This is a genomic window from Bradyrhizobium sp. Ai1a-2 (genome assembly GCF_000426245.1).
GTDB lineage: Bacteria > Pseudomonadota > Alphaproteobacteria > Rhizobiales > Xanthobacteraceae > Bradyrhizobium.
The window spans coordinates 1-56,260 of record NZ_AUEZ01000042.1; the positions used below are offsets into that span (position 1 = coordinate 1).

Sequence of the window (56,260 nt, forward strand, 5' to 3'; positions counted from 1 at the left end):
CATCTCGCGCACCTTGGCCAGCACGTCCTCATCCGACCAGGCCGCGTTGGCGACAAAATGCAGCAGCGACTGGTGCTGTGCCGCCGTGCGCGCCGGAGCCGTCCGCGCCGCCATCGGCTCCACGCTCTTGCGCTCCCCAGGCAGCATCAGCCCCGTGCAATAGTCGCGCAGCGGCCTCGTCCGCTCCGCGTGACCGATCGCGCTTCCAAGACCGGCCACATACTCCGCAAACCGTGCTTCGCTCTGATCGAGATCCATCTGGCCCTCCACGTGCCAAATATTGAATCTCTTCAATTACTTGATTCTCAGCCCCAAAAGACCGCGACCGCTTGACTCAGTAGTGCTAATCCGCCCTACACGGTGGAGCTCTACCACATCGTCTGGCGGGCGCGCTCCGGCCATTCGCGGTCGTAGGTTTCGCCGCCGACCTTGTCTTCGCTCATGCTGGCGAGGATCTGGCCCGGCGTCGGCAATGTCCCGGGATCGACGCGCTTGTCGGGATTCCAGAGGTCGGCGCGGACGATCGCGCGGGCGCATTGGAAGTAGATCTCGTCGACGGTCATGACCATGACGGAGCGCGGCGTCTTGCCTTCCATCCTGAAGGAAGCGAGCAAATCCGGATCGATCGACAGATGAGCGCGACCGTTGACGCGCAGCGTGGTGCCGGAGCCGGGGATCAAAAACAAGAGCGCGACGCGCGGGTCGCGGACGATGTTGCGGAGCGAATCGACGCGGTTGTTTCCGCGGCGGTCGGGCATCATTAACGTCTTCGCGTCATGGATGCGGACGAAGCCGGGCAGATCGCCGCGCGGCGAACAATCGATGCCTTCCGGACCGACGGTGGCGAGCGCCGCAAACGGCGATTTCTCGATCAGGGTACGATAGGGCGGCGTGAGGCGGTCCGCGACCTTAACGGTGGAGGCATCGTTGGGGAAGCCGTAGATCGCCTCCAATTGTTCTGTTGTCGCGATACGTGTCATCGGCTCCCTTTGTTTACTCGTCCCAACGGTTTCCTCTGATGATCCGCGCGAGCTGGCGCGCGTGATAATCGGCGGCGCCGACATTGACGATGGTGAAGTCCGGCGCGGCGGTGGTCTCGTCGACGGTTCGGCCGAGCCGATGCTCGATCCGGCCGTCGCTGGCGCGTCCGCGCATCGCGAGCCGCTCGGCCAGCACGTTCGGCGGCGCGGTGATCTGGACCACGGCGACATTGACGTAGGCGCGGCGGGCCATCGATATCACCGTGCGCGAGACGTTGGCGATCACGGTACGGCCGGCGCGCAGATCGTCGTCGACCGCGCGCGGCAGCGCATAGCCATGGCCGTGTGCCTCCCAATGCATCGCATAGTCGCCGCGCGCCACCGCTTCGTGGAACGCTTCCGCGCTGACCTCCTCATTGTCCTCGGAAGGCGAGGAGGCGCGTGTGATCACGCGGCGCGCAAACACGGCATTGCCTTCCTCGGCACAGGCCGCTTTGGCGAGGCCGAGCAGCGTATCCTTGCCGGCGCCGCTTGGGCCGACCACCAGCACCAGGCGGCCGGGACCGATCGGATCAAGTGTCTCGATTGCAACTGCCCGGGCTTCCGTCATGCGACCCGCTCCCCTTCCCGCCAGACGCTGCGCACCACCGGGAGGTCGCGCGCGAGATGCACGCGGATCAGGTCGGCGCGTTTGCCGACCGCAATCTCGCCGCGGTCGGCGAGCCCCACCGCTTCGGCCGGCGCCTTCGTCACCGTGCGCACCGCGGAGGCGAGATCGATCGCCGGAACGTGCTGCGGCAATTGCAGCGCCGCCATCAACAGGCTCGAAGGGATGTAGTCGGACGACAGGATGTCGAGCAGCCCCTCGTGGGCGAGATCGACGGCGGCGATATTGCCGGAATGCGAGCCGCCGCGCACGACGTTGGGCGCGCCCATCAGGATGTCGATGCCGGCCGCATGCAGGCCGCGCGCGGCTTCCATCGTGGTCGGGAATTCCGCCACTGAAACGCGATCGCGCACGGCGTCGACCACGTTCTCTTCCGTGGTGTCGTCGTGGCTCGCGAGCGGGATGTTGTACTCATGCGCGAGCGCGACGATGGCGCGCATGTTGGCGGCGGCATAGGCCTTCTGGTTGGCGAAGCGTCGTGCGAAGAGCTCATCGAGCTGGGCGTCGGTCATGCCGCCGCCCTTGCCGCGATAGTAGTCGCGCAGCTTCACCTCGTCGCGGAACTGGCGCTGGCCGGGTGTGTGGTCCATCAGAGACATCAGCCGCACGTCGGGCCGATCGATCAGCTCCTTCGCCTCGGCCACCACATCGGGCATCGGGATTTCGCAGCGCAGGTGCAGGAAGTGATCCGCGCGGAGGAGATTGCCGTCGCGCGCCACCGAGATCGCCGCCGCCAGAATGCCGGCGCGGCCATCGATGCCCTCGGCACCATCCTCGCGCCAGACCCGAAGCGAATCCAGCACAGTGGTGATGCCCGAGGTTGCGAGCTGCGCGTCATAGGAAATGACGGATGCGACCGGGTCCCAGAACACCTTCGGGCGCGGCACGTAGTGGGCTTCGAGGTGATCGGTGTGCAGCTCGATCATGCCGGGCATGATGAGGTCGCCGCCGGCATCCTCGCTTCCATCAGGCGCACTCCCCTCGCCGAATTCGGCAATGCGGCCGGAGGCCAAGGCGACCCAGCCGCGCTCGATGACGCGGTCGGCCAGCACAAGGCGGGCATTGCCGATGATGGTCTCTCTTGCGGTCATCTCCCCTTCCCTCTCATGCCGCTGCCCTCTTATGCCGCTGCAGCGAATGACGTGACATCCACGATTCGGTCTGCAATCAGATGACGGATTTCATCGTCATGCACGATCGCGACCATTGCGACGCCGCGGCGTTTCTTCTCGCCGATCAGTTCCACCACCACGGCGCGGTTGGCCGCATCGAGCGAGGCCGTCGGCTCGTCCAGGAGCAGGATCGGCAGATCGGAAATGAAGCCGTGCGCGATGTTGACGCGCTGCTGCTCGCCGCCGGAGAAGGTCGAGGGCGGCAGCCGCCACAGCCGCTCGGGAATGTTGAGACGGCGGAGCAGCGCGCCGGCCTTGTCGCGTGCCTCTGCACGCGGCGTGCCGTTGTCGACCAGCGGCTCGGCGACGACGTCGATGGTCGGCACCCGCGGCACTGCGCGCAGGAACTGGCTGACATAACCGATGGTGGCGCGGCGTACGCTCAGGACCTGCCGCGGCTCGGCGCTGGCCAGATCGATCACTTTGCCCTGGTGGCGGATGTCGATCCGCCCGGTGTCGCAACGGTAGTTGCCGAAAATCATCTTCAGGATCGACGACTTGCCGGCGCCCGATGGCCCGGACAGCACGACGCATTCGCCCGGCTCGACATGGAACGCGACGTTGCTCACGACAGGCAGTTCGACCCCACCCTGCAGATGCATGGTGAAGGTCTTTGCCGCGTTGGAGATTTCGATCATCGCAGTCATCGGTGCCCTCATGGCGGCAGAATCGAGGAAACGAGCAGTTGGGTGTAGGGCTCGCGCGGGTCGTCGAGCACCTGGTCGGTCAGGCCGGTCTCGATGACACGGCCGCCCTTCATCACCATCACCCGGTGCGAAAGCAGTCGCGCCACCGCGAGGTCATGCGTGACGACGATAGCGGCGAGGTTGAGCTCACTGACGAGATTGCGCATGAGGTCGAGCAGGCGGGCCTGCACGGAGACGTCGAGCCCGCCGGTCGGCTCGTCCATGAACACCAGCCGCGGCGCGGTGACGAGGTTGCGCGCGATCTGAAGGCGCTGCCGCATGCCGCCGGAATAGGTCTTCGGCGCATCGTCGATGCGGCCGATGTCGATCTCGACGCGCTCCAGCCATGTCGTTGCAGTGTCGCGGATGCGGCCATAGTGATTCCAGCCGACCGCCATCAGCCGCTCGCCGACATTGGCGCCGGCGGAGACCGCCATGCGCAGCCCCTGCGCGGGATCCTGGTGCACATAGCCCCAATCGGTGCGGAACAAGAAGCGCCGCTCGGCTTCGCCGAGCGAGGCAAGATCGCGCAGCACGCCATCGCGCATGCGATAGGACACGCCGCCTGCGCTCGGCGCGAGCTGTGCCGAAAGCAGTTGCAACAGCGTCGACTTGCCCGAACCGGATTCGCCGACGATCGCCAGCACCTCGCCGGGATAGAGCGAGAACGACACGTCGCGGCAGGCGGCCAGCCGCCCGTAATTCTTCGACAGGCCGTCCGCAATCAGCAGCGGCTGATCGTCGTCGGGCGTGGTTGCCGGCTCAGACATGCGCCCTCTCCTTGTGCGGCGCTGCGCTCTCGCGGCCGCGATGGCCTTCGGCCTGGCGCTGCTCGCAATAATCGGTGTCGGAGCAGACGAACATCCGCCCGCCCTTGTCGTCGGTGACGATCTCGTCGAGGTAGGAATTCTCCGCGGCGCAGAGCGCGCAGGGCGCATCGAAGCGGTACGGCTTGAACGGATGGTCCTCGAAATCGAGCGAGACCACGGTCGTGTAGGGCGGGATCGCGTAGATGCGCTTCTCGCGGCCGGCGCCGAACAATTGCAGCGCCGGGCAATTATCCATCTTCGGATTGTCGAATTTCGGCGTCGGCGACGGATCCATCACGTAGCGCGCATTCACCTTCACCGGATAGGCGTAGGAGGTGGCGATATGGCCGAAGCGCGCGATGTCCTCGTAGAGCTTGACGTGCATCAAGCCGTATTCGGCGAGCGCGTGCATGCGCCGCGTCTCGGTCTCGCGCGGCTCGAGGAAGCGCAGCGGCTCGGGGATCGGCACCTGATAGACCAGCACCTGCCCCTCATGCAGTCGCGCCTCGGGGATGCGGTGACGGGTTTGGACGACCGTGGCCTCCGTCGTCGACGTGGTGGTCGCAACGCCTGCGGTCTTGCCGAAGAATTTGCGGATCGAGATCGCGTTGGTGGTGTCGTCCGAGCCCTGGTCGATCACCTTCAGGACATCATCGGGACCGAGAATCGCGGCGGTGACCTGCACGCCGCCGGTGCCCCAGCCATAGGGCATCGGCATCTCGCGGCTCGCGAACGGCACCTGGTAGCCGGGAATCGCGATCGCCTTGAGGATCGCGCGGCGGATCATCCGTTTGGTCTGTTCGTCGAGATAGGCAAAATTGTAGGATGGCGCGTTCATTCGGCGGCCTCCTGCAGCAGCTCCGATGTATTGGCTTCGGCGAACTCCTTGCGCAGCCTGCGCAGCAGGCCGAGTTCGGACTGGAAGTCGACGTAATGCGGCAGCTTGAGATGCTCGACGAAGCCGGTCGCCTGCACATTGTCGGAATGCGACATCACGAATTCCTCGTCCTGCGCCGGCGCCCTCACCTCCTCGCCGAGTTCGCGCGCGCGAAGCGAGCGATCGACCAGCGCCATCGACATGGTCTTGCGCTCGCTCTGGCCGAAGGCGAGGCCATAGCCGCGGGTGAAGCGCGGCGCTTCCGTCGCTGAGCCCTTGAACTGGTTGACCATCTGGCACTCGGTGAGTTCGATCCTCCCGAGCGGAACGGCGAAGCCCGCGTCTTCGGCGAGGAATTCGACCTCGACCTCGCCGAAGCGGATCTCGCCGGCGAAGGGATGGTTGCGGCCATAGCCGCGCTGGGTGGAGTAGCCGAGCGCCAGCAGGAAACCTTCGTCGGCGCGGGCGAGATTCTGCAGGCGGAGATCGCGGTCGGCCGGGAAGCTGAGCGGCTCGCGCGTGAGGTCGCCGACTGGAGCGTCCGCCTCTACTTGCGGCGACGGCTCGATCAGGCCGTCGTGGGCGAGGATGTCGGTGATGCGTGGCGTCTCGGCGGACGATGTTTCGCCGGTCGCGGGCGCCTCCGGCACAAAGCCTTCGGCAAGCTGCGGGTCGAGCAGGCGATGGGTGTAGTCGAAGGTGGGGCCGAGGATCTGGCCGCCGGGAACGTCCTTGAAGGTCGCGGAGATACGGCGGCGGATCTGCATGTTGCCGGTATCGACCGCCGCGGTGGCGCCGAAGCGCGGCAACGTGGCGCGGAAAGCCCGGACCAGGAAGATCGCCTCGATCATGTCGCCGCGCGCCTGCTTGATCGCGAGCGCAGCCAGCTCGCGATCATAGAGCGAACCTTCCGCCATCACCCGATCGACGCCGAGCGCGAGCTGTTCGGAGATCTGCCCAAGCGTAAGCTCCGGCACCTCCCGGTCGCCTCTCCGTTCATGCGCGAGCAGGCGATGGGCGTTCTCGATGGCGCGTTCGCCACCCTTGACTGCAACGTACATCGTCAGTCCTTCCCATGAGCAAGCCGCGTGGTGCGCGGAATCGCGACAATCTCTTCGCCCGCGACCAGCACGACGTCGATGCCGCGCGGGAACAGCGTGGCGTTGACGGCGAGCCGATCGAACAGATCGTGCGGCTCGATGCTCGCAGTCAGCAATGTTGAGCCGTCGATGCCGGGGCCGCGCAGTTCGTAGGCAGCGCCGTGCGACAGGCTGTCGACCTGCAGGATCAGCGTGGTCGAGCGATCGGGATATTCGCTGCTGCCGAGCGCGAAACGCTCGAGCGCGGGAATATCTTTGGGATCGCCGATCAGCGCAAAGCTTGCATTCGCAGGATCGCTGGTGATGGGCGCGCCGGTGTGAAACTTCAGCCATTCGGCGATGCCAGTGGTCGACATCGCACCATCGAGCCAGATCGGCGTGTCGTGGTCGAACAGCATCAGCGCGATTGCGGCCGTGCCGTTCATCACGCCGTCAGGCGCGCCCGCCGATGCCGCGATCCGCTGCACCGTACCGGGACGCGCCATTGCGTTCATCACGGAACGGAACGTCGCCTGCGCCGACAAGACCTTGTCGGAGAAGCCCGGAGGCAATTCGGCAACCGTTGTCATCTCCCTCAGCCCTCGCCGCGCACCATGGTGTAGAAATCAACCCGCGTCGCCGCCGTTTCCGCGTCCTCCCGGTTCCGCTTCGCGATCATGGCGATGCGCAGCGGCGCGATCACTTCCGACTCGACCGCATCGGCAAAGGCGTCCGTTTGCGCCATGGCGTCGCACAAGGCGATCAGCCGCGCCTTCTCATGGTCACGCCCGAGCGTGTAGCCGAAACCGACCTGGCCGGTCGAAAGCAGCACTGCTGAGCGCGAGACCGTCGCTTCGCCGAGATTGAAGGGCGCGCCATCGCCGCCGACGCGGCCGCGCACCATCACGAGGCCGTTTTCCGGCTCGCGCAAGGTCCTGTGAGCCGGCAGCGCCATCGCGCTGAGCCGGGCCGAAATTTCGGCGGCCTCGGACTGCGCGAGCACAGCCATTGCCGCCTTGCGCTGCGCCCGTTTATTGTCTTGCTCGGTCTTCGTCATGTTGCGGAACCTTGCCCGACTCAAGTTGTCTATAGTAATAGACAACTTGATAAGCAAACGCCATGACTGTTTGATGACTGGGGCATGATTTTCGGCAGAACTGGGTTTCCGATATGAGTATGCAGGACACCGCGTCATCCGGCGTCGCGCTGTGGCGATTGGTCGCCGACGGCATCGAGCGCGGCATCGCCGAGGGGCGCTTTGCCGCGGGCGAGAAGCTGCCGGGCGAGATGGAGATCGCGGAGACCTACCGCGTGAACCGCCACACGGTGCGGCGCGCCCTGGCGGCGCTCGCCGAGCGCGGACTGGTGCGCGCCGAGCGCGGCAGCGGCACCTATGTGGAGGCGCAGCGGATCGCCTATCCGCTGCGCTCACGGACTCGGTTCTCGGAGATCGTCGGCGCCGGCGGCCGCGAACCAGGCGGGCAATTGATCGATGCGTCGGAAGACGTGGCGAGCCGGGAGTTGGCGCGGGAACTCGGACTGAAGGTCGGCGCGCCGCTGGTCCGGATCGAGTCGCTGCGGTTCGCCGACCGCGCGCCGATCTGCGTCGCCACCACATGGCTTTCGGCCGCGCGCTTTCCCGGCGCTGGAGAGGTCTACGCTGATCTCCGCTCGATGACGAAGCTGCTGGAACATTTCGGCGTCCGCGACTATCGGCGCGCCTCGACGCGGATCACCGCCGGCATCGTCGACGCCACCGACGCCGCGCGACTCGACGTGGCGCTTGGCCGCCCGATCCTGGTGGTCGACTCTACCGACGTCGATCCCGACGGCAGGCCGCTGGTGACCAAGCGCTCGCGCTTCGCCGCCGAGCGCGTGGAGTTTTTGGTCGAGAACGGCTAAAGGCGCGGGCGCTTATTCTCCCTCGCCCCGCTCTTGCGGGGAGAGGGTTGGGGTGAGGGGCTGCATCCGCAAACTCGATAGACGTGAGTGAGCGGTGAGTCCCCTCACCCGGCGCTTCGCGCCGACCTCTCCCCGCAAGAGCGGGGCGAGGTGACTCCTTACGCCAGCGCGCGCTGGCCGATGATGGCGAAGCGGAGTTTTGTCGAGATCCAGTCGATCACGGCGACCGCGATCAGGATCATCAATATCAGGAACGACACCTTCTGCCATTCCAGGACGCGGATCTGCTCGGCGAGCTGTAGCCCGATGCCACCGGCGCCGACGATGCCGATGATGGTCGCCGAACGCGTGTTCGACTCGATGTAATAGAGCACCTGCCCCGCGATCACGGGCAGCACCTGCGGCATCAGGCCGAAACGGATCTCGTGCAGTGTACTGCCGCCGGAGGCGCGGATGCCCTCGACCTGCTTCTTGTCGGCGGCCTCGATCGCCTCGGAGAACAATTTGCCGAAGGCGCCGAAATCCGACACCGCGATGGCGAGCACGCCGGCGAACGGGCCGAGGCCGACGACATTGATCCAGACCAAGGCCCAGATCAGCGTGTCGACGCCGCGGATCGAATCCAGGAAGCGCCGCACCGGAAAACGGAAGATGGCAGAGGGCACGATGTTGCGCGCGGCGAGCAGGCTGACCGGCAGCGCCATGAACGCGGCCAGCGTCGTGCCGAGCAGCGCGATCGACAGCGTCTCGCCGAGCGCGGAGAGATAGGTCGGCAGCGACGAGCCGGGATCGGGCGGGACCATCATCAGCGTGATCCAGCCGAGCTCGCGCAGGCCGCCCACCAGCTTGGTCGGTGAGAAGTCGAGATCGTATAGTCCGAAGCCGAAGACTGCGAATGCCGACAGCAGCATCAAGGGCGTGGCGAGCCGCGCAGAGGCCGGGCGCTCGAAAACATCAGGATATTTCGTTCGCAGCGCCTGCGAATCCGGCTTCGGCAACTGGCTCATGCCTGCGCCTCCTTGCCGAACAGTTTTGCGCGCAACCAGCCGGTGCTGATGTCGATCACGAACACGGTCACGATGATGGTAACAAGGATGGCGCTGACATCGGAATAATAGAATTTGCGGATCGCGACCACGAGCTCCTGCCCGATGCCGCCGGCGCCGACAAAACCCATCACGGATGCTTCACGCACGTTGATCTCGAAGCGCAGCAGCGCATAGCTGGCATAGCCCGCCGAGACCTGCGGTAGCACCGCAAAGCGCATGCAGGAGAGCCAGCTCGCGCCGGTCGAGCGGATGCCCTCCACCGGCTTCATGTCGGCATTCTCGACGATCTCGGAGAACAATTTGCCAAGCGCGCCGGTGGAGTGCACGGCGATCGCCAGCACGCCCGCCATCGGCCCGAGCCCGAACGCGATCACGAACACCAGCGCGAACACGATGGCGGGCACCGTGCGCGCGAACTCGAGCAGCCGCCGTACGACAAAGCGCAGCCACGGCCCGGGCGAGGTATTCTGGGCGACGAAGAAATTCAGCGCAAGCGCAAGAACGGCGCCGATCAGCGTGCCGACATAGCTGATCAGAATGGTCTCGGCGAGCAGCTTCAGCCAGCTGTGCCAGCCCCAGAACCATTCGCCGAAATCGGTCCAGACCCGCTGGCCGCTATCCAGCGTCAGGATGCGGTCGAAATAAGAGACGAAGTTGCCGAAATAGGTGAAGAGCGTGCGCAGGTTCACTTCGGCGCCGATGCCAGCGACGACGAGCGCCGCGATGAACACCGCGACCGCCAGCATCGTCTTCAGCCGCTTGCGCGCGACCGCCTTGCGATAGGCCTCGTTCAGCGCCGCGAGCTGCTGGGCGGGAAGGATGGATACGGCGGTGGTCATCGGATCTACTGCTTGCCCTCAACGGAAACAGGCCGAGTCGCAATCGACCCGGCCTGTTCAGTTCATGTCAACCGATCAGGACGCCTTCTTCTTGCGCAGGGTGTCGACGAACTTGATCAGCTCGATCGTGCCGTCCCAGTCCTTGGTGGTCGCGGGGTGGAAACCCTTCTTCTGGCCGTCGGAGAGCTTGTCGAACATCGCCTTGTCCTTGGTCGGCGCTTCGAAGAAGGCTTTCGCGATCGCGGCCTTGAGATCGTCGGGAAGATCGGAGTTGTAGGCGTACGGTCCGTTGATGATCTCGGCCGACTTGTTGATGATGCGGAAATCTTCCTTCTTCATCGGCGAGCCGTCGGCGTTCTTCAGCATGCCCTTGTGCAGCATCTGGGCGAGCGTGGAGTCGTCGTCGCTGGTCCACTGGTTGGCGGCAACGTCGACCGTTCCTTGCGAGAGCGCGAGGACCGCGTTCTCGTGGCTGCCGGTGAAGACGACCTTGCTGAAATAGGCTTCGGCGTCCGGAATGCCCTTCTTGTTGAGCTCGAAGCGCGGCACGTTGTTGCCCGAGGTCGAGTTCGGATCGACGAGGCCGAGGTTCTTACCCTTCACGTCCTCGACGGTCTTGTAGGGGCTGGTCGCCTTGACGAAGAACACCGAGTAGTAGCCGGTCGAGCCGTCGGCGTTGATGTCGTTGGCGAAGGCGTCGGTCTTGACGCCCGTCAGCCGCGCCCGGGCGAAGGAGGCCGAACCGTAGCTGGCGATCTGGATGTTGCCCGAGCGCTGGCCCTCGATCACGGCAGCATAGTCGTTGGCGATACGCAGCGTGACCTTCACGCCGAGTTCCTTGGAGAGGTAGTTGACGAACGGCGTCCAGCGCTCGGTAACGCCGGAAGCGTTTTCAGCCGGCACGACCGCGAAGGTCAGCTCCGGATATTTCGTTTTCCAGTCCTGCGCCGACGCGGACGCGGTGAACGCGAGCGCGGCAGCGCCAGCGAGAACGATGCGACGAGTGATCATGGTTTACCCCTGCTGTTATGGTAACGGCTGGATCATGATCCGATTGGATGGAATCGGATCATGACCTCATCTCTTGTTTGAGCATGATCGGCTTTCACGCTTCCGGATCATGCTCTAGAGGCCGACTGCGGTTGCAGCGGCTTTCCCTGGAATAAGGTTGCGACGTTCAGGCCGCGGCTGCGGAGCCGAGCGCCGGAGCTGTTGCGGCATCGGGCGCGGGCATTGGCGCCCCGCCGATGACATCATTGGCCTCGAGATCGTAGAGCTCGCGGGCGATGTGATCCGTCAGCATCGACGGCTGACCATCGAACACCACGCGGCCCGCCGCCATGCCGATCAGGCGGTCGCAATAGCTGCGTGCCAGATCGAGCGAATGCAGGTTGCAAAGCACGGTGATGCCGAAATGCTTGTTGATGCGCAGCAGCGCATCCATCACGATCTTGGTATTGCGCGGATCGAGCGAGGCGATCGGCTCGTCGGCGAGGATGATATCGGGCTCCTGCACAAGCGCACGGGCGATGGCCACGCGCTGTTGCTGGCCACCGGAGAGCTGGTCGGCGCGCTGGGCGGCGAACTGCCCCATGTCGAACTGCTCGAGCGCCGACATCGCCAGTGCCTTGTCCTGGTCGGGCCAAAGCTGGGTCAGCGACCGCCAGGCCGGGATCTCGGCAAGGCGGCCCATCAGCACATTGGTCAGCACGTCGAGCCGGCCAACCAGGTTGAACTGCTGAAAGATCATCGCCGAACGCGCCCGCCACTGCCGCAGCGCCTTGCCGCGCAACGCGGTGACGTCGACACCTTCGAAGAAAATGCGGCCTTCGGTGGGATCGGCGAGACGATTGACCATCCGCAGCAATGTCGACTTGCCAGCGCCCGAGCGGCCGATCACGCCGACAAAACTACCGGGCTGAACCGAGAACGAAGCATTATCTACCGCGGCTTTTGTACCGAAACGGCACGTCAAACCTTCCACCACCAGCATGCAGTGCTCCGAACCCGTCACGTCACGCAAACGGCTAACGCCACCGCATTACAGTTGTGTGACAAACACACCGCAGTGCGGCAATGCTGCACAGCGTCGGCGATGTCACTCATCTGTCACGCTAATGTTATGAGGCGCATCGAAGACGTGCGCTCCCCACAACCGTTCGAGAGGCGAAGATGGCCGGCAAGCTGCTTTCCGTTGTACCGACCGTTGATCCCACCGCATCGGTGCGGGACAGCCAGCTTGGCGCATATACAGAGGTCGGGGCGCGAACCATCCTGCTTGGAGTCACGATGGGCGACTATTCATACGTCGTGAACGACGCGCAGCTCACTTACACCACGATCGGTAAATTCTGCTCGATCGCGGCGATGACCCGGATCAATCCCGGCAATCATCCGATGCATCGCGCGACGCAAGCGCATTTCACCTATCGCGCCAGCGCATACTTCCCGGGCGAACATGACGAGGCCGAATTCTTCGAATGGCGCCGGGAGCACCGCGTACATATTGGCCATGACGTCTGGATCGGGCATGGCGCGATCATCCTGCCTGGCCGCTCCATTGGAACCGGCGCGGTGATCGCGGCTGGCGCGATCGTGACCAAGGATGTTCCCGCCTACACCATCGTCGCCGGCAATCCCGCACGGCCGATTCGAAAACGGTTTCCGGACGACATCACCAGCCGCCTTGCGGCGCTCGCCTGGTGGGACTGGGATCACGAAATGTTGCGCCAGGCGCTACCGGATTTCCGCAAGCTGGTTGTCGGGGACTTCCTCACAAAGTATGAAGCGGTGAACGCGCCAACAGCCCGCCGGAGTGCCATCTCGTGACCGACATTATTATCGAACGCGGCAAGGCGCTCGTTGACGGCGAACTCGTCGAAACGCGGCTGCGGACCGCGGGCCTCGACATCGCAACCCTCGGCGAAGATGGAGATGGTCGCGACGCGCTCGGCATCGATGCGCGGGATCTAAAGGTGCTGCCCGGCATCGTCGATCTGCATGGCGACGCCTTCGAGCGGCAGATGATGCCGCGCGCCGGCGTCGATTTCCCGATCGACGTGGCGCTCGCCGACAGCGACCGCCAGGCGATCTCAAACGGCATCACGACGGTGTTCCACGCCACCACCTGGTCATGGGAGCCGGGTCTGCGCAGCGCCGACAATGCGCGGAGGCTGCTGGAAGCGATCGAGCAGATGCGCCCACAGCTTGCCGCCGACACGCGCTTCCATCTGCGCCATGAGACCTACAATCTCGACGCCGAAGCGGAGATCGTTGACTGGCTCGCGGAGGGCCGTGTCGATCTGTTCGCCTTCAACGACCATATGGACGGGACGATCGGGGACCTGGCAAGGCCGCGCAAGCGTAACCGGATGGTGGAGCGCACCGGCCTTTCGGCCGAGCAGTTCGACGATCTCGTCACACGCGTGGTGTCGCGCGCGAACGATGTGCCCGCCTCGATCGCACGTCTCGCCAGCGCGGCGCGATCGGCCAATGTCCGGATGCTCTCGCATGACGACAACAGCCCCGAGATGCGGAAGGGGTTTCGCGACCATGGCGTCGGCATCGCCGAATTCCCTGTCAACGAAGAGACCGCGCGCGATGCGGCAGCCGCCGGCGACGACATCGTGTACGGCGCGCCCAACGTCGTGCGCGGCGGCAGCCACACCGGCTGGACCAAAGCGTCCGACATGATCGCCAAGGGCCTCTGCTCGGTACTGGCCTCGGACTATTACTACCCGGCACAATTGCTCGCGGCCTTCCGCCTCGCCGCTGATGGCATTCTGCCGCTGGAAAAGGCGTGGGACCTGATCTCGGCAGCGCCGGCGCGCGCCGCCGGGCTCGACGACCGCGGCGTGCTCGCCGAAGGTCGCCGCGCCGACATGATCATTGTCGATGACAAGGTGCCGCTGCGGCCTCGCATTGTTGCGGTGATCGCAGCGGGACGTCTCGTGCATCTGGCCGACGCCAGCCGGCTCACCTACTCCACAGCACCGCGCAAAGCGGTTGCTGCCGCTTGACGTTTCCCCGGTCTTTCGATGATGGCCAATTATCCGCGTTATGCCCTCTACTACGCGCCGGCGCCGGACAGCGCGCTCGATCGTTTCGGCGCCAAGATGCTCGGCTACGATGTTTACCGGGGCGGCGACCTGCCTTTTCCCGAGGGCGTGCTGCCAGGCTGGCGCGAGATCACGCAGGACCCGCGCAAATACGGCTTTCATGCCACGCTGAAAGCGCCGATGGCGCTGGCGGAAGGAAAGACCGAAGCTGATCTGATTGGCGCATGCGAGGCTTTCGCCGCTACGCCGCGGCCAATTCCCGTGATCGAACCCATCATCGATTCGATCAGCGGCTTCATTGCGATGATCCCGGCAAGACCGTCGGCGGAGTTACAGCAGCTTGCGGCCGACGTCACCCGCGATTTCGATTCATTCCGCGCAGCGCTGACGCCGCAGGATCGCGCAAGGCGAAATCCCGAGCGATTGACGCCGCGGCAGGTCGATTATCTCGACCGCTGGGGCTATCCTTACGTAATGGAAGAATTCCGCTTCCACATGACGCTGACCGGGCGATTGCAAGCCGAGCGCCATGAAGTCGTAGTGCCGATGCTGCGTGAGCGCTTTGCCTCCGTGCGGCTCGCAACGCTCGCTATCGACCGGCTCGCAGTGTTTCGCCAGGATGATGCAGCATCGCGGTTTCGAGTCATCGCGCACTGGCCACTGCGCGCACTCTGAGTAGCCCCGGGTGGAGCGGAACGCGTAACCCGGGATTTCTGCACCAGCGTCTACCAGCGGTCCCGGGTTGCGCTGCGCTTCACCCGGGCTACGACTTACTCGTCCGTCTCTTCCGGCCTTGTACGGGCGATGATTTCGGCGGCGCCCTTGTCGAGCAACTCCAGTCCGACGGCACGACCGAGTTCGCGGGGACGGTCGGCGGCGCCGGTGCGCGATGCCTCGATGAAGCGGTCGCCGGTTTCATCCAGCACCGAGGCGCGCAAAATCATTTCGCCGCCGGCGAGCGTGGCGTGGCCGGCGATCGGCGAATTGCAGTGGCCGTTCAAGATCCACAGCACCTCGCGTTCGGCTTCGGCGGCAAGGCGCGATGACGCATTCTCGATCCCGGCAAGGCGGGCGCGCGTCGCGAAATCGTTTGCCGCGCATTCGACGGCAACGATGCCCTGCCCGACTGCCGGCAGCATCTCGTCTACCGGGAATTCATAGGCGATGCGCGATGCACGCCCGATGCGCTCGAGCCCCGAGCGCGCCATCACCAGCGCATCGGCTGGGCCGACCTCGCTGCCATCGGGCAAACGCTGCTTGTCGCCACGATCGAGCTTTGCGATCCGCGTGTCGGCGGCGCCGCGGAAATGGATCACGCTTGCTTCAGGAAACAGCCTGCGTAAGTAAGCGGCGCGGCGCACCGCGTTGGTGCCGATCTTGAAGCCCTTGCCGCGGCCCGCGCGAAAGCTCTCCAGTGAAACGCCCGGACGCAGCACCAGGCAGTCGGTTGCGGCGTCGCGCGGGAGGGTCGCGCCGATCACGAGGCCCGGCGTCTCCTCATTGCCCGGCACGTCCTTCAGCGAATGCATCGCGGCCTGCAGTTCGCCCGCGCGCATCGCTTCGCGGATCTCGGCGACAAAGGCGCCGCCCTTGCCGCCATGGCGCAGCAACTTGCTGGTCTGGTCCTGATCGCCGCGGGTTTCGAACCTGACAATCTCGACGGTCAGGTCGGAAGCCGACGCACGCAACAAGCGCGCGACTTCCTCGGTCTGCGCCATTGCCATGGCCGTCTTGCGCGTGCCGATGCGTAAGGTCTGTCCCGACACAGTGTCTCCGTTCGAACCGCCGATAAAGTCGAGGGATTAGAGCAAAAGCCCAATCAAAACAACGCTTTTCGCCGCCTGTTCCGGGATGAAGGAAAGCGCGTCAATCCAGGTCGGTCACGACCTGAACGCCACCCGCTGCCATTGCCGCATGGGCGGCCGCAAGCGATCCGGCAAGATCGATCGCCCGGCAGCCGGATTCCACGACCACGGTTTCGAAGCCGAGGCGGCGCGCATCCAGGGCGGAATAGTGGACACAATAGTCCGTGGCGAGCCCGGCCATGAAGATCCGCTTCAGTCCGCGCTCGCGCAGATAGCCGGCAAGGCCGGTCGGCGTGGTGCGGTCGTTCTCGTAGAAGGCGGAATAGGAATCGATCGCGGAGCGAAAGCCCTTTCGGATCACCAGCTCCGCTCTGTCGGTCGAAAGCTGCGGGTGGAACGCGGCGCCCGCCGTGCCCTGCACGCAATGGTCCGGCCACAGCGTCTGCGGACCATAGGGCATGGTGATGGTTTCGAACGGCGCGGAGCCCTGGTGCGAGGTCGCAAAGGAGCTGTGACCGCGCGGATGCCAGTCCTGGGTCAGCACTACATGATCGAACCGCCCGGAGAGGCGGTTGACGACAGGCACCACCGCATCGCCATCGGCAACGGCGAGCGCGCCGCCGGGGCAGAAATCATTCTGCACGTCGACGATGAGGAGCAGGTCGTCGGGGTGAATTCGCATGGGCAACTCGGCTGTATTCTTTCGCCGAACTTAGCTGAAAATTTGCAGCTTCGCAGCAGACAACCCTACGTCCCGATGCGCAGCGAGGCGCGCTGCTTGCGCAGGCAGGCGATCACGGACAGCGCGGTGATGCGGCCGGTGCGCGGGTTTTCCGATGGGATGTTCTCGATCGTCATCGAGAACCGCGCCGAATCGGAATCCACCTCGATGCGGTGGGTGTTGCGCGTCACGGTCGGGTCGGCCCAGATTTCCACCCGGGTGCGATCGGGGCCGATGCCGGCCAGCGACAGCGCCACGGCGACGTTCAGGTTGGCCGGAAAGCCCTTTGCCGCCTCGCGGGCGGTTCCTTCGAAAATCCGCAGCGGCTCGGCGAGCCCTTCGACGCTGATGTCGTTCTCGACCAGATAGGGCGCGCCGGCGAGCCCAAGCGGCGGTTTGCGCGTCACCAGCCGGACCGAATGGATGGTGCCCTCGGCCGCGGCAGTGACGGCGTCGAGCCCGATCAAGGCGCCGGTCGGCACCACGATCTGGCCGCCGTTATTCTTCGCAAGCGCGATCAGGTCCTCGTTCTGCAGCAGCGCGCCGACGCTGAGCACGACCGCGGTCTTGCCGCGCTCGATCACCGGCGCCACGATCGAACGCACCAGCTTGCTCGGCGCGCATTCGACCACGATGTCGGCCGCTTCGGCCAGTTCCTCGATCGGCAGGATCTTGGGCGGAGTCTTCAGGTCATCGAGCCAGGCCTGGTGCTTGGCGACGTTCTGCGCCGAGACCGCGCTGAGCGCCAATCCCTCGATGCCGCGATCCAGCTCCTTCACCACGCTTGCGCCGATGGCGCCGAGGCCTGCAACGGCCACACGCGCCGCGGATCGTGCGCTGCTCGAATCCACCATACAACTGCTCCCAGGACAGATGCCTGTCCTGTCCCGCACCAGCAGCCGGGTGTCAATCGCCGATTGGATGGATCAGGCGATCACCGGCCACCGTCAGGCGAGCTTTGGATAAGTCGCCTTGTCGAAGAAGCTTGCGCCGGCAACATATTTGCGGGCCGCCGACATATCAGGCTTTTCTTCGCCCTCGCCGCCGCATTCGAAGGTCAGTTCGAGCTGCACGCCGCTGGGGTCGTAGACGAACAACTGCCAGAGCGTGGTGCCCGGCACGATGAATTCGCGCCAGTCGAGCCCCGCCCGCTTGAAGCGGGAAACGAAGGAGCGATAGCCGGAGCAGGACAGCGAGACGTGGTCGATCGCCGCCGTTCCCGCCGGCGCCTTGCCTTCGGGGCCGAGCGCGGGACCGCCGGCATAGATGTGCATGATCGCGAGCCCGCCCGGCTGTGGGCAACCGAGCCAGGCGCCGGGATAGCCGAAATCAGGCCGCGCGAATTCGCGAAGCCCGATGATCTCGGTGTAGAATTTCCGCGTTGCCGGCAAATTCTCGGTCTTGATGGCGATATGATAGAGACCGTGCACGGTTGCGATCGGCAGCGTCGGTTCGGCTCTGGTCATGACGTTGATCTCCTCAAATCCTTGGACGTTAGGTTAGCGGCAGCCCGACGTCGCAGTAGAGCGACTTCAACTTGTTCAGGAACGGAGCTTCGTTCTTGTGCAGGGTTCCGGCGACGGGATCGGCGCCTGCCAGCATCGTATCGGTGGCGGCAAGCGAGAACTCCATCACGAAACGCATGCGGTCCTTGCGTAGCGCCTCGAACTCGGCGAGCCAGCTTGCGACATCGCGGCTTCCGGCCTTGTGGCGCTGCGTGATCAACGCGGCTGCATTGGCGGCATCCTCCAGCGCCTGGGTCGCGCCCTGCCCCAGCGTCGGCACCATGCCGTGGGCGGAATCGCCGAGATAGAGCAGGTTGCGATCGCCGGCGCGGTACAACACCTCGTGCTCCTGCATCCGCGCCCAATGGGTGTCGGCGACATTGTTGCAGACGGTGTCGATCAGCCAGCGCTCCTGGTCGCTCGGCGGCGCGGCGCGCGGCGTGTAGGCGGCACGGAGAACTTCCGGCGTTTTCTGGCTCTCGGAGATCTGCGCGTCGGGATCGATCGGGAAAGTGCCGGCGACATAGATGTGGTCCGGCGGCACGCGGAACGACAACAGCCGGTTCGGTCCGTTGAACCATTGCTCGTAATCGTCGATCAGGCCGCGCGACGTATCCGGCACCAGCACGCGGAAGATGGCCACTCCCGTCGGCGTGATCCGCGGCTCGCCGGAAATCACGCGGCGCACCTGCGAGTAGCGGCCGTCGCCGGCAATCAGCAGATCGATGTTGTCGAGCCGCTGCGTCTTGCCGTGCTGCGTCCAGGCGACGAAGGTCTTGCGCGGATCCACGCTGTCACGGCCGACCTCGACGATCTCACAGCCATAGGAGACCGTGTCGCCGGCGGCCTCGCGCAGCACGCGGTAAAGCTCCGACCAGCGGATGCGCCAGCCCGGTCCGTCCGCGACCTCCTTCAGCGGCAGGTCGAACAGCACGGTGCCGTCGGTGAGTGAGATCCGCCAATTTCTCCAGAGAAAGCTCGCCGCGATGATGCGCTCAGCTAGCTCTGGATCGATCAGTTTCATTGCCTTGACGGCGTTGGGCCCGACATTGAGGCCGGTGCCGGCTTCGGAATGATCGTCGCGCGCAACCTGCTCCAGGCACGTCACCTCCACCCCGTCCAATAGCGCGAGCCGACGCGCCATCACGCATCCCGCGACGCCGGCGCCGACGATGACAATGCGCATCAGGCCAACCCTTCCTTTTGCGAAGCGATGACGGCAATCAGGCCGCCGCCGTCCGGGCCCTGATGCTCGGCACCGCCGGATACGAAGATCCTGCCATCGCCGATCACGCCGGCGACGAGGCCGGCAACCGCGCCGCGGATGTGGCGCTGGGCGTTGATATCGGTGTCATCGAGCATGGTGTGCCTGTTGCCGCGAATTCTTCCGCGCCGGTCAGGCTCGCATTTGACCAGCACGGTCGCGATCCGTGCCGCGTCGGTCGGTGAGACCTGTGGCTTCGCCGCGATGCCGAGATCGGCGAGCACGTCGACGACGGCGCCGATGTCGAGTGCGTCCGCCATCGGACGGTGCGAGATGCGCAACGCCCCCATCCAGCGCGGGCTGTTGCCGAGCACGACGACCTCGTTGCTTTCGACTTCGACGCCGGAGGAAATGCTGGCGCGCGGCGACTGGATGGAGAAGTCGCTGAGCAGCGACGCATCGGTGAAGGCGGACGGCGCCAGTTCGTCGAGCGCGACGGCGACGCCGAATGCACCAGCGGCACGCGCATAGGCCATCGATCTGTTGGGATCGTTGGTGAGCGGAGTCTTGCCGGCCGCGATCGCCGCAGCGGCGCGGGCGACCGTTACGCAGGGGCATTTGACCTGCACGAAGTGGACGTCCTCCAATCGCTCGATTCCGGCATTGGCAATCGCCGTCCGCACGGCATCTGCGACGCTGTCGACATGGGCGCGGCGGCCGATATCCTCCGCCGGGACCGGATCGCTGAACGCGGTGCCGATTGCGAGCGAGGGTCCAGCCTCTGGCGCCGGCTCGGCCTCGCTGATGCAGAAGACGCTGTAGTGCGGGCTCATCACGCCTTCGGTGCCGCCCGAGAGCACGCAGGGGATTTCACGGATCAACTGCTCCGCCGGCTTGTTCAGATATTTCGACAGCAGCAGCATCAAGGTCTGGGTGAAATAGCCGCGGGTGAAATCGTTGACGCCGCCATTGCCCTCGGTCTTGCCGATGATGGCGACGACATCGGCCCCGCGGACCGTGCCGTCGGCGATCAGGCGATCCAGCTCGGAGAGATCGCCGGGATGCGCCATCGACAGCCGGAAAACCCGCGCCGTCCTCATGGCTCGCTCGCCTTGATCAGGTCGAAAATCCGGCTCGGGCTCAAGGGGACCTCCAGCAGTTCCACGTTCTTTTCCTTGAGCTGCAGCGCGTCCTCGATCGCCTGCGCGAACAGGGGGCCGACGGGAATCGCCCCTGCTTCCCCTGCGCCCTTGATGCCCATCGGATTGAGCGGCGACGGCGTTACGGTGTGGCCGAGCTCCATGCGCGGCACCTCGAGCGCGGTCGGCAACAGATAGTCGGCGAGCGAGGCATTCAGGAGCTGGCCCTGGTCGTCGAACACCAGCTTTTCGTAGAAGGCGTTGCCGATGCCCTGCGCGACGCCACCATGGATCTGCCCTTCGAGGATCAGCGGATTGATCACCGTGCCGCAATCGTGGACGACGACATATTTCAGGATCTTGAGATCGAACGTATCAGGGTCGACCTCAACGATCATGGCATGCACGCCATTGGCGGTCGCGCCGCTCGGCGGCCCGAAATATTGCGTCGATTCCAACCCCGGCTCGGTGCCGGGCTTCACCGCGCCACGCATCGGGTTGGCGCGCTTTGCGAGCTCGCCGAGGCCAAGAAACTTTTCGGGAATGCCGACGATCGAGATCCTGCCGTCGGCAAGCACCAGATCCTCCTCGGCACATTCGAAGGCGTCGCTGGCGAGCTTCAGCGCCTTCTGCCGCACCGCGCGCGAGGCTTCGTTGACGGCATTGCCGGCGACGACCGCGCCGCGGCTCGCGAACGTGCCGGCGCCCCAGTAGAACTGGTCGGTGTCGCCGGTGACGATGTCGACATCGGTGACGTCGACGCCGAGCTGATCGGCGACGATCTGGGCAAGGCTCGTGAAATGCCCCTGCCCTTGCGTGCCGATGCCGGTCGCGACGCTGACCTTGCCGTTGGCCTGCACCTGCACTCTCGCGCCCTCATAGGGCCCGATGCCGGTGCCTTCGACATAGCAGGCGACACCGATGCCGACGTGACGGCCTTGCGCGCGCAGCTTCTTTTGCTCCCGCTTGAACTCGGAATAGCCGATGGCCTGCAGCGCCTGGTCGAGCACCGGCTCGTAATTGCCGCTGTCATATTCGAGCTGGGAAAAGTCCTGGTAGATGATCCCGTTCTTGTACGGGAATGCGTCGGCCGGGATGAGGTTGCGCCGCCGTATCTCGGCGGGGTCGATGTTCAGTTCGTGCGCGGCGAGATCGAGCAGCCGCTCCATCACGAACACGCCGTGCTGCCGCCCCGCGCCGCGATAGGGCGTCACGATCGGCAGATTGGTGAAGACGGCGGTGAAAGCGGAGTCATAGGACGGCACCACATATGGCCCGAGCAAGGTGCACTGGCTGTTGATCGGCACCGTGAGCCCGTAAGGATCATAGGCGCCGCCGTCGTGGAGGAAGACGTCCTTGACGCCGAGGATGCGGCCGTCGCGCGCGACGGCGATCTCGGCATCGTGGATCTGGCCGCGCTCATGCGTGGTGGCAAAGAAATGCTCCAACCGGTCCTCGATCCATTTCACCGGACGGTTGAGCCGCATCGATATCCAGGGCAGCGCCACCTCTTCCGGATAGAACATCATGATCTTCGGCCCGAAGCCGCCGCCGACGAAGGGCGCGATTACCCGCACCTGCCGCTCGCCGAGGCCGAGCAACGCAGCGAGACCGTTGCGGACGAACACCGGCGCCTGGGTCGTGTCCCAGATCGTCATATGCTGGCTGCGCGCTTCCCAATGCGCGACGACGCCGCGCGTCTCGATGGTCGAGGCAATGCCATGCTCGTAGGCGAAGCGGCGCTTGATGACCAAATGCGCCTTGGCGGCGGCAGCGCGATAGTCGCCCTTGCTCTGATGCACATGCGCGGAAACGTTCGAGCCGAGGTCGTCATGCACCAGGACCGAGCCGGGGCGCAGCGCGGCTTCAAGATCAATCACCGCCGGCAGCGGCTCGAGATCGACCTCGATATCGTCGAGCGCATCCTCGGCGATGTAGCGGCTCTCGGCGACGACGACGGCCAGGGGCTCGCCGACATGCCGGACCTTGTCCTTGGCGAGCGGCACTTGCGTGCGCTGGTTGAAGACGCTGCCCGGGATCGGTGGCGGTGGCACCAGCAATGGACCGGGCTGCCAATAAGCGCCGTAATCGTCGGCGGTGTAGACGGCGACCACGCCAGGACGCTGCCGCGCGCGGGATACATCGATGCGCTTGATGCGTGCGTGCGCGGCCTGGCTGCGCAGGAACGCCGCATGCAGCATGCCCGGAAGCTCGACATCATCGATGAACAGCGCCTGCCCGGTCAGGAGCTTGCGATCTTCATTGCGTTTGACCGGGGCGCCGAAGAACCGTGTGGTCATGGCGCGGAGGCCCGCATCGCCTGCGCTGCCGCCATCATGGCGTCGACGATGTGCTGGTAGCCGGTGCAGCGGCAGAGATTGCCGGACAGCGCCTCGCGAACCTCTTCCTCCGATGGTGACGGGTTCTGCTTCAGGAATGCCGTCATGGTCATCAGGATGCCCGGCGTGCAATAGCCGCATTGCAGGCCGTGATGCTCGTGCATCGCCTTCTGCACCGGGCTGAGCTCGCCGCTATCGGAGGCGAGGCCTTCGATCGTCGAAAGCTCGTGCCCATTGGCCTGGACTGCCAGCATCAGGCAGGAGCGGATTGGTGCGCCATCGAGCAGGATCGTGCAGGCGCCGCAGACGCCCTGCTCGCACCCGACATGGGTGCCCGCCAGCAACAATTCGTGGCGGAGGAAATCGCTGAGCAGCATCCGCGACTCGACGTTGCGCCGATAAGCGGTCCCGTTAACGGAGACGCTGATCTCATGGCGGTCAGGCTGCATTGGCCGCCCGCTGATAGGCCGTACGGATCGCGCGTTGCGCCAGCACACCGGCGAGATGCCGCTGATAGTCCGCGCTGGCGTGGACGTTGCCGGCCGGCTCAATCGCTGCCCGTATGGCGGCAGCGGCAGCCTCGATCGGCCGATCGGCGCAAGCGTGGCCAACCAAAGGCGCGGCAGCCTCGCTGGCATCGACCGGTGTTTCGCCGACACCGCACAGCGCGAGCCGGACCTTGGTGCAGCGGCCTTCGGCGTCCAGTGTTACAATGGTGGCCAAACCGGCGATGGCAAAATCGCCGCGGCGCCGCGACACCTCCATGAAGCAGGCGCCGCTGCGCGGCGGCAGTGCCGGAAACTCGACCTCGACCAGCATCTCGTCGGCGGCGAGACCGGTGGTGAGCGATCCCTCGAAGAACTCCGATGCTGCAAGCCTCCGCTCGCCGCCGGCCGATTTCAGGCGCATCTGCGCCTCCATCGCGACCGCGAGCGCGGGAAGCTCGGACGCCGGATCAGCGTGCGATAGGTTGCCGCCGATGGTGCCGCGGTTGCGGATCTGCGGATGCGCGATATGCGGTAGCGCGTCGGCAAACAGCGGGCAGGAATCAAGGAACTCGCTGTCCCGCTCGAGCGCGCAATAGCGCGTCAGCGCGCCGACGCGAATGGTTGGACCGTGGGCAATGCCGGCCAGTTCATCAAGACCATTGATATCGATCACGACCGCCGGCCGCGCCAGGCGAAAATTCATCGCCGGGATCAGGCTCTGACCGCCGGCCAGGAATCTCGCCTCGTCGCCGTGTTCCGCCTTGAGCGTAAGCGCGTGATCCAGCGATGAAGCGGCGACGTATTTGAAGGGAGCAGGCTTCATAAAGGCTCGTTCGACGAACACATCCGCATCGGCTCGGAAACCGGAGATAGAACTATCTGTAGTCTAGCAATGCCAGTCAAAAGTCGGCGAGCCCAAAGGCGCTCAGAACTGCATGTAAATGTAGCCAATCCCTGCTCATTCCGCTCACCGCGTGCATAAACATTGGGCGCGCTTGAGACAGCCTGCTGAAAGCACCCGCGCTCCGCTGTCATGCCCCGCGAAGGCGGGGCATCCAGTATGCGGTGACGTCTCGGCTTGAGCACGACCGCCTGTGGAATACTGGATCGCCCGCCTTCGCGGGCGATGACAGAGAAGGCGTGATGATGCGCTGCTTCCTTCTCGTGGCAGCGTTCACGTCCCGCCCGCGAGCGTCTTCACCAGCCGATAAAGATATTCCTCGCCTTCGTAGAACGATTTCACGAGGATCCGTTCATCCTTGCCGTGGGCGCGGATGTCGGTGATATCCGCAGCAAGGCCGGAATGGCCGTAGGTTGGGATGCCCGCGTTGCGCAGATAGCTGCCGTCGGTGGCGCCGGTGCTCATGGTCGGGATCACCGCCGCGGTCGGCCAGAATTCGTGCGACAGCTTGTCGATTGCGCCCATGATCTCCTCGTGCAGCGCCGATGGCGCGCTCAGCACGGCCTGGCCCATCTGCGTGACCTTGATCTGCTCGTCGTCGAGCACGCGCTCCAGCGTCGCCTTGACGCCGTCGACGGGTTCGCCTGGCATGATGCGGCAGTTCACCTTGGCAGTCGCAAGCTGCGGCAGCGCGTTCACGGCGTGGCCACCTTCGAGCATCGTCGCGACGCAGGTGGTGCGGAGCTGCGCGTTATAGGCAGGATTGGCCGCGAGCCGGACAAACGACATCGCGGCTGGGTCGGGCTTGTCCGAGAGCACCGCGCGGATGTCGGATGCCGTCTGCTCGCTCTCGAACTGTGCTGTGCGGTCGAAATAGGCTCGCGTCGTCTCGTTCAGATTGATCGGGAAACTGAACTTCGAGAGGCGAACCAGCCCTTCAGCGAGACGATAGATCGCATTGTCCTTTACCGGCACCGAGCTGTGGCCGCCCCTGTTCTTGACTTCGAGCAGGTAGCTCAGCGAGACCTTTTCGGAGGTTTGCACGGTGTTTCGGATCGGCTTACCGTCCTTCAGACCGACACCGCCGCCTTCATTGAGCGCGAATTCGGCATCGATCAGGTCACGCTTGTTCTTCAACAGCCACTGAATGCCGAGGCCGTTGCTGTCCAGGATCTCCTCATCCGTCTCCAGCGCCACAATGATGTCGCGGTCGGGCTTGTAGCCCTCTTTCTTGTACCGGATCAGGTTCGTGACAAAAGCCGCGGCCATGTATTTGTCGTCGCCGCTGCCGCGGGCATAGAAATAGCCGTCCTGCTCGGTCAGCTTGAACGGATCGAACGACCAGTCTTCGCGATTGGCCGGGACCACGTCGATGTGAGCGAGCAGGAGGATCGGCTTGCGCGCGCCGCTGCCGCGCAGTCGTGCCACCAGATTGCCCTTGCGCGGCGCCGGCGAGAACACCTGCACGTCGTTGTCGGTAAAGCCGGCGGCGCGCAACCGGGCGGCCATCGCCTCCGCCGCCTTCGCGGTGTCGCCGGTCGCGGTGACGGTGTTGATTTCGATGAGCTCCTGATAGACGTCGCGCGCGAACTGGCGCTCCGGGCTCAGCCCTTCCGCGGCAACCGCGGCGGCTCCCAGCACCACCGTGAGCGCGGTCGATAGCAAGATCGAAAGCCTTGGTCTGACGTTTCCAACCATCTTGGGTCTCCGATTCCACTCGCCTCAGTTGTGCGATATTCAGACAGGAACGCAGAGGTTTTGCAAGATGGCGGGAGCGCAATAGCGGAAAGAGCTTGGCCATAGGCACAGTCAAGTAGTCTCCCGCTCCTTCGCTATAAATTGAAGACCTGTTCGATGCGGCAACAGGCTCTTGCGTTATCGCGTTACAAATTTGCAAATCATTCGCCTGAAGTACGCACTTAGAGAGATTCAATTCCAGCGCTGTTCTTTCTGTTCGCGACGGCTGCTAAAGGCACCGCGCTAATCACGTGCCTGGAAGTGAATCGAAGTGAAGATCAGTGCCGTTCGCCGTCTCGTGGGAGACCATCGAAATCGAGGCGGCGGGAGCCGTGCGTATTTTTTCATCGGCCCCGTGGCCTTGCTGGCGAGTTGCTCTTCGATCACGATGGCACGAGCACAATCGAGCACTACGTTGCCGGCGGTGACGGTGGAATCGCCGACGCAGAAGCGCAAGCCAGCGCGCGCCGCGGCAGCCCTCTCCGCGCGGCGGACTCAGGCAGCGACCGCGCCACAACGAAATCGAAATGTCACGCCGGCGGAGCCCACGCCATCGGAGCGCGCTGCCGCGGCCGCGGCGGCGCTGTACCCAGCCAAGCTGGGCTATCGCGCGATGCCCAGTCCGACCACGCTGCGCACCGGCGCTTCGCCGCTCGACACCTCGCAAGTCGTCAATGTCGTGCCCGAGCAGGTGCTGAAGGATCAACTGCCGCGCAATCTCGACGACGCCCTCGTCAATGTCAGCGGCATCACCCAAACCAATACGCTTGCCGGCACCCAGGATGCCGTCATCAGGCGTGGATTCGGCGACAATCGCGATGGCTCGATCATGCGCAACGGCATGCCGCTGGTCCAGGGCCGCAGCCTCAACCCCGCCGTCGAAAGCGTCGAGGTGTTGAAGGGACCCGCATCGCTGCTGTACGGCATCATGGATCCCGGCGGCATCGTCAATACGATCAGCAAGCGTCCGGAACTCTATCAGCACGGATCGATCACCTTGCTCGGCTCGACCTACGGCAACAGCAAGGATGGCGCCGACGCGACCTTCGATATCACCGGCCCGATCGGCCAGGGCGGTCTCGCCTATCGCTTCATCGGCTATGGCGTCAACGAGGACTACTGGCGCAATTTCGGGCGTCACCGCGAAACGCTGCTTGCGCCGTCGCTGGCGTGGTACGGCGACACGACCACGGTGCAGCTCAACTACGAGCATCGCGATTTCGTCTACCCGTTCGACCGCGGCACGGCATTCGATCCGATCACCAAGACGCCGCTGCCTATCCCGGCGACGCGCCGGCTCGATGAGCCCTTCAACAACATGTGGGGAACATCCGACCTGGTGCAGGGTTCGGTCGAGCAACGGCTCAACGAGGATTGGAAGCTCTACGCAGCCTACAGCTACAATACCGAGACCTTCAGCGCCAACCAGCTCCGCATCACCGGCGTCAATGCCCTGACCGGGATCGAGACGCGCAGCAATGACGGCACGCAGGGCTCGCTCAGCAATGCAAGCTACGGGACGTCCTACCTGCAGGGCGGCTTCTGGATCGGCGGAATGCGCAACGACGTGCTGTTCGGCGGCGACGGCCAGTATCGCACGATCTATCGCAAGAACCTGATCAGGCAGGCGACACCCTCGTTCAATTTCTACAATCCGGTCTACGGGCTGGTCTTCCCAGGCACGACAGTCTCCCCCAGCGACAGCGACCAGACCGACAAGCTTGGCCAATATTCTCTCTTCTTCCAGGACACGCTGCATGTGACCGATCGTGTCGCGGTGGTCGCCGGCGTGCGCTACATGGATTTCGACCAGTTGGCCGGCCGCGGACGTCCGTTCAAGGCCAACACCGATCTGTCCGGAGACAAGGTGCTCCCGCTCGGAGGCGCCATCCTCAAGCTCACCGACGAGCTGTCCCTCTACGCGAGCTATACGCAGTCGCTGAAGCCGACCTCGACCATCGCGCCGCTCACCGGCGGCGTGGTGGTCGGCTCCAACATCGCGCCCGAAGAAGGCGTCTCGTGGGAGACCGGCGCCAAGTTCGATATCAACAAGCGGCTCTCGGGAACGGTGGCATTCTACGATATCGACAAGAAGAACGTGCTGGTATCGCAGCTCAACAGCGCCACCGGCATCGTTGAATTTCGTACTGCCGGCAAGGTGCGCTCGCGCGGCATCGAGGTCGACGTCACCGGAAGGCTGACCGACAACTGGAGCATGATCGGGAGCTATGGCTACACCGACGCGCGGGTGATCGAAGATCCGACGCTGGCCGGCATGGCGCTGCAGAATGTCGCCCTGAACACGGCCTCGCTTTACCTGGTCTACGACTTCGGCACCGCCCTTCCGGGCCGGCTTCGGCTGGGCGGCGGAGCGCATTATGTCGGCGACCGGCCGGGCGACGCGGCGAACACCTTTGTCCTGCCGTCCTATGTCGTCGCCGATGTTTTCGCGAGCTATGAGACCAAATACGACAACCTGCCGGTCATCTATCAACTGAACGTCAAGAACCTGTTCGACACCGTCTACTATCCCTCCGCCGTGAGCAACCTGAACGTCGCTCTCGGCGACGCGCGGCGGGTGTCGCTGTCGGCGACGGTGAAATTCTGAAACGGCCTTGCGCGCTTGCGACAAGGTAAAAATAAAATGACAACTCCGCAAAGCTGACACTTTTTTCTTTGCGGTAGCTCGTCGTCGCCGCTCGATCACACGGCACGGAACGTAGAACTATTACAAACTGCGTTAACGCGGCTTGGGTGGCCTCACAAAGATCTTTCCGTTATCGTTCCGATAATGTTGTTGAGTGGGCGGTGATCATCAGGCCTCGCCGATTTCGACGCCGATCCCGCGACCTGTTCCTTCCAATTTATGAGCAGATACCCGATCAAGGCCGCCTTGTTGCAGGTCCACTCCGTCATTGGCCTTGCGCTTTCGCTGGTGTGGGCTGTGATCGGGATATCAGGCGCGACAATGAGCTTCGAGGATGAAATCCAGGCCGGCCTGAATGCTGACATCACGCGGGTCGAGGCTCGCTCAGCCCCAACGCTGACACCGGACCAGTTGATCGCGCGGCTGCCGACCAATCCCGATTTCGGCAAAGTTTCGGCCGTGACGATGGCCGTTGACCCGTCCGCGGCCGTGCGGATCCGGTTTGCCCGCAGCGACGATGGTTCCCGGCCTTCCTCGATCTATGTCGATCCCTATGATGCGCACGTGCTCGGCTCGCCGCGGGGCGAGGAGTTTTTCATCACCGTCCGCAGACTGCATCGCTGGCTGCTGTTGCCCGGCGATGCCAAGGGCTATGGCCGCCAGATCACCGGCGTGACTGCCATCTGCCTGATCGCAATGCTGATCTCCGGGATCGTGCTGCGATGGCCTCGTCGTGCCCGCAGCGTGAAAATGTGGTTGAAGCCGAATCTGGCGTTGCACGGTCGCGGCTTCCACAGATCGCTGCATGCCGTCGCTGGAACCTGGGTGCTGCCGATCTACCTCGTGATAGTGCTCACCGGCCTGTGGTACTCGTTCGACTGGTACAAGAACGGCGCCACCTGGCTGCTGTCGCGTCCTTCGACCGCTGCTGCACCCATGAAGCCGAAGCCAACGCGAGACGTCAGCGTAGCCGATGCCAAGCCGCTTGCACTCGATCGCGTGTGGTCGACATTCCTGCACGAACAGGGCAGCAGCTTCGCGACGGCCCTGCTGACGCTGCCTGCCGATGCTGGCACCGTCGTGCGCATCCGCTCCTGGGCGCGCGATGCCTCGCATCCGGGCGCCCGCGACGAATTCCGCATCGATGCCAGCACCGGCCGGCTGCTGTCATCGGAGATCTACGCGGAAAAGACCTTCGGCGAGCGGATGCTTTCAAGCGTGCTCGATATTCACCGCGGCGCTATATTTGGGTGGCCGGGCAAGCTGCTGTTCATGCTCGCCGCGGCGCTGATGCCGCTCTTCGTGGTCACCGGCTTTCTGCTCTATCTTTCACGCCGAAGGCATCGGCGCCTTTCGCGGGCGCCGCTCGGGAGTCTGGTTCCGGGCGAGTGAATCGCGACCCTATTTCGCGTCCTTGGCCGCGACCACCTCGATCTCGACCAGGAAGCCGGGATTGGCAAGCGAGGCGACGCCGACCACCGAGCGCGCCGGCAGGTTCGGCTGGCTGCCGCCGAAGAACTGGGTATAGCCTTCCATGAAGGCCTTGAAGTCCATCGGCGCGTTGGGGCTGTGCACCAGGAACACCTGCATCTTGATGACGTCGCCCATGCCGAGGCCGAGCCCCTCAAGGATGACCTTGATCCGGTTGAGCACGCCGACCGTCTGGGCCTTGGTGTCGCCATAGGCTTCCCGGCTCGAAGGATCGGCGTCCTTGTTGATCACCGGCGGCACCTGGCCGCTGAGATAATAGATCGTGGCGTTGCCGGTGACCTGCACCGATTGCGCGATCGGAAATGTCGAATTGGGAATTGGATGCCGGACGATCTCGGCCTGCGCGGGCGAGAAAGCCATCGCCGAGAGCAAGACAATCGGCAGCATCGTGCGAAATTTCATCTGTTTCCCCCCGTCTAACCGTGGTTCAGCGCCGCGCTTCCCTGACTTCCGTGGCCGTCACCGCGTCCGTGTAGCTGTTGCCGAAATGCGTCCTTAGATAATTCACAACTGCGGCGACTTGGCCATCGGTCATCATGTCGCCGAAGGCCGGCATGCCGCGCCTGCCGTTGACGACGAGATGGACGGCATAGCTGCTGGTCGCAAGATTCCGGTTGGCAATCAGCGAGGGATAGGCGCCGGCGCCGGCTGCGCCCGAGGCATCGGGCATATGGCAGCCCTGGCAGACATTGGCGAATATTTCCTCGCCGGTCATTTCGACGAAGCGATAGCCCGAGCTGAAGGTCGGGCGCGTCGCGATGTTGTCCTGCGCGAAGCCCGTGGCCGCCGGGAGCAACGCGATCAGCACAGCGCCTGCCTTTTGCGCAATGAGACGGGTTTGCATCGGCCTCACGTTTTCACCACCCGCTCGTGCAATCGCCCGATGGCGTCGAGCGAAGACAGGATGGCCCCCTCCTGCCAGGCCGGCAGATCGGATGCGTGCTCGCCGGCCAGCACGATCCGCCCGTCGATCTGGCACAGATGCCTATAATGCTTTGCCCTGCCCTCGTCGGTCCATTCGCCGCTGCAGCCGAGCGTGAAAGGCACGCGGTGCCAGGCGACCGCAACGCCATTCTCGAACTCCTGCTTGTATTGCGGATGGATCATGGAGCCGAATTCGAGGGCGCTTGCGATCCGTTCCGTCGGCGTCATCGCAGTGAACTCATAGGCATTCGCGCCCTCGAACAGGTAGGCGCCGAGCAGCACGCCGCGGCCGGCGCGATTGAAACCGTTATTGGGATAGGCGATCTGCCGGATCGGCAGGTCGGTATAGCTGATGCCGCCATAGATCGCCTCGTCCTCCTCCCAGAAGCGGCGCTTGAACTGCAGGCCGATCTTGACCGCGCCGGCATAGGCAACGGCGTCGATCGCGGCCTGCATGCGGCTGCCGACATCGATCGGGATCTGGCTCAGGATCGACAGCGGGATCGTGCAGATGCACCAATCCGCTTTTGCGTGCAGCGTCGTCGACGGATTTGTCGTGTCGACATAGCTCACCGTGACGCCGCGATCGTTCTGCTGGATCTGCGTCACCTTGGCGTTGTAGCGGATGAGGTCGCCGACTTCCTTTGCGAAGGCCTTGCCGATCATGTCCATGCCGCCGACCGGCTGGAACATCGTGGTCTGGAAATTGTAGCGCGCAAAACTCTGCAGGTAACGCCAGACCCGCGACCGCAAGAGGTCCGACAAGGAAACGGGATCGCTGGGCAACGGCTCGGGACTTAAACCCCCGCCGGGCTCGCGCGCGTAGCCGCGGAACTCGGCCGAGCCCAGATTGGCATTGTATCTGTAGTCGGAATCGAGCGCGCCCCAGGAGCGCAACGCCTGCAGCAAAATCTCCTGGTCTTCCTTGGACACCGCTTCGTCGAGCTTGCCCTGCTGGGTCACTTTCGCGAGCAGTTCGGAAACCTGGCCCTGGAAATCCGCCTTGATCGCGCGGATCTTCTGCGGCTGGCCGTCGAACGCACGCGAGGCGTGCAGATAGGCGTTGTGGTTCAACTGAATGAAGGGTTCGAGCGCAACCCCGAGCCGCCTGCAATAATCGAGCAATGCACGATGGTGGTAGGGTATGCGCCACGGACCTGGGTTGATGTAGAGACCGTGGTCGAATTCGCAGGTCTGCTTGTGGCCGCCGAGTTCGACAAAAGAGTCGCCGCCGCGCAGCGTCCAGTTGCGGCCGCCTGCCCTGTTGTTGAATTCGAGGATCTGGACCTTGTAGCCCGCTTTGCGCAGCTCCAGCGCCGCCGTCATGCCGGCAAGTCCCGCGCCGAGGATCAAAACGGATGCGCCCTTCGGATCCCCTTCGAGCCTCATCGGCCCCTTGTAAGGCGACTCGGAGGCAAAGCCGAGGCTGGTCATCGCGTGATACATCGCCGCGCTGCCGGCCATCGCGCCGATCAACGAGAAAAGATCACGCCGCCTGATGACTGCCGCTTCGCTTTGCATTGACGTCCCAGTCGGAGCAAGATCTGAAGTAGCAAAGGAAACGATTGGCTACTCACCTGTCAAGGAAGCGGCTTGGTCGAACGCGCACCAACACGCGTTTTTGATGCGCGCTGGATCTGATGATGCGAGATCGAGAGGCGAGCTCCGCTGCAGTTCGCCCCGCGTGCGGAGACAGGTCGAAATTCAAGCACGGCCTGAATTTCGGTGAGGGGAGCCTCCGCGAACTCGTCCGCCACTATCTTCGCGGATAGAGCCCCTCATCCCGACCCTCTCAGAGAGCTATGCTCGTCTCGGCCGCGTAAGAACGGGGAGAAGAAGAACTCAGATCACCTTTTCGATGTGAACGCAGCGGCAATCCATCTCGTAGTCGAGACCGACCACCGGCGGGCGGTTGAAGTGCCAGGTCAGGCCGTTCCTGAACACGCCGCGGCGGCCGAGTTCGCTTTCCAGGATCGGGTAGACGTCCTGCACGGTGTAGAGCTGCACGCCGGTCGTCTGCTTCCAGCTGCCGCCAAATGCGCTCATGCGGCGTTCCATCTCGTCCAGCACCCATTTTGCCTTGGCAAGCATGCCCGCCGGGCTGACGTCGCCGGGGCTGATGATGTGATCGCGATAATTCGCCTTGCCTTCGGCCGATTCGCCGCTGCCGGCGATCACGAAGGACGGCGCGGCCTGAGGCGCCGGCACCGCATAGGAGAAGGCGTGGAAGCAGGGCTCGGATGGCGGGGCGATCTTCGGACAGACATTGCTGCGCGCCACCGGATTGACGCCGTCCTTCATGATGCCCCATTCGATCAAAGTCTTGATGTAGATCTCGTTGAAGGCGCGAAAGCCCTCTTCCGTGAATGGCGCGGGCGAGCGCAATTCGCACGCGCCGAACGCCGTGAGCGGACGTCCGGCATTTTTGAGGATTTCGGCAATCTGCGCAAAGCCCGCCTTCAGCGGCACCGGATCGGCAAACCGGACGCGTTCGATGGTGAAACCGGGCAGCGCTCCGATACCGCAGGAATACTGGCTGACGCCCGGCATGAAGCGGTAACCGCCGTCTTGAACCTCGATAGTCGTAATCATGACACCTCTTTGCAACGTAAGGGGCTTAGAAAAGCTCGGGTTCGGTCATTCGTGGAGAACGCCGAGATAGGCATCGCGGACGATCGGATCGGCGAGCAGTTCGCTTCCCGAGCCACTCCGCACGATCCGGCCCATGTCCATGACAAAGGCGCGGTGGCAGAGATCGAGCGCGATGGTGACGTCCTGCTCCACCAGCAGGATCGACGTGCCGTTGGCGTTGAGTTCGCGCAGCGCCGCCACCAGCTGTTCGACCAGCAACGGCGAGAGCCCGAGCGAAAGCTCGTCGATCATCAACAGCAGTGGCGCGCTCATCAGGCCGCGGCCGATCGCGCACATCTGCTGCTCGCCTCCGGACAAGGTCGCCGCCGCCTGCCGCCGACGCTCACGCAGCTTCGGGAACGTGGCATAGACCTGCTCGAGGTCGCGATTGATCTCGGCGCGGGTCGCATCGCGCGCGTATGCGCCCATCAGGAGGTTCTCCTCCACGCTCATGGCGCCGAACAGCCGCCTCCCCTCCGGCACATGCGCGATGCCGTGGGCAAGGATCTCGGCGGCGGTATCGCCGGTGAGATCGCGGCCTTCCGAGAAATAGTTGCCTGCGGTAGTCGGGATCAGGCCGGACAATGCCCGCATCAGCGTGGTCTTGCCGGCGCCGTTGGAACCGATCAAGGCGGTGATCTCGCCGTGGCGGACTTCGAGATCGATGCCCCACAGCACCTGGATCTCGCCGTAGCCGGCGCACAGCCCTTTCAATTCGAGGATCAGGGAGCTAGCCACGGGCGACATTGCGTTTGGCATATTGCTGGCCGAGATAGGCCTCGACCACTGCGGGATTCTCGATCACCTCGCGCGGCGCGCCATCGGCAATCAACGCGCCGTTATGCAGCACCGCGATGCGCGTGCAGACATTGAGCACGACCTTCATCAGATGCTCGATCATCACGATGGTGATGCCGCTGGCGGCGAGCTCATGGATCAGCTTGGTCGCGCGCTCGACCTCGGCGCTGTTGAGGCCGGCATTGACCTCGTCGAGGAACAGCAATTTTGGATTCATCGCGAGCGCCTTCGCAAGCTCCAGCCGCTTGCGCATGGCGAGCGTCAGCGTCGCGGCAGGCTGATTGGCCTGCAGCTCGAGGCCGACATAGACCAGATGCGCCATTGCCTGCTCGCGCGCCGCCTTCAGGCTTTGGCCCGGCTGCGAGAACAATGCGGCGGCAGCGACATTGTCGAGCGCGGTGAATTCGGCAAAGGGCTGCACGATCTGGAAGGTGCGCGCCAGGCCGAGCCGCGCCGCCTGATAGGTCTTGATCCGCGTGATGTCCTTGCCGTCGAAGGTGATCTCGCCGGAATTGGCCGGCGTGACGCCGCAGATGGTGTTGACCAGCGTAGTCTTGCCGGCGCCATTTGGCCCTATGAGGCCGAGCACCTCGCCCTTGTTGACCGTGAGCGTGACATCACGCAGCGCCTGCAGGCCGCTGAAATGACGGGATACGTTTTCGAGGCGAAGGATCTCAGACATGCTTGGCCTTTCGCCAGAGATTGGCAGGCCGCAATGAGATCAGGCCATGCGGCAGGAACAGAAGCAGCAGGACAATGATCAGCCCGAGCACGCCGCTGTGGAATTGGATGTAGTTGCGCCAGACCACCTCCTCGAGCCCGAGATAGAGGAACGCGCCGCAGGCAACGCCGAGCGGCGAGCCGAGACCGCCCATCAGCGCCATCACGATCGGCTTCACGGAATAGAGGATGTCGAAGACATCGGACGGATCGATATAATGCACCCAGGCCGCATAGACGCCGCCGGCCGCGCTGACGAAACAGGCCGACAGGCCGAAGGCGATACTCTTATAGAGAGTGGTGTTGAGGCCGACCATGCTGGAGGCAGTCTCGTTCTGGCGGATGCAGGCGAGCCCGAATCCGAGCTTCGAGCCGGCGACTGCCATCACCATCAGCGCGGTGAGCAGCAGCAGGATCCACATCGCATAGAAGAAGAACATCGCTTCCGCGAGCACGCCGGAGCCGGACACCAGCGGGATATTGAGGCCCATGCCACCACCGGTGAGGTCGGTGGCATTGTTGACGAGTTCGCGCAGCACCTCGACCAGCGAGAGGCTTGCGATCGCGAAATAATGTCCGCGCAGGCGCAGCAGCGCCGCGCCGAGCACGGCTGACATCAGCAAGGCGGCGACGGCTGCGATGACGACGCCAAGCCAGAGCGGCAATCCCTTGCCCAGCAGCACGCCCGTGGTGTAGGCGCCGAAGCCGAAGAAGGCTGCGGTCGCAAACGAGGGATAGCCGGCAAAACCGCCGACCACATTCCACGACAGCGCCAGGATCGCATACATGCAGGCCATGGTGCCGAGCCGCAGCGCATAGGCGCCGCCGAACAGCGGCAGCGATGCGACGACCGCGAGCAGGACAAGCAGCGCGATATTCGACCTCGTCATTCGAAGCCCTTCCGGCCAAGGAGCCCTTGCGGGCGCAGGATGAGGAAGATGATGAGCAGGATGAAGGACAGCGTGGTCGCATGGGCGGGACCGAAGAAGGTCGAACCAATTCCCTCGACCAGCGCCAGCAGCAGGCCGCCCGCGAGCGCACCCGAGACGCTGCCGAGGCCGCCGAGCACGCAGACCACGAAGGCCTTTCCGAGATAGCCCGACGAGGTCAATGGCGAGATCGGGAAGATCAGCGCCATCAGCACGCCGGCGCAGCCGGCAAGCGCAGCACCAAGGCCGAACGCGATCGCGTAGATCGACTTGACGTCGACCCCCATCAGCACGGCAGCGTCGCGGTCGAGCCGCACCGCGACGATGGCGCGCCCGACGCGCGAGCGCCGCAGCAACAGATAGAGCAGCCCGGTCAGCGCCAGTGCGGCGACCGTCGCGATCAGCCGGTCGACCGGCACCACCACGTCGAAGATAGAGACTGATCCGAGCGACGGCGTCAGCGTCAGCTTGCGGTAATCGGCCTTGAAGAAATAGATCATCGCGTTGTTCAGGATCAGGTCGAGCCCGAACGTCATCGTCAGCGTCACCAGCACCGGCGCCGTGATCACGCGGTTGAGCAACAACCGCTGCAGCAGGTAGCCGAGCACGAAGAACAGCGGCGCAGCGACCGCGATCGAGTACCAGGGCGAGATGTGCAGCGCGTTGTAGAGCCCGAAGGCGAGATAGGCGCCAAGCACGATGAAGGAGCCGTGGATCAGGTTGATGACGTTCAGCACGCCCCAGACCAGCGAAAAGCCAATCGCAATACAGGCATAGAGGCAGCCGAGAACCACCGCGTTCACCAGGATCTGGGCTGCGTGCATGAGAATGCCTTAACCGATCAGCTCAAGAGTGTCGTCATTGCGAGGCGCGCAGCGACGAAGCAATCCAATCCTTCTACTTGTGGAGACATGGATTGCTTCCGCCATCGCTCGTTGAGCTTCGGCGGACAAGTCGCTTCGCTCGCAATGACAGCTCATCAGTTCACGCCGACCTTGAGATCACCCTGCTTGATGGCTTCCGGGAACAACACCACGGGCTTGGCGCCCTGGATCTGGAAGACCGGCGGATCGAGCGAGTTGATCTGGCCGTTGGCACCGAACCTGACCGGACCGAAGAAGGTCACCGCGTCGAGCCTGGCTAGTTCGTCGCGCACCTTGTCGCGATCGAGCGAGCCGGCCTTTTCGATCGCCATCTGGAACAGCGCGCCGCAGAGCGCCGCGGAAGCCTGGCCATAGTCCGGCTCGCTCTTGTACTTGGCCTTGAACAGCTTCACGAAATTCTCGGTCGAGCCGAAGATGTCCTTGCCATCATACCGCTCGGCCGGATGCCACCAGGAAGCGCTGGTGATGTTCTCGGCGGTCTTGCCACCGGACTCGATGAATTCCTGGTAGGCGGGACCGGCGATCATCGTGACAACCGGCGCCTTCATCTCCTGGTCGACCATCTGCTTGCGGACCAGGAGCAGGTCGTTGATGTAGCCGGTGACGAAGATCCATTGCGGCGCGAGCGACTTGATCTGCGACAGCGCCGCCGAATGATCGAGCGTGCCGATCGCATATTTCTCGAAATAGACGAGGTCGAAGCCGTTTGCCTTGGCGGACTTCTCCATTTCCTGTGCGATCGCGAGCGGAAACAGGTCGTTGCGCGCGAGGATGGCGACCTTCTTCACCTCGGGCACCTTGGCCTTGATGATCTGGGTCAGCGGCGTCGTCAGCGTGTCGTTCGGCGTGAAGGTGCCGAACAGATATTTGTAGCCCTGGTCGTAGACCTGGACCGAGGACGCGGTGGCAGCGAGCGTCGGCACCTTGTACTTCTCCGACACCGTGCTGGCCGCCTTGGCCGCACCGGAGCCGAAGGCGCCGAACATGAAGTTGACATTGCCCTGGGTAATCATCTGCTCGGTCGCCTGCACCGCGCGCGGCGTGTTCGACTGATAGTCGGCGTAGACAATCTCGACCTTGTATTTCTTGCCGCCGACGGAAATGCCGCCGGCCTTGTTCGCCTCCTCGGCCCAGAGGTCATAGCCCTGCTGCTGCTTGATCGCCTCGGGCGCGAGCGGGCCGGTGATCGGCAGCGGCGCGCCGAAACGGATGACATCCTCGGCCGACGCGTTCGAGGCAACGCAGGCGACCACCGCCGCCCAAAGTGGGACTGCAAGACGCGCGTAACGAAAGACCCAAGACTTATTCATAGAACAATTCTCCACCACCGCCTGCCCAGGATTAAAATCATGGCAAATCATGCATTCGAATAAAAGCATTGAAATTAGAGGTCAGGGATCGAATAATTCGACCTCTGGTCAGCGCATGCCGCGTTGTTGGGCAGCTGGCAGGGGAAAGAAAGCCGCATGATCGAGTCAGCCGCCATCCGATATTTCCGCGAGGTCACCGAATCCGGTTCGATCAAGCAGGCGGCAGCCTCGTTGCGGATCGCGCCGAGCGCGATCAGCCGGCAGATGCAGGCGATCGAGGAGGAACTTTCGGCGAAGCTGTTCGAGCGTGGCCCGCGCGGGATGCAGCTGACCGGCGCCGGTCACCTGCTCTACCGCTACGCGGTCGAGAACCGCAATCAGCTCGACGGCATCCGGGTCAGGGTCCAGGAATTCGACAGCTCGCGGCGGGGGCAGGTCAGGATCGCCACCGTCGAAGGCATGCTGATGAGCTTCCTGTCGAATTTCGCCGTCGACCTTGCCGGCCAATATCCGGGCATTTCGATCTCGATGACGATGGTGGGCTCGCGTGATGTGGCCGAGAAGGTCGGCCACAGCGATGTCGACCTCGGCTTCGTGTTCGGCCGCGCGCCGCGCAGCGACCTGATCGAGCTCGGGCGGATGCGGCAGTCGCTGTGCCTGCTCGTCTCGCCGCGCCATCCGCTGGCGAACAAGGCGAGTTGCACGGTGAAAGAACTCGCAGGCCTGCGCGTCGTGGTCCCCGATCCGTCCTTCGGCATCCGCCAGGAAGTGGATCGCGCCTGCGCGCAGGCCAAGGTCAGGCTCGAGGTCTGCAACGAGACCAACTCGCTCGCTTTCGCACAAACGCTCGCGGCCCGCACCGATCTCGCCACCTTCCTGCCGCGCGTCGCCGCAGTGCCGGCGCTGGAGGCCGGCCTGCTCGTTGCCGTGCCGTTGCGCGACAAGCGGCTGGAGGCGACGCAGGTGACCATGGTCCGGCTGGCGAGCCGAAACCTGTCGCCCTCCTGCCGACTGGTGGCCGACCTCCTGATCGGCCGAATGCGGGAAGAGCAGGACTGAGATTAGATCGATTGCATCCGCGATGGACGCTGCGCTCCCTCTCCCGCTTGCGGGGAAGGTGAAGCGGAGTCGTGCCCCATTCAACCAAGTGGCACTACGCTTTAGATCAGCTCGCTTCGCGCAGTTTGAAACGCTGGATCTTGCCGGTCAGCGTTTTCGGCAGCGCGTCGACGAAGCTGATGGCGCGGGGATATTTGTACGGCGCGATCTTGGCCTTGACGTGATCCTGCAAGAGCTTGACCTGTAACTCGTCGCAACCGCAGCCCTGCTTCAGCACGACATAGGCCGAGACGATCTGGCCGCGCTCCTCATCGGCCTGCCCGACCACCGCACACTCCGCAACATCGGGATGCGTCAGCAGCGCGGCTTCAACCTCGGGACCTGCGATGTTGTAGCCGGAAGAAATGATCATGTCGTCGGCGCGGGCAACGAAAGAGAGCCGGCCATTCTCGTCGCGCACGAACGCGTCGCCGGTCAGGTTCCAGCCATCGCGCACATATTTGGTTTGGCGCGCATCCGCAAGATAGCGACACCCCGTCGGACCGCGCACCGCGAGCTTGCCGACCCTGCCGGGCGGCAACTCGTTCATGTCGTCATCGACGATCTTCGCCTCATAACCGGAGACCGGATGTCCTGTTGTGCCCGCCACGGCATCGGCGATCCGGTTGGTGATGAAGATGTGCAGGATCTCCGTGCTGCCGATGCCATCGAGGATCGGCTTGCCGGTCTTCCTGGTCCAGCTTTCGAACACCGGCGCCGGCAGCGTCTCGCCGGCAGAAACTGCGATGCGCAGCGACGACAGGTCGGCGCCGTTGTCCATCGCGGCCATCATCGCGCGGTAGGCGGTCGGCGCGGTGAAGCAGATCGTGGCCTTGTAAGTCTCGATGATCTCGACCATCTGATTCGGCGCGGCGTTTTCCAGCAGCGTCGCCGTGGCGCCGAAGCGCAGCGGAAAGATCGCAAGCCCGCCCAGTCCGAAGGTGAAGGCCAGCGGCGGCGAGCCGACGAAAACGTCGTTCTCGGTGACGCCAAGGACTTCCTTCGCATAACCGTCCGCGATGATCAGGAGATCGCGGTGGAAATGCATCGTCGCCTTCGGCTCGCCGGTCGTGCCCGATGTAAATCCCAACAGCGCGACGTCGTCGCGGCCGGTCTTGACCGCCTCGAACCGCACGGGCTTGCTCAACGCGACGCGGTCAAGCTCGGCGTCGTGGTTCTGCGTGCCGTCGAAATTGACGACCTGCTTGAGGAATTTGCTGGTCTTCGCGCAGGCGACGAGCTCATCGGCGATGCGGCTGTCGGTCAGCGCCAGCGAGATTTCGGCCTTGTCGACGATCTTCGCCAGTTCGCCGGCGCGCAGCATCGGCATGGTGTTGACGACGACGGCGCCGGCCTTGGTCGCGGCGAGCCAGGCGGCAACGAAAGCCGGATTGTTGCCGGAACGGATCAGCACGCGGTTGCCGGGCTTGACGCCATAGTTTTCGACCAGCGCATGTGCAAGCCGGTTCGACCAGTCGGTTAGTTCCTTGTAGGTGCGCTGGCGGCCGTTGCCGATCAGCGCAACGCGGTCGCCAAAGCCCTTCTCGACCATGCGGTCGGTCAGTTCGACTGCGGCGTTGAGATAGTCTGGATATTGAAATTCCGGCCGGTCGAGCAGCAGCTCCGGCCATTGATGGAATGGCGGAAGATTGTCGCGCGTGAACGTATCGACATGGGCAGAAGGGCCCAGCTTCGGTGCAAGAACTGCCATATCCATCGCCCCTCGCTTTCCAGCAAGAATGCTCACGACCACAAATCGAGGACGCCCGGCAGCGTATCCGGCAACAATTTTATACTTAAAACAATTTCGCGCAAGGGTCGATTTTGCGGTTCGCCGGAACGTGCGGGAGAATTCAGCCCCTCGCCAATTCGCGCAGGCGCGTAACCATCGCCGAGTCCGGATCGGCGAGCGGCGCGATCGCGGTGAAATGATTGGCAGCAGCGACGACGCCGTAGCGGGTGGCAACGCCGGCCGCACCCCATTGCTCGACGATGGCGCGGCTTTGCCGATGGTATTCGGCGCTTTCGGTTTCGCCGACGACCGCGTCCAGCGCCGTTCCGGCTGGCGGCCGCCAGAACAGCGGACTGGCGGCCTCGGCTGCCGCAGCATCCAGGCGCAATGCCCTGTTGATCGAGGTTTCGACTAGCGGCGCGAGTTCGAACAGGCCGGAGATCGAATAGGCTGACATGACCGGCCGTTTCGGCAGCGACGCATCAAATGCCGGCCAATCCGTTGCGAGCATGCAGGCGGCGAGATGCCCGCCCGCGGAATGGCCGCTCATCACCAGCGGTCGGCCGAGCCGCGCCAATTCGCGCGACGCATCGCGTATCTGGCCGATGATGTCGGCAATGGTGATCTCGGGACAGAGATCGTAGCTCGGCACGGCGACACTGACACCGTGAGCATTGAGCCCGCGCGCGCAGTGGCTGAAGAAGGAGCCGTCGAGCGCCTGCCAATAGCCGCCATGGATGAAGACGACGATCGGCCCCTCGCCGCTTTCGAACAGATCGATCGAGTGGCGATTGCCGGGACCGTAGGCGATGCGGCGCGGTGCATGCTGCGCGCGATAGGCGGCGGCGTCCCTGGCCCAGCCCTCGATCAGCGCGGGATGTTCCGGCACCCGCGCGCGATTATTGTATTCGACCTCGTAGTCGACGGCACTCATGGCGTCCGCGCCTTGGCCGATCGCTGCGCCGAAGCCTTTGTCTTGGCGAGCAGCCGCATCAACTCGCTGATATCCTTGCGCGAGAGGTCGGCGAAGATATCGGCGATCCACGTCTCGTGCTCGGCCGCCATCTTGCGGAACTCGGCGCGGCCGAGTTTCGTCAACCGGATGAACTGCACGCGCCGATCGGTCTCCGAGGTGCGGCGGTCGAGATGACCCGATTCCACCAGCCGCTCCACCAGACCGGTCACATTGCCGTTCGACACCATCATCCGCTTGGAGAGATCGGACAGCGTCATGCCATCAGGCACCTTGTCGAGCTGCGCCATCAGGTCGAAGCGCGGCAGCGTGACGTCGAAGCGCTCGCGAAGGCGGCTGCGCACCTCGCCCTCGATCAGGGTGGTGCAGGTCAGAAGCCGAAGCCAGAGCCGAAGCTCCGTGCCGTGATCTTCCGGAAGTTCGACCGCTTTCGTCTCGGAATCAAGCATCATGGGCAATCACGCCTTTCGCGGCGCCAATCACAGCCGATCGTTTTGACCTTCAAACAATTCGCAGCATATCGCAAGCTTAATGAGCGCGGCTCCATGTTACTGCTGAATCTCTTTAAGCTTCAAGCAATTTGGCGCGGCGCTTGCATACGGACCGCTTGCGTAAGGTCCGCTTGCATCGTCCGCGGACGACCGAGACGCGGCGAGGCATTCGCTTGCGGCACTTGCCGTCGTCAGAATAAGCTGTGCGCGAGGTTTTGATCTTGTTGGCGCGAGGAGAGACCATGAAACAGGGATTGAGGTTGGCAGGATTGGCGGCGCTGGTCACCCTGGCTGCCACACCTGCGCTGGCGCAGGACAAGATCAAGATCGGCGTGATCGTGACGACGTCGGGCCCGGCCGCCGCGCTCGGCCAACAGGTGCGTGACGGCTTTGCGCTGGCGATCAAGGATCTCGGCGGCAAGATGGCTGGCCGCGAGGTCGAGGTCGTCAATGTGGACGATGAGCTCAAGCCGGATGGCGCGGTGACCAAGGTGCGTGGGCTCCTGGAGCGCGACAAGGTCGATTTCGTAGTCGGCCCGATCTTCTCCAACATCCTGCAGGCGATCCATCGCCCCGTGACCGAGAACAAGACGTTCCTGATCTCGCCCAACGCCGGCCCATCGAGCTACGCCGGCAAGGAATGCAACCCGTTCTTCTACGTCACCTCCTACCAGAACGACCAGGTGCACGAGATCCTTGGCAAGGTCGCGCAGGATCGCGGCTACAAGCGCGTCTATCTGCTGGTGCCGAACTACCAGGCCGGGCGCGACTCGGTGGCCGGTTTCAAGCTCGACTACAAGGGCGAGGTCGTGGACGAGTCCTATACGCCGCTCAACACGCTGGATTTTCAGCCCGAGTTGACCAAGATTTCCTCGCTCAAGCCGGATGCGCTGTTCACTTTCATGCCGGGCGGCATGGGCGTCAATCTGGTGAAGCAGTACAAGCAGGCCGGCGCCACCGTGCCCGTGCTTTCGGCGTTCACGGTCGATGAATCGACGCTGCCGGCGCAGCAGGACGCGGCGGTCGGCATGTTCGGCGGCGCCAATTGGGCGCCCAACCTCGACAATCCCCAGAACAAGAAGTTCGTCGCTGCCTATGAAGCCGCCTATAAGAGCGTACCCGGCACCTACGCCATGCAGGCCTATGACGCAGCGCTCTTGATCGACAGCGCGATGAAGGCGGTCAACGGCGACCTCTCCAACAAGGACGCGGTCGCGGCGGCGCTGAAGAAGGCCGATTTCGTCTCGCTTCGCGGCAGCTTCAAGTTCAACACCAACGGCTATCCGATCCAGGACTTCTATCTGACCCAGGTCGCGAAACGTCCTGATGGAAAGTTCCAGACCGAGATCGTACAAAAGGTGTTCGAGAATTATGGCGACCGTTACGCCAAGGACTGCTCAGCCAAGTAAGCGAGGGAGTGGAACAATGAACGACGAGATCGCGGGCATCACGCGCGCCAACGAGGGCATTCAAGGCATCACCTGGAACATCCTCGGCCAGACCTACGTGCCGAAGAGCCGCACCGAGCATTCGTTCTCATGGCACGCGACCTTTCCGCCCGGCACCTTCGTGCCGCCGCACATCCATCCTGACCAGGACGAATATCTCTACATTCTCGAAGGCAAGCTGGACTTCATGCTCGACGGCGCGGACGAATCCGCGACACCGGGCGATCTCGTGCGCCTGCCAATGGGCAAGCCGCACGGCATCTTCAACAAGTCACAGCAGGCGGCGAAGACGCTGTTCTGGGTGTCGCCGACGCGCAGGCTCTACGATCTGTTCTGGGCGATCCACAACATGCGCGAACAGAATCCGGACGACGTGGTCCGGCTCGCCGCCGAGTACAACATCCACTTCCTGCCGCCGCCTCCGGCGTAGCACGTAGCCCGGATGGAGCGCAGCGTAATCCGGGGTTTATCGCCCAATTGACGGTGTCCCGGATTGCGCTGCGCTCCGCCCGGGCTACGCAGCCGATAGTTACTGCCGCGCCACTACACGGGCGGCGAAGCCGGCCTTGGCGGCGTAGCCGCGCACGATCGCTTCGCGCGCCTCGTAGCTCAGGATAGTCTCGATATCGCTAAAACCCTGCGGCGCGATCTGCTCGACGGCATCGATCACTCCCTCGGGCCCGCCGCGGCGGTTGGAGGCGACGATGTCGGCGGTCATCGGCAGGCGCTGGCGTTCATAGGCGACCAGCGCCTGACGCGGATGCTCGGAACGCGCCAGCGCATCCGCGAGGCACCGCGCATCGAGAATAGCCTGCGAGGCGCCGTTGGACCCAACCGGATACATCGGATGCGCGGCATCGCCGAGCAAGGTAACGCGCCCGCTCGTCCAATAGGGCAAGGGATCGCGGTCGCAGCACGGATATTCCCAGAATTCCGGCGTCGCGCCGACCAGCGCCGCGAAATCGACCTGCGGGATCGAGAAGCCCGACACGTGCGGCATCACCTCTTCCCGCCGGCCGAGATTCGACCAGCCCTCGCGGCGCGGCGGCGGTGACGCGCCGTCGCCGATCCGCACCATGACCGCCCAATTGGTGAGACGGCTGGCCGGGCTCGTGCCCTCCGCGATCGGATAGATCACGGCCTTGGCGTTCAGGCCGCCGGCGATGATCATCGAGCGGCCGGTCAGGAACGCAGGCCAGTCGGCGGCGCCGCGCCACAGCATCAGGCCGTTCCAGCACGGCGGGCCCTCGTTCGGAAACAGTGTCTCGCGCACTTTCGAGTGGATGCCGTCGGCGCCGATCAGGATATCCGCGCGCGCGGTGTGCACATGCTGGCCTGCGCGATCGAAGAAATAGGCGGTGACGCCGCCTTCATCCTGCGTGAACGCGCCGAGCCGGCAGCCGGTGTGGATCGCCTCATCGCCAAGCCGCTCGATCACCGCCTGATGGATGACGCCCTGCAGGCGGCCGCGGTGAACGGAGAATTGCGGTACGTCGTGGCCAGCGTCCAGCCCGCGCTTCTCGTGCCAGACCTGCTGGCCATGGCGCGTCAGATAAAACAGCTCATGGGTACGGATCGCGACCTTGTCGAGCGCATCGAGCAGGCCGAGGCCTGCGAGTTCGCGGATCGCATGCGGCAGGGTGTTGATGCCGACGCCGAGCTCGCGGATCGTCTCCGCCTGCTCGAACAATTCGCAAGAGATGCCGCGGGCCCGCAGCATCAGCGCCGTGGTGAGCCCGCCAATCCCGCCGCCGACGATAATCGCCTTCATCGCCCTACTCCACTCGAAACCCGGACGTTGCGAGACGTTGGCACGGCCTCAGAGCCGCTCGCAAGACGCTTTATGGTCTCAGCATCCACTCCGCCCACGACTTAGGTTAACGCTCTCACCACCTCAATCCGGAACCACCGCGATGGCCTGGATCTCGACCTTGGCGCGGTCCTCGATCAGGCCGGAGACCTGCACGGCGGTCATCGCCGGGAAGCGGCGGCCCATGATGTCGCGGTAAACAGCGCCGATCTCTTTCAGCCGGGAGGAATATTCGCGGCGGTCGAGCAAGAACCAGGTCATCGACACGATATGCTCCGGCTTGGCGCCGCCGCTGGCGGCGACCGCGACGACGTTCCGCAGGGTCTGCCCGATCTGCTCCACGAGGTCGTCGGTCTCGAACACGCATTGCGCATTCCAGCCGATCTGGCCGGCGACAAAGATCATCTTGCCGCGCGCGGCAACGCCATTGGCATAGCCGACCGGCTGGGCCCAGCCTTCGGGCTGCAGGAGTTCAATCATGTGCGTGTTCCCGTCACGGGTTCAATTCCCCTCGAAGACCGGCTTCTTCTTGGCGGCGAACGCCTCGAAGGCGCGACGGAAATCGCCTGTCGCCATGCAGACCGCCTGCGCCTGCGCTTCCGATTCCACCATCTCCTCGATGCCCATCGCCCATTCCTGGTTGAACATCGTCTTGGTCATGCCATGCGCGAACCACGGACCATCGGCGAGCGGGCGGGCGAGGTCATAAGCCGCGGCCGACAGCTCCGCTGCTGGCACCAGGCGGTTGTGAAAGCCCCAGGCAAACCCCTCCTCCGCGCTCATGGCCCGCCCGGTATAGAGCAGTTCCGCCGCACGGCCCTGCCCGATCACCCGCGGCAACAGTCCGCATGCGCCCATGTCGGCGCCAGCGAGTCCCACGCGCGTGAACAGGAACGCGGTCTTGGCCTGCGGCGTCGCCAACCGCAGATCGGAGGCGAGCGCCAGCATCGCGCCGGCGCCGGCACAAATGCCGTCGATCGCGGCGACGATCTGCTGCGGGCATTTGCGCATCGCCTTCACGACATCGCCAGTCATGCGCGTGAACGCGATCAGGTCGGGCATCGCCATCCGCGTCAACGGCTCGATGATCTCGAACACGTCGCCGCCGGAGCAGAAATTGCCGCCCTCGCCGGTCAGCACGATGGCGCGGACATCGGAGGCGTAAGCGAGATCGCGGAAGAGATCGCGCAGTTCCTCGTAGGACTGGAACGTCAGCGGGTTCTTCTTGTCCGGCCGGTTCAGCGTGATGGTGGCGACGCGGGCATCGTCATCGGTGGACCATTTGAAATGGCGCGCCGGGTAATTCTTGAACGGTCTCAGCTTTGCCTTCATCTCAGACATGATGTTGTTTCCTCGGGAGTTTCCTTGGGCGTTTCCTTTACCCCGTGAAGACCTCGCCGCCGGCGACCGCGATGGCCTGTCCGTTGATGGACGATGCGCTTGAGGAGGCGAGCCAAAGAATGGTGTCCGCGACTTCCTCAGGCGTCACCAGCCGCTGCATCGGATTGACTTTTGCGAGCGCCGCGCGCGCCTCCGCTTCGCTGCGGCCGGTCTTGGCGACGATGTTGGCAGCCGCCTCCGCCACCAACGGGGTATCCGTATAGCCAGGACAGACCGCATTCACGGTGACGCCGCGACGCGCATATTCGAGCGCGAGCGCGCGCGTCAGCCCGACGACGCCGTGCTTGGCGGCGACATAGGCCGAGACATAAGCGTAGCCGGTGAGGCCCGCCGTGGACGCGACATTGATGACGCGCCCGCGTCCGCGTTGCGCCATGCCGGGCAGCACCGCATGCGTCACCAGGAACGCGCTGGAGAGATTGCTCGCCAGCATGTCCGACCACAGCGCGGCATCCGTCTTCTCGAACGGCGCGCTCAGCGCCTTGCCTGCGTTGTTGATGAGAATGTCGATCGGGCCGACCTCGGCCTCAATCCGCTTGATGCCCTCAGTGACCGCGATTTCATCGGTCACGTCCATCGGCAGAACCGCGCCGGCACGCGCCCCAATGGACGTCGCGGTCTCGGCAAGCGCATCCGGCCTCCTGCCCGCGACACTCACCCGCACGCCGGCTTCAGCCAGGGCGCGAGCAGTCGTGGCGCCGATGCCGGAGCCGCCGCCGGTAATCAGCGCATGCGCATCGGGCCAGAAACGCCGCGTCATGCTTTCGCTCCCGCTGTCGCGCGTTCCAGATTGGCCTCATATTGCGGCTTGCCGGAGAGATATTGCTTCGGCCAGGCAATCGCCTTCACGCCTATCTTGGCGGCCTCGTGCAGCGTCCAGGCAGCATCCGCAAGATGCGGACGGGCGATGGCACAGAGATCGGCGCGGCCGGCGGCGATGATGGAATTGGCGTGATCGGCCTCGGAAATCGCACCGACCGCGATGGTCGCAATCCCGACCTCGTTGCGGATCTTGTCGGCGAAGGGCGTCTGATAGAGCCGCCCATACACCGGATGGTCATCAGCCCAGACCTGGCCCGAAGAGCAATCGATCAGATCGGCGCCGGCGTCCTTGAACAGCTTCGCGAACTCAAGCGCATCATCGGGCGTGTTGCCGCCCTCGGCCCAGTCGTGACACGACAGGCGCACCGAGATCGGCTTGTCCTGCGGCCACACTGCACGAATCGCACGAAACACTTCCAGTGGATAGCGCGCGCGGTTCTCGATGCTGCCGCCATATTCGTCCGTCCGGCGGTTGGTGAGCGGCGACAGGAAGCTCGACAGCAGGTAACCGTGCGCGCAATGCAATTCGAGGATATCGAAACCGGCCTGCACGGCACGCCGGGCCGCCGCGACGAACTGTTCGCGCACCTCGTCCAATTCGGCGCGCGTCATCGGCTCCGGCGTCTGGCCATCGGGCAGATAGGGAACAGCGGAAGCCGACACCAGCGGCCAGTTTCCTTCTGCAAGCGGCTCATCCATTCCTTCCCACGGCACACGCGTGGAGCCCTTGCGCCCGGCATGGCCAAGCTGGATGCCGATCCTCGCCGCGCTATTGCCGTGGACGAAATCGACGATGCGCTTGTAGGCCTTCGCCTGCTCGTCGTTCCACAGGCCGCAGCAGCTCGGCGTGATCCGCGCTTCCGGTGACACGCAGGTCATCTCGGTGAAGATCAGTCCGGCGCCACCGAGCGCGCGGGCGCCGAAATGGACCAGGTGGAAGTCGTTCGGCACGCCCTCCACCGCCGAATACATCGCCATCGGCGAGCAGATGATGCGGTTGGGCAGCGACAAGCCACGGATGTGGAACGGCGTGAGCATCGGCGGCGCCACGCGATCATTGGCGTCCGGCAGCCCGGCGCGTTCAGCGAACCAGCGCTCATAACCTTCGAGCCATGCCTTGTCGCGAAGCCGCAAATTTTCGTGGCTGATCCGCTGAGAGCGTGTGAGCAGCGAATACATGAACTGCTCAGGCTCCAGCGTATCGGCATAGCGCGCGCCGACCACCTCGAACCACTCCATCGCATTGCGCGCAGCATTCTGGATCCGCGCCACATCGACGCGGCGAAGCTCCTCGTAAGCGGCGAGTACCGCGGGAATTTTGTCGGGCGTCGCGCCGAGTTGCTTGAACTGGTTGGTCAGTTCGATCGCATCCTCGAGCGCGAGCTTGGTCCCCGATCCGATCGCAAAATGCGCGGTATGCGCGGCATCGCCCATCAGCACCACATGGCTGTTGCCATTGAACGCGGTCCACTTGCCGCAGATCAATCGCGGGAAGGAGAGCCACGCCGAACCGCGCAGATGGCGCGAGTTGGACGCCAGCGAATGGCCCTCGAGAATCTCGGCGAAGATCTTTTCACAGAAGGCGATGGAGCCACCCTGGTCGAGCTTGTCGAGACCGTGCGCAAGGAACGCCTCTTCCGTGGTCTCGACAATGAAGGTCGCCGCGCCCTCTTCGAATTTGTAGATATGCGCCTGGAACCAGCCGTGCTCGGTCTTGCGAAAGTCGAAGGTGAAGGCATCAAAGCGCTTGTTGGTGCCGAGCCAGATATAGCGGTTCGGCCGCATCAGGATGTCGGGCTGGAAGGCGTCGGCATAGCGCATCCGGACTTTCGAGTTCACGCCGTCGGCGGCAACGATCAGATCGGCATCCGGAAATTCGAGATCAGATTCGACCTCGCGCTCAAAGACCAGTTCGACGCCGAGTTCTTCGGCGCGCGCCTGCAGAATGTTGAGCAGGCGCTTGCGGCCGATGCCGACAAAGCCGTGGCCGGTGGTGCGCATCCGGCGGCCCTTGATCAGGACCTCGATATCGTCCCAATGGTTGAAAGCCTCCTCGATCGTATCAGCCGTGACCGGATCCCATTTGCGCATGTTATCCATGGTCGCGTCGGAGAACACGACGCCGAAACCGAAGGTGTCGTAGGGACGGTTGCGCTCGACCACCGAAATCCGGTGCGCCGGATCGAGCATCTTCATCAGGATGCCGAAATAGAGCCCGGCCGGCCCGCCCCCAATGCAGACGATGCGCATGGCTGTCTCCTCACCTTCGGCTATCGGAGGATCTGAGCGTTCCCGGGGGCCGAAGTCGGGAGATATTTTATGCTTAAAATAATTTTGTCAAGCGATAGCGGCCCTTTCGGGCCCGGCAGAGGCGGTTATGCCGGCCGTTTGCCCTGGGAACAGGGATTTTCGCGTGACTTGGGTGTTGGAGACGAGAGCTCGAGGGGTAGCTTGAGCGGCTGGGCCGGCGGCCGAAAACGAAGCGCCGGCCTCCAAGGACTGGAGACCGGCGCACTACACTTTAATAATACATGGTGCCGGACGGTGCCGACGCCCGCCGATAGCGGAATGATAGCGGCTAATACGCCAGCGGCTTCGGCCGGCCGACGCCGCAATAGTGGAAACCGTTCCGCATCACGTCCTCGGGCGAATAGATGTTGCGGAGATCGACGATCACGGGCGTCGCCATGATCGTCGCCATCTTCTTCAGGTCGAGCGCGCGGAACTGCTCCCATTCCGTCACGATCACGATCGCATGGCTTCCCCTCGCGCAGTCATACGCATCACGGGAGAAGGTGACGTTCTCGAACACCTTCTTGGCCTGCTCCATCCCGACCGGATCGAACGCGCGGATCGCCGCGCCCATGTCCTGCAGCGCCGTGATCAGCGGGATCGACGGCGCATCGCGCATGTCGTCGGTATTCGGCTTGAAGGTGACGCCGAGCACGGCGATGGTCTTGCCGCGGATGTTGCCGCCAAACGCATTCGCCACCTTGCGCGCCATTGCGCGCTTGCGCTGGTCGTTCACCGCCACCACCGTTTCGACGATCCGCAGCGGGGCCTCGTTGTCCTGGCCGGTCTTGATCAGCGCCAGCGTGTCCTTCGGGAAGCAGGAGCCGCCGAAGCCGGGACCAGCGTGCAGGAATTTCGAGCCGATGCGGTTGTCGAGCCCGATGCCGCGCGCGACCTCCTGGACATTGGCCCCCACTTTCTCGGCAAGATCGGCGATCTCGTTGATGAAGGTGATCTTGGTCGCAAGGAACGAGTTGGCGGCATATTTCGTCAGCTCTGCCGTGCGGCGGCTGGTATAGAGGATCGGCGAGGTGTTGAGATGCAGCGGACGATAGACTTCCGCCATCACCTCTCTCGCAAATGCATCCTCGGTGCCGATGACGATGCGGTCGGGATGTTTGAAATCCTGGATCGCAGCCCCTTCCCGCAGGAATTCCGGGTTGGAGACCACGGCGAATTTCGCGTCCTTCTTCTCCTCGCGGATGATGCGCTCGACCTCGTCGCCGGTGCCGACCGGGACGGTCGACTTCGTCACCACGACCGCGGATTCCGGCAGGGCCGCAGCGATCTCGCGCGTCGCGGCATAGACATGCGAGAGATCGGCATGGCCGTCGCCGCGGCGAGACGGGGTGCCGACCGCGATGAAAATGACCTCGGAGCGGCTGACCGCCCCCTTCAAGTCGGTCACAAAGGCCAGGCGGCCCTGCGCGATGTTTCTCGCCACCAGATCGGAAAGCCCGGGCTCGTGGATCGGTATCTCGCCCTTGTTCAGCGCTGCGATCTTCTTTTCATCCTTGTCGACGCAAACGACGTAGTGTCCGAAGTCGGCGAAACACGCCCCCGACACCAGTCCGACATAACCGGCGCCGACCATCGTGATATGCATGACTTATCCTGTCTAACAAACGATCGCAGCGGCCGCGCCGGTCATCATTTGACCAGCATCGACTCGCCGTCGAGATGCTGCGGGAAGAAGAAGAAATTGTTGATATAGAACCGCCCATCCTTGCGGCCACCATCCGCCTCGAGCGCCGCCGCATCCTGCAGCTCCATGACATCGAATTGTTCGACGTCGACCACATCGTCTTCCTTCAAGAAGAAACCACGGTAGCACCGTTGCCGGAAGAAATCGAATACCGATTCCGTCGCGTCCGGCCGATGGCGGTCCTCTGCTTCAACCAGGAAGATCGGCTGGCAGCGTTCCAGGAGTTCGACGGCGCCGTTGAGGACGTTGAGCTCGTGCCCTTCCACGTCGATCTTCACGAAGGCGACCTCCTGATGCATCACCGAATCCAGCCGTGCCATAGGCACGTGCGCGGCGACGATCGGATCGGCCGACGCCATTACTCGCCGCTCAAGCGAGGCAAGGCCATGGACGAGGCCCGTGTCGCCGCGCGGAATGAACAGCTCCGCGTCGCCTTCGTGGTCTGACAGCGCGATCTCATGCACGCTGACGTTCGAAGCAGACGTTCGACGCAGCAGGCGCGCCATGTCGTGCGAAGGCTCGAAAGCGTGGACCTCGCGGGAAAGCCGCGCCAGCTTTCGCGTATAGAGCCCGCAATTGGCGCCGACGTCGACCGTCACCGCATCATCCGGGATGATCTTGTCGAGATAGGAAAGCTCCCGCTCCGCCGATTTCGGGCGATGCATGAAGTGCCACTGCAGCCAGATCGAGGGGAATGCATCCTTCAAGAGATCCTTGGCCTGCTGCTTGGCACCCATGTCCATTCCCTCCGTTATGTGTTGATGCGGATCGGATACGCCGAGACGCCGCCCGCCGGATTGGCATGCGGCCGCCGCGTCACACCCGGTGGTAGATATCCTGCACCCGGACGATGTCGTCCTCCCCAAGATACGTGCCCGACTGTACCTCGATCAGGTTGAGCGGAACCTTGCCGGGATTTTCCAGGCGATGCATGCAGCCGAGTGGAACGAAGATCGATTCGTTCTCGCGGAGCAGCACCTCCTCGTCGTCGCGCGTGACGATCGCGGTGCCGTTCACCACCACCCAATGCTCGGCGCGGTGGAAATGTTTCTGCAGCGACAGCTTGGCGCCCGGATTGACGGTGATGCGCTTGACCTGGAAGCGGTCGCCGGCATGGATCGACGTGTAGTAACCCCACGGACGGTGCACACTGTGGGTCTGCGTCGCGGCGCGATGGCCGTTGGCCTTCAGCCGCTCCACCAGCTTGCCGACGTCCTGGGCACGCTCCCGCTTTGTCACCAGCACCACGTCGGGCGAGGCGGTGATGACGAGATCCTCGACGCCGAGGGCAGCGACCAGCGGGCCGTCTCCCCGCACATAGCAGCCGGAGGTGTCCTCGGCCACCGCATCGCCGATCACGACATTGCCGGATGCGTCCTTCTCGCCCATCGTCCATAGCGCCGACCAGCTTCCGACATCGCTCCAGTCAAAACCGGCCGGCACTACGACAGCCTTGTCGGTCTTCTCCATCACCGCGTAGTCGACGGAGATGGACGGACAGGACTCGAAGGCCTTCTCTTCCAGTCGCAGGAAATCGAGATCGCGCGTCGCGCCGGCCAGCGCCGCGCGGCAGGCTTCCAGGATGGCGGGCTCGTGCCGCGCCAGTTCATCGATGAAGGGGCGAGCGGGCAGCAGAAAGATTCCGCTGTTCCACAGATGATCCTTGCCGGCCAGCAAGCGCTCGGCGGTCACAACGTCCGGCTTCTCGACGAAGCCTGCGACTTTGCGGATTTCGGGAAGGTCGGCAACGCCGTCGCCCGTGCGGATGTAGCCATATCCGGTTGCAGGCCCGGTCGGCTTGAGGCCGAACAGCACAAATTGTCCGCGGCGCGCCGCCGGAAGCCCGCTCGCGATCGCGGCGCGGAACGCCGCGTGATCGCGGACCCAGTGATCGACCGGCGTCACCAGGATCACTGCGTCGGGATCGAACTCGCTGGCGAGGAGCGCCGCGATCGCCACTGCCGGGGCGGTATTTCGTCCGAACGGCTCCAGCACCATGGTTGGATTGGCGATGCCGGCCGCGCGCAACTGCTCGCCAATGGCAAAGCGATGCTCGGAATTGGCGATCACCATCGGATCGGCAAACAGCGACGGCTCCGTCACGCGGGTCGCCGTCTGCTGCAGCAGGGTCTTCTCGCCGAGAAGCGCGAGCAACTGCTTTGGCTGGTTCTCGCGCGACAGCGGCCACAGCCGCGAGCCGGTGCCGCCCGACAAAAGAACTGGGACTATGCGGCCGCGTGGCTGCAGCATCGTGTCGCTCCCTTTTTGTGATGCTTATATGTCGGCGGGCTAGAAGCCGCTGCCGGACAGGAATTCGCGGCGGACGGTGCGCACGATGATCATGATGTCCATGCGCAGGGACCAGCGCTCGATGTAGTCGAGGTCGTAATCGATCCGCGAGATCGCGCGGCCGGCCTCAACCGTGCTTCCGCGGCAACCGCTCACCTGCGCGAGACCGGTGATACCCGGCCGGGCGCTGTGGCGCTGGAAGTAATAGGGCACGAGGTCCTCATACGGCAGGTCGGCGGCCAGCATGCCCGGGACATGCGGACGCGGGCCGACAAGCGACATGTCGCCCTTGATGACATTGATCAATTGCGGGATTTCGTCGAGGCTCGTCTTGCGCAGGACCTTGCCGATCCCGGTCACCCGCGCATCGCCCTGGACCGTCTGCTTCACGCCGCGCACGTCACAGGCATCGGTCCGCATGGAGCGGAATTTGTAGATCTTGAAGCGCCGGTTTCGATAGCCGTACCGGTATTGGTGAAACAACACCGGTCCTCGCGACGTCAGCTTGATGCCGAAGGCGATCGCGATCAAGAGCGGCGCGAAGAACAAGAGCGCCGCGCTTGCAACCACGATATCGAAGATACGCTTTGCGATGGACGAGCCCGGCTCGGTGCGAATCGCGCCGCGGGGGCGCTTTGCGCGATACTTTGCACGATACGGGCTATATGAATTACTGCCGGCATATTCGACCGGCCGCATCGAGATGGTCGTCCGCTTGTTGCGGAGCGACCTGATACTATCCTGGTCGAAATTGGCTGTGACGATGGCGGCCATTTGCTCTCGCTCTCTCTGTTGAACCCAAAGAGGTCACAAGCGCGACGCAGGCAGACCGTCACTGCCCATCTCGCGGGCATCTTCGCTATTGCGAATTTTCCTGCGTAGCAGAGACGCGCCTCGATCGCGCGGCCGTATACCTCTACGAACTCTTTGGGCGAAATGGGGCAGCAAAACGAAAATGTTGCGCGCCGTTTTGCATCGCGGCATCGTGATATTTGTGCGATGCAAAGAATCCGTTTTGTTCGGAAGCGCTTAGGTTCAGTTGCACGCAAATTGCGCTGCGTGTCTTTCGATGCAGCCATGCATTAACGCAAATCTGGAACCACGCGCGAATCAGATTCGATTCAGGAATCGCCGGAGACCCGCTACATCAAGCACTTAATATATGCGATCATTTTTGAAGGATTTCTTTCACCGCATACTAAACGGCCATTCGTACTCTGCTCGCGGCGATCATTTCAATTGAAGGTTTTGCCGATGATTGCGAGACGTCAATACGTTGAAACGGCCTTAACCAAGAAGCCGCTCGTCTCGGAAAAACTTTCCAGGGAGACGCCAATGATCGCAGCGTGTTTGTATCGCCCTGAAGTAAAAAGACTCGATCGAGTGGGACGAAAACTGCGGAACCGCATCATCCTGGCAAATGCGCTTGCCTGGATCGCGATCATTCTGCTCATCCGAATGATCGTCTCCTAGACTTTATATATCTAGGGATGTCGGGGAATAGATGCGGCGGGGCCGCCGCCGATTGACCTCGTGACGGTTCCATGATCGAAGCAGTCGATGATGCGGCCGCCAGTTGCATATCCACACTACGTTGCACCTTCGGCTCCGGCAGACACGCGCATCTACGCGGTCGGCGACATTCACGGACGCGCCGACCTCCTCGCCGACACCATCGCGCGTATCGACGACGACATAAGCCGGCGGCCGATCCGCTATGTGCTCGAGATCTATCTCGGCGACTACATCGACCGCGGCCCCGATTCCAAGACCGTGCTCGATCTGTTGGCAGTTCGCCTCGTCAGGCATCACGCAGTCTGCCTGCGTGGTAATCATGAAGAACTTTTGCAACACTTCCTTGACGATCCGGCTGTGTTCGCGCAGTGGCGGCGGCTCGGCGGGTTGCAG

At 63.8% G+C, this 56,260-nt stretch carries 56 protein-coding genes (1 of these 56 cut by a window edge); 11 read left to right on the top strand and 45 right to left on the bottom strand.

Annotated elements, in window-relative coordinates:
- From K288_RS0124620 to phnG, 10 genes are all read right to left on the bottom strand, one after another.
- Positions 1-258 (bottom strand): transposase (locus tag K288_RS0124620; RefSeq protein ID WP_043160599.1); only part of this gene is annotated, 258 nt, incomplete at its 3' end.
- Between the two features lie 110 nt (positions 259-368).
- The gene (locus tag K288_RS0124625) at positions 369-980 is read right to left on the bottom strand and encodes a pyridoxamine 5'-phosphate oxidase family protein (protein WP_027581963.1); all 612 of its coding nucleotides are present in this window, start codon (positions 978-980) and stop codon (positions 369-371) included.
- Positions 981-993: 13 nt separating this feature from the next.
- Entirely contained in the window at positions 994-1,590 is a 597-nt protein-coding gene (gene phnN, locus K288_RS0124630) for a phosphonate metabolism protein/1,5-bisphosphokinase (PRPP-forming) PhnN (protein WP_027581964.1), read from the bottom strand.
- A complete protein-coding gene (locus K288_RS0124635; protein WP_027581965.1) occupies positions 1,587-2,738 on the bottom strand; it encodes an alpha-D-ribose 1-methylphosphonate 5-triphosphate diphosphatase in 1,152 nt (383 codons plus the stop codon). The genes phnN and K288_RS0124635 overlap by 4 nt, the downstream gene beginning before the upstream one ends.
- A gap of 29 nt (positions 2,739-2,767) precedes the next feature.
- Positions 2,768-3,466, bottom strand: a complete 699-nt coding sequence (gene phnL, locus K288_RS0124640) for a phosphonate C-P lyase system protein PhnL (protein WP_027581966.1) — start codon at positions 3,464-3,466, stop codon at positions 2,768-2,770.
- An 8-nt stretch (positions 3,467-3,474) separates the two neighbouring features.
- A complete protein-coding gene (phnK, locus tag K288_RS0124645; RefSeq protein ID WP_027581967.1) occupies positions 3,475-4,275 on the bottom strand; it encodes a phosphonate C-P lyase system protein PhnK in 801 nt (266 codons plus the stop codon).
- Complete coding sequence (locus K288_RS0124650) at positions 4,268-5,152, bottom strand: alpha-D-ribose 1-methylphosphonate 5-phosphate C-P-lyase PhnJ (RefSeq protein WP_027581968.1); 885 nt, start codon at positions 5,150-5,152, stop codon at positions 4,268-4,270. Before K288_RS0124650 ends, phnK begins: the two co-directional genes overlap by 8 nt.
- A complete protein-coding gene (locus tag K288_RS0124655; protein ID WP_027581969.1) occupies positions 5,149-6,252 on the bottom strand; it encodes a carbon-phosphorus lyase complex subunit PhnI in 1,104 nt (367 codons plus the stop codon). Before K288_RS0124655 ends, K288_RS0124650 begins: the two co-directional genes overlap by 4 nt.
- Positions 6,253-6,254: 2 nt before the next feature.
- Positions 6,255-6,860, bottom strand: a complete 606-nt coding sequence (phnH, locus tag K288_RS0124660; protein WP_027581970.1) for a phosphonate C-P lyase system protein PhnH — start codon at positions 6,858-6,860, stop codon at positions 6,255-6,257.
- 5 nt (positions 6,861-6,865) lie between these two features.
- Positions 6,866-7,327, bottom strand: coding sequence for a phosphonate C-P lyase system protein PhnG (gene phnG, locus K288_RS0124665; RefSeq protein WP_027581971.1), 462 nt, complete (start codon positions 7,325-7,327; stop codon positions 6,866-6,868).
- A gap of 113 nt (positions 7,328-7,440) precedes the next feature.
- On the opposite strand from phnG, the gene phnF reads away from it, so the two are divergent.
- Positions 7,441-8,172 carry a phosphonate metabolism transcriptional regulator PhnF gene (phnF, locus tag K288_RS0124670; protein WP_027581972.1) on the top strand — a complete coding sequence of 244 codons (732 nt, stop codon included), beginning with the start codon at positions 7,441-7,443 and terminating at the stop codon, positions 8,170-8,172.
- 158 nt (positions 8,173-8,330) lie between these two features.
- On the opposite strand, the gene phnE (K288_RS0124675) is transcribed toward phnF, so the two are convergent.
- The 4 genes from phnE (K288_RS0124675) to phnC form a co-directional block, all read right to left on the bottom strand.
- On the bottom strand, positions 8,331-9,179 hold the full coding sequence (gene phnE / locus K288_RS0124675) for a phosphonate ABC transporter, permease protein PhnE (RefSeq protein ID WP_027581973.1): 849 nt from the start codon (positions 9,177-9,179) through the stop codon (positions 8,331-8,333).
- Entirely contained in the window at positions 9,176-10,060 is an 885-nt protein-coding gene (gene phnE, locus K288_RS0124680) for a phosphonate ABC transporter, permease protein PhnE (protein ID WP_027581974.1), read from the bottom strand. Before phnE (K288_RS0124680) ends, phnE (K288_RS0124675) begins: the two co-directional genes overlap by 4 nt.
- A gap of 75 nt (positions 10,061-10,135) precedes the next feature.
- Positions 10,136-11,071: a phosphonate ABC transporter substrate-binding protein gene (phnD, locus tag K288_RS0124685; protein WP_027581975.1), complete on the bottom strand. Its 936-nt coding sequence runs from the start codon at positions 11,069-11,071 to the stop codon at positions 10,136-10,138.
- A 166-nt stretch (positions 11,072-11,237) separates the two neighbouring features.
- The gene (gene phnC, locus K288_RS0124690) at positions 11,238-12,053 is read right to left on the bottom strand and encodes a phosphonate ABC transporter ATP-binding protein (RefSeq protein ID WP_027581976.1); all 816 of its coding nucleotides are present in this window, start codon (positions 12,051-12,053) and stop codon (positions 11,238-11,240) included.
- A gap of 179 nt (positions 12,054-12,232) precedes the next feature.
- On the opposite strand from phnC, the gene K288_RS0124695 reads away from it, so the two are divergent.
- From K288_RS0124695 to K288_RS0124705, 3 genes are read left to right on the top strand one after another with little or no spacing between them, the layout of a single operon-like run.
- Complete coding sequence (locus K288_RS0124695; protein WP_027581977.1) at positions 12,233-12,889, top strand: DapH/DapD/GlmU-related protein; 657 nt, start codon at positions 12,233-12,235, stop codon at positions 12,887-12,889.
- Positions 12,886-14,079 carry an alpha-D-ribose 1-methylphosphonate 5-triphosphate diphosphatase gene (locus K288_RS0124700; RefSeq protein WP_027581978.1) on the top strand — a complete coding sequence of 398 codons (1,194 nt, stop codon included), beginning with the start codon at positions 12,886-12,888 and terminating at the stop codon, positions 14,077-14,079. Before K288_RS0124695 ends, K288_RS0124700 begins: the two co-directional genes overlap by 4 nt.
- 21 nt (positions 14,080-14,100) lie before the next feature.
- Positions 14,101-14,793: a DUF1045 domain-containing protein gene (locus K288_RS0124705; RefSeq protein WP_027581979.1), complete on the top strand. Its 693-nt coding sequence runs from the start codon at positions 14,101-14,103 to the stop codon at positions 14,791-14,793.
- A 95-nt stretch (positions 14,794-14,888) separates the two neighbouring features.
- On the opposite strand, the gene hemC is transcribed toward K288_RS0124705, so the two are convergent.
- The 10 genes from hemC to K288_RS0124755 form a co-directional block, all read right to left on the bottom strand.
- Complete coding sequence (gene hemC, locus K288_RS0124710; RefSeq protein WP_027581980.1) at positions 14,889-15,884, bottom strand: hydroxymethylbilane synthase; 996 nt, start codon at positions 15,882-15,884, stop codon at positions 14,889-14,891.
- A 100-nt stretch (positions 15,885-15,984) separates the two neighbouring features.
- On the bottom strand, positions 15,985-16,605 hold the full coding sequence (pncA, locus tag K288_RS0124715; protein WP_027581981.1) for a bifunctional nicotinamidase/pyrazinamidase: 621 nt from the start codon (positions 16,603-16,605) through the stop codon (positions 15,985-15,987).
- 65 nt (positions 16,606-16,670) lie between these two features.
- Positions 16,671-17,498, bottom strand: coding sequence for an aspartate dehydrogenase (locus K288_RS0124720; RefSeq protein WP_027581982.1), 828 nt, complete (start codon positions 17,496-17,498; stop codon positions 16,671-16,673).
- 93 nt (positions 17,499-17,591) lie between these two features.
- A complete protein-coding gene (locus K288_RS46435; RefSeq protein ID WP_043160614.1) occupies positions 17,592-18,110 on the bottom strand; it encodes a VOC family protein in 519 nt (172 codons plus the stop codon).
- Positions 18,111-18,138: 28 nt separating this feature from the next.
- On the bottom strand, positions 18,139-19,335 hold the full coding sequence (locus K288_RS0124730; RefSeq protein WP_027581983.1) for an NAD(P)/FAD-dependent oxidoreductase: 1,197 nt from the start codon (positions 19,333-19,335) through the stop codon (positions 18,139-18,141).
- The gene (locus K288_RS0124735; RefSeq protein WP_027581984.1) at positions 19,335-20,453 is read right to left on the bottom strand and encodes a ring-opening amidohydrolase; all 1,119 of its coding nucleotides are present in this window, start codon (positions 20,451-20,453) and stop codon (positions 19,335-19,337) included. The genes K288_RS0124730 and K288_RS0124735 overlap by 1 nt, the downstream gene beginning before the upstream one ends.
- Entirely contained in the window at positions 20,450-22,792 is a 2,343-nt protein-coding gene (locus K288_RS0124740; protein ID WP_027581985.1) for a xanthine dehydrogenase family protein molybdopterin-binding subunit, read from the bottom strand. The genes K288_RS0124735 and K288_RS0124740 overlap by 4 nt, the downstream gene beginning before the upstream one ends.
- Entirely contained in the window at positions 22,789-23,280 is a 492-nt protein-coding gene (locus K288_RS0124745) for a (2Fe-2S)-binding protein (protein WP_027581986.1), read from the bottom strand. The genes K288_RS0124740 and K288_RS0124745 overlap by 4 nt, the downstream gene beginning before the upstream one ends.
- Positions 23,270-24,142, bottom strand: a complete 873-nt coding sequence (locus K288_RS0124750; protein WP_027581987.1) for a xanthine dehydrogenase family protein subunit M — start codon at positions 24,140-24,142, stop codon at positions 23,270-23,272. The genes K288_RS0124745 and K288_RS0124750 overlap by 11 nt, the downstream gene beginning before the upstream one ends.
- Positions 24,143-24,493: 351 nt before the next feature.
- Positions 24,494-25,918 (bottom strand): M20/M25/M40 family metallo-hydrolase, encoded by a 1,425-nt coding sequence (locus tag K288_RS0124755; RefSeq protein ID WP_043160604.1) that lies wholly within the window; start codon positions 25,916-25,918, stop codon positions 24,494-24,496.
- A 427-nt stretch (positions 25,919-26,345) separates the two neighbouring features.
- On the opposite strand from K288_RS0124755, the gene K288_RS0124760 reads away from it, so the two are divergent.
- Positions 26,346-28,565: a TonB-dependent siderophore receptor gene (locus K288_RS0124760; protein ID WP_201449718.1), complete on the top strand. Its 2,220-nt coding sequence runs from the start codon at positions 26,346-26,348 to the stop codon at positions 28,563-28,565.
- Positions 28,566-28,823: 258 nt separating this feature from the next.
- Positions 28,824-29,996, top strand: a complete 1,173-nt coding sequence (locus K288_RS0124765) for a PepSY-associated TM helix domain-containing protein (RefSeq protein WP_027581990.1) — start codon at positions 28,824-28,826, stop codon at positions 29,994-29,996.
- Positions 29,997-30,005: 9 nt separating this feature from the next.
- On the opposite strand, the gene K288_RS0124770 is transcribed toward K288_RS0124765, so the two are convergent.
- The 9 genes from K288_RS0124770 to K288_RS0124810 form a co-directional block, all read right to left on the bottom strand.
- A complete protein-coding gene (locus K288_RS0124770; RefSeq protein WP_027581991.1) occupies positions 30,006-30,497 on the bottom strand; it encodes a RidA family protein in 492 nt (163 codons plus the stop codon).
- 25 nt (positions 30,498-30,522) lie between these two features.
- Positions 30,523-30,939, bottom strand: coding sequence for a cytochrome c (locus tag K288_RS50205; protein WP_244443239.1), 417 nt, complete (start codon positions 30,937-30,939; stop codon positions 30,523-30,525).
- Positions 30,940-30,944: 5 nt separating this feature from the next.
- The gene (locus K288_RS0124780; protein WP_027581993.1) at positions 30,945-32,540 is read right to left on the bottom strand and encodes a flavin monoamine oxidase family protein; all 1,596 of its coding nucleotides are present in this window, start codon (positions 32,538-32,540) and stop codon (positions 30,945-30,947) included.
- A gap of 321 nt (positions 32,541-32,861) precedes the next feature.
- On the bottom strand, positions 32,862-33,611 hold the full coding sequence (locus K288_RS0124785; RefSeq protein WP_027581994.1) for a hypothetical protein: 750 nt from the start codon (positions 33,609-33,611) through the stop codon (positions 32,862-32,864).
- 45 nt (positions 33,612-33,656) lie between these two features.
- Positions 33,657-34,397 (bottom strand): ABC transporter ATP-binding protein, encoded by a 741-nt coding sequence (locus tag K288_RS0124790; protein ID WP_043160606.1) that lies wholly within the window; start codon positions 34,395-34,397, stop codon positions 33,657-33,659.
- A complete protein-coding gene (locus K288_RS0124795; protein ID WP_027581996.1) occupies positions 34,381-35,130 on the bottom strand; it encodes an ABC transporter ATP-binding protein in 750 nt (249 codons plus the stop codon). The genes K288_RS0124790 and K288_RS0124795 overlap by 17 nt, the downstream gene beginning before the upstream one ends.
- Positions 35,123-36,058 (bottom strand): branched-chain amino acid ABC transporter permease, encoded by a 936-nt coding sequence (locus tag K288_RS0124800; RefSeq protein WP_027581997.1) that lies wholly within the window; start codon positions 36,056-36,058, stop codon positions 35,123-35,125. Before K288_RS0124800 ends, K288_RS0124795 begins: the two co-directional genes overlap by 8 nt.
- On the bottom strand, positions 36,055-36,921 hold the full coding sequence (locus K288_RS0124805) for a branched-chain amino acid ABC transporter permease (protein WP_027581998.1): 867 nt from the start codon (positions 36,919-36,921) through the stop codon (positions 36,055-36,057). The genes K288_RS0124800 and K288_RS0124805 overlap by 4 nt, the downstream gene beginning before the upstream one ends.
- Before the next feature lie 155 nt (positions 36,922-37,076).
- The gene (locus K288_RS0124810) at positions 37,077-38,291 is read right to left on the bottom strand and encodes an amino acid ABC transporter substrate-binding protein (RefSeq protein WP_027581999.1); all 1,215 of its coding nucleotides are present in this window, start codon (positions 38,289-38,291) and stop codon (positions 37,077-37,079) included.
- 156 nt (positions 38,292-38,447) lie between these two features.
- On the opposite strand from K288_RS0124810, the gene K288_RS0124815 reads away from it, so the two are divergent.
- Positions 38,448-39,350 (top strand): LysR family transcriptional regulator, encoded by a 903-nt coding sequence (locus tag K288_RS0124815; protein ID WP_027582000.1) that lies wholly within the window; start codon positions 38,448-38,450, stop codon positions 39,348-39,350.
- A gap of 106 nt (positions 39,351-39,456) precedes the next feature.
- On the opposite strand, the gene K288_RS0124820 is transcribed toward K288_RS0124815, so the two are convergent.
- The 3 genes from K288_RS0124820 to K288_RS0124830 form a co-directional block, all read right to left on the bottom strand.
- Entirely contained in the window at positions 39,457-41,100 is a 1,644-nt protein-coding gene (locus K288_RS0124820) for a benzoate-CoA ligase family protein (RefSeq protein WP_027582001.1), read from the bottom strand.
- Positions 41,101-41,242: 142 nt separating this feature from the next.
- The gene (locus K288_RS0124825) at positions 41,243-42,055 is read right to left on the bottom strand and encodes an alpha/beta hydrolase (RefSeq protein ID WP_027582002.1); all 813 of its coding nucleotides are present in this window, start codon (positions 42,053-42,055) and stop codon (positions 41,243-41,245) included.
- Positions 42,052-42,546: a MarR family transcriptional regulator gene (locus tag K288_RS0124830; protein ID WP_027582003.1), complete on the bottom strand. Its 495-nt coding sequence runs from the start codon at positions 42,544-42,546 to the stop codon at positions 42,052-42,054. Before K288_RS0124830 ends, K288_RS0124825 begins: the two co-directional genes overlap by 4 nt.
- Positions 42,547-42,827: 281 nt before the next feature.
- Between K288_RS0124830 and K288_RS0124835 the strand changes: the two genes are divergently transcribed.
- Both K288_RS0124835 and K288_RS0124840 read left to right on the top strand, forming a co-directional pair.
- Positions 42,828-43,994 (top strand): ABC transporter substrate-binding protein, encoded by a 1,167-nt coding sequence (locus K288_RS0124835; protein WP_027582004.1) that lies wholly within the window; start codon positions 42,828-42,830, stop codon positions 43,992-43,994.
- A gap of 16 nt (positions 43,995-44,010) precedes the next feature.
- Positions 44,011-44,463, top strand: a complete 453-nt coding sequence (locus K288_RS0124840; RefSeq protein WP_027582005.1) for a cupin domain-containing protein — start codon at positions 44,011-44,013, stop codon at positions 44,461-44,463.
- A 99-nt stretch (positions 44,464-44,562) separates the two neighbouring features.
- Here K288_RS0124840 and K288_RS0124845 read toward each other — a convergent pair whose 3' ends face one another.
- The 9 genes from K288_RS0124845 to K288_RS0124885 form a co-directional block, all read right to left on the bottom strand.
- Positions 44,563-45,804: a flavin-dependent oxidoreductase gene (locus K288_RS0124845; protein WP_027582006.1), complete on the bottom strand. Its 1,242-nt coding sequence runs from the start codon at positions 45,802-45,804 to the stop codon at positions 44,563-44,565.
- Between the two features lie 123 nt (positions 45,805-45,927).
- The gene (locus K288_RS0124850; protein WP_027582007.1) at positions 45,928-46,323 is read right to left on the bottom strand and encodes a RidA family protein; all 396 of its coding nucleotides are present in this window, start codon (positions 46,321-46,323) and stop codon (positions 45,928-45,930) included.
- A 21-nt stretch (positions 46,324-46,344) separates the two neighbouring features.
- Entirely contained in the window at positions 46,345-47,184 is an 840-nt protein-coding gene (locus K288_RS0124855) for an enoyl-CoA hydratase family protein (RefSeq protein WP_027582008.1), read from the bottom strand.
- 37 nt (positions 47,185-47,221) lie between these two features.
- Positions 47,222-48,004: an SDR family NAD(P)-dependent oxidoreductase gene (locus K288_RS0124860; RefSeq protein ID WP_027582009.1), complete on the bottom strand. Its 783-nt coding sequence runs from the start codon at positions 48,002-48,004 to the stop codon at positions 47,222-47,224.
- Complete coding sequence (locus tag K288_RS0124865; RefSeq protein ID WP_027582010.1) at positions 48,001-50,316, bottom strand: bifunctional salicylyl-CoA 5-hydroxylase/oxidoreductase; 2,316 nt, start codon at positions 50,314-50,316, stop codon at positions 48,001-48,003. Before K288_RS0124865 ends, K288_RS0124860 begins: the two co-directional genes overlap by 4 nt.
- A 328-nt stretch (positions 50,317-50,644) precedes the next feature.
- Positions 50,645-51,964, bottom strand: a complete 1,320-nt coding sequence (locus K288_RS0124870) for a UDP-glucose/GDP-mannose dehydrogenase family protein (protein ID WP_027582011.1) — start codon at positions 51,962-51,964, stop codon at positions 50,645-50,647.
- Between the two features lie 44 nt (positions 51,965-52,008).
- Positions 52,009-52,800 carry an FkbM family methyltransferase gene (locus tag K288_RS0124875; protein ID WP_027582012.1) on the bottom strand — a complete coding sequence of 264 codons (792 nt, stop codon included), beginning with the start codon at positions 52,798-52,800 and terminating at the stop codon, positions 52,009-52,011.
- Positions 52,801-52,879: 79 nt separating this feature from the next.
- Entirely contained in the window at positions 52,880-54,313 is a 1,434-nt protein-coding gene (locus K288_RS0124880) for a mannose-1-phosphate guanylyltransferase/mannose-6-phosphate isomerase (protein ID WP_027582013.1), read from the bottom strand.
- Between the two features lie 39 nt (positions 54,314-54,352).
- On the bottom strand, positions 54,353-55,126 hold the full coding sequence (locus K288_RS0124885; RefSeq protein ID WP_027582014.1) for a sugar transferase: 774 nt from the start codon (positions 55,124-55,126) through the stop codon (positions 54,353-54,355).
- 465 nt (positions 55,127-55,591) lie between these two features.
- Between K288_RS0124885 and K288_RS52610 the strand changes: the two genes are divergently transcribed.
- Together K288_RS52610 and K288_RS0124895 are read left to right on the top strand one after the other, a co-directional pair.
- Positions 55,592-55,825 (top strand): hypothetical protein, encoded by a 234-nt coding sequence (locus tag K288_RS52610; RefSeq protein WP_152535656.1) that lies wholly within the window; start codon positions 55,592-55,594, stop codon positions 55,823-55,825.
- A 90-nt stretch (positions 55,826-55,915) separates the two neighbouring features.
- Positions 55,916-56,260, top strand: partial view of a metallophosphoesterase gene (locus tag K288_RS0124895; protein WP_152535657.1) — the 5' portion only. The gene runs 387 nt beyond the window's last position; 345 of the gene's 732 nt are visible here — the first part of the coding sequence; its start codon is at positions 55,916-55,918; the stop codon falls past the right edge of the window.

Excerpts from the sequence above, each read along its gene's own strand:
- K288_RS0124805 (WP_027581998.1), bottom strand. The coding sequence starts at position 36,921 with ATGCACGCAGCCCAGATCCTGGTGAACGCGGTGGTTCTCGGCTGCCTC.
- K288_RS0124695 (WP_027581977.1), top strand. The coding sequence starts at position 12,233 with ATGGCCGGCAAGCTGCTTTCCGTTGTACCGACCGTTGATCCCACCGCA.
- K288_RS0124850 (WP_027582007.1), bottom strand. The coding sequence starts at position 46,323 with ATGATTGAACTCCTGCAGCCCGAAGGCTGGGCCCAGCCGGTCGGCTAT.
- K288_RS0124840 (WP_027582005.1), top strand. The coding sequence starts at position 44,011 with ATGAACGACGAGATCGCGGGCATCACGCGCGCCAACGAGGGCATTCAA.
- phnK (WP_027581967.1), bottom strand. The coding sequence starts at position 4,275 with ATGTCTGAGCCGGCAACCACGCCCGACGACGATCAGCCGCTGCTGATT.
- K288_RS0124720 (WP_027581982.1), bottom strand. The coding sequence starts at position 17,498 with ATGGTGGATTCGAGCAGCGCACGATCCGCGGCGCGTGTGGCCGTTGCA.
- K288_RS0124855 (WP_027582008.1), bottom strand. The coding sequence starts at position 47,184 with ATGTCTGAGATGAAGGCAAAGCTGAGACCGTTCAAGAATTACCCGGCG.
- K288_RS0124800 (WP_027581997.1), bottom strand. The coding sequence starts at position 36,058 with ATGACGAGGTCGAATATCGCGCTGCTTGTCCTGCTCGCGGTCGTCGCA.
- K288_RS0124650 (WP_027581968.1), bottom strand. The coding sequence starts at position 5,152 with ATGAACGCGCCATCCTACAATTTTGCCTATCTCGACGAACAGACCAAA.
- K288_RS0124880 (WP_027582013.1), bottom strand. The coding sequence starts at position 54,313 with ATGCTGCAGCCACGCGGCCGCATAGTCCCAGTTCTTTTGTCGGGCGGC.
- K288_RS0124785 (WP_027581994.1), bottom strand. The coding sequence starts at position 33,611 with ATGATTACGACTATCGAGGTTCAAGACGGCGGTTACCGCTTCATGCCG.
- K288_RS0124730 (WP_027581983.1), bottom strand. The coding sequence starts at position 19,335 with ATGCGCATTGTCATCGTCGGCGCCGGCGTCGCGGGATGCGTGATGGCG.
- phnG (WP_027581971.1), bottom strand. The coding sequence starts at position 7,327 with ATGACGAAGACCGAGCAAGACAATAAACGGGCGCAGCGCAAGGCGGCA.
- pncA (WP_027581981.1), bottom strand. The coding sequence starts at position 16,605 with ATGCGAATTCACCCCGACGACCTGCTCCTCATCGTCGACGTGCAGAAT.
- K288_RS0124635 (WP_027581965.1), bottom strand. The coding sequence starts at position 2,738 with ATGACCGCAAGAGAGACCATCATCGGCAATGCCCGCCTTGTGCTGGCC.
- K288_RS0124830 (WP_027582003.1), bottom strand. The coding sequence starts at position 42,546 with ATGATGCTTGATTCCGAGACGAAAGCGGTCGAACTTCCGGAAGATCAC.
- K288_RS0124870 (WP_027582011.1), bottom strand. The coding sequence starts at position 51,964 with ATGCATATCACGATGGTCGGCGCCGGTTATGTCGGACTGGTGTCGGGG.
- K288_RS0124875 (WP_027582012.1), bottom strand. The coding sequence starts at position 52,800 with ATGGGTGCCAAGCAGCAGGCCAAGGATCTCTTGAAGGATGCATTCCCC.
- K288_RS0124810 (WP_027581999.1), bottom strand. The coding sequence starts at position 38,291 with ATGAATAAGTCTTGGGTCTTTCGTTACGCGCGTCTTGCAGTCCCACTT.
- K288_RS0124625 (WP_027581963.1), bottom strand. The coding sequence starts at position 980 with ATGACACGTATCGCGACAACAGAACAATTGGAGGCGATCTACGGCTTC.
- K288_RS0124745 (WP_027581986.1), bottom strand. The coding sequence starts at position 23,280 with ATGCAGCCTGACCGCCATGAGATCAGCGTCTCCGTTAACGGGACCGCT.
- K288_RS0124825 (WP_027582002.1), bottom strand. The coding sequence starts at position 42,055 with ATGAGTGCCGTCGACTACGAGGTCGAATACAATAATCGCGCGCGGGTG.
- K288_RS0124755 (WP_043160604.1), bottom strand. The coding sequence starts at position 25,918 with ATGGTTGGAAACGTCAGACCAAGGCTTTCGATCTTGCTATCGACCGCG.
- K288_RS0124760 (WP_201449718.1), top strand. The coding sequence starts at position 26,346 with ATGGCACGAGCACAATCGAGCACTACGTTGCCGGCGGTGACGGTGGAA.
- phnC (WP_027581976.1), bottom strand. The coding sequence starts at position 12,053 with ATGCTGGTGGTGGAAGGTTTGACGTGCCGTTTCGGTACAAAAGCCGCG.
- phnD (WP_027581975.1), bottom strand. The coding sequence starts at position 11,071 with ATGATCACTCGTCGCATCGTTCTCGCTGGCGCTGCCGCGCTCGCGTTC.
- K288_RS0124735 (WP_027581984.1), bottom strand. The coding sequence starts at position 20,453 with ATGAGGACGGCGCGGGTTTTCCGGCTGTCGATGGCGCATCCCGGCGAT.
- K288_RS0124780 (WP_027581993.1), bottom strand. The coding sequence starts at position 32,540 with ATGCAAAGCGAAGCGGCAGTCATCAGGCGGCGTGATCTTTTCTCGTTG.
- K288_RS0124865 (WP_027582010.1), bottom strand. The coding sequence starts at position 50,316 with ATGCGCATCGTCTGCATTGGGGGCGGGCCGGCCGGGCTCTATTTCGGC.
- phnF (WP_027581972.1), top strand. The coding sequence starts at position 7,441 with ATGAGTATGCAGGACACCGCGTCATCCGGCGTCGCGCTGTGGCGATTG.
- K288_RS0124860 (WP_027582009.1), bottom strand. The coding sequence starts at position 48,004 with ATGACGCGGCGTTTCTGGCCCGATGCGCATGCGCTGATTACCGGCGGC.
- K288_RS0124765 (WP_027581990.1), top strand. The coding sequence starts at position 28,824 with ATGAGCAGATACCCGATCAAGGCCGCCTTGTTGCAGGTCCACTCCGTC.
- K288_RS0124835 (WP_027582004.1), top strand. The coding sequence starts at position 42,828 with ATGAAACAGGGATTGAGGTTGGCAGGATTGGCGGCGCTGGTCACCCTG.
- K288_RS0124845 (WP_027582006.1), bottom strand. The coding sequence starts at position 45,804 with ATGAAGGCGATTATCGTCGGCGGCGGGATTGGCGGGCTCACCACGGCG.
- K288_RS0124815 (WP_027582000.1), top strand. The coding sequence starts at position 38,448 with ATGATCGAGTCAGCCGCCATCCGATATTTCCGCGAGGTCACCGAATCC.
- K288_RS0124885 (WP_027582014.1), bottom strand. The coding sequence starts at position 55,126 with ATGGCCGCCATCGTCACAGCCAATTTCGACCAGGATAGTATCAGGTCG.
- phnL (WP_027581966.1), bottom strand. The coding sequence starts at position 3,466 with ATGACTGCGATGATCGAAATCTCCAACGCGGCAAAGACCTTCACCATG.
- K288_RS0124740 (WP_027581985.1), bottom strand. The coding sequence starts at position 22,792 with ATGACCACACGGTTCTTCGGCGCCCCGGTCAAACGCAATGAAGATCGC.
- K288_RS0124820 (WP_027582001.1), bottom strand. The coding sequence starts at position 41,100 with ATGGCAGTTCTTGCACCGAAGCTGGGCCCTTCTGCCCATGTCGATACG.
- K288_RS0124705 (WP_027581979.1), top strand. The coding sequence starts at position 14,101 with ATGGCCAATTATCCGCGTTATGCCCTCTACTACGCGCCGGCGCCGGAC.
- K288_RS46435 (WP_043160614.1), bottom strand. The coding sequence starts at position 18,110 with ATGACCAGAGCCGAACCGACGCTGCCGATCGCAACCGTGCACGGTCTC.
- K288_RS0124750 (WP_027581987.1), bottom strand. The coding sequence starts at position 24,142 with ATGAAGCCTGCTCCCTTCAAATACGTCGCCGCTTCATCGCTGGATCAC.
- K288_RS50205 (WP_244443239.1), bottom strand. The coding sequence starts at position 30,939 with ATGCAAACCCGTCTCATTGCGCAAAAGGCAGGCGCTGTGCTGATCGCG.
- K288_RS0124655 (WP_027581969.1), bottom strand. The coding sequence starts at position 6,252 with ATGTACGTTGCAGTCAAGGGTGGCGAACGCGCCATCGAGAACGCCCAT.
- K288_RS0124790 (WP_043160606.1), bottom strand. The coding sequence starts at position 34,397 with ATGTCGCCCGTGGCTAGCTCCCTGATCCTCGAATTGAAAGGGCTGTGC.
- phnH (WP_027581970.1), bottom strand. The coding sequence starts at position 6,860 with ATGACAACGGTTGCCGAATTGCCTCCGGGCTTCTCCGACAAGGTCTTG.
- K288_RS0124770 (WP_027581991.1), bottom strand. The coding sequence starts at position 30,497 with ATGAAATTTCGCACGATGCTGCCGATTGTCTTGCTCTCGGCGATGGCT.
- phnE (WP_027581973.1), bottom strand. The coding sequence starts at position 9,179 with ATGAGCCAGTTGCCGAAGCCGGATTCGCAGGCGCTGCGAACGAAATAT.
- K288_RS0124795 (WP_027581996.1), bottom strand. The coding sequence starts at position 35,130 with ATGTCTGAGATCCTTCGCCTCGAAAACGTATCCCGTCATTTCAGCGGC.
- phnN (WP_027581964.1), bottom strand. The coding sequence starts at position 1,590 with ATGACGGAAGCCCGGGCAGTTGCAATCGAGACACTTGATCCGATCGGT.
- phnE (WP_027581974.1), bottom strand. The coding sequence starts at position 10,060 with ATGACCACCGCCGTATCCATCCTTCCCGCCCAGCAGCTCGCGGCGCTG.